The organism is Streptomyces sp. NPDC030991 (assembly GCF_055571235.1).
Map to the genome: position 1 here is coordinate 535,060 of NZ_JBVIFR010000001.1, position 57,028 is coordinate 592,087.

General features: G+C 71.8%; 48 protein-coding genes, 1 tRNA gene and 2 pseudogenes (2 of these 51 running past the window's edge). 27 read left to right on the forward strand and 24 right to left on the reverse strand.

Features of this window, described 5'->3' with window-relative positions:
* A protein-coding gene (locus ACZ45E_RS02565; RefSeq protein WP_468215520.1) for a PRC-barrel domain containing protein crosses the window boundary here: on the forward strand, positions 1-103 show its end. 254 nt of this gene lie to the left of the window's left edge; the window shows 103 of its 357 coding nt (coding positions 255-357); its start codon lies off the left edge, out of view; its stop codon occupies positions 101-103.
* Between the two features lie 228 nt (positions 104-331).
* Here ACZ45E_RS02565 and ACZ45E_RS02570 read toward each other — a convergent pair whose 3' ends face one another.
* Positions 332-3,085 (reverse strand): helix-turn-helix transcriptional regulator, encoded by a 2,754-nt coding sequence (locus ACZ45E_RS02570; protein ID WP_468215523.1) that lies wholly within the window; start codon positions 3,083-3,085, stop codon positions 332-334.
* 97 nt (positions 3,086-3,182) lie between these two features.
* A complete protein-coding gene (locus ACZ45E_RS02575; protein WP_468216031.1) occupies positions 3,183-5,075 on the reverse strand; it encodes an ABC transporter ATP-binding protein in 1,893 nt (630 codons plus the stop codon).
* Positions 5,076-5,231: 156 nt separating this feature from the next.
* Here ACZ45E_RS02575 and ACZ45E_RS02580 point away from each other — a divergent pair, with 156 nt between their 5' ends.
* The gene (locus tag ACZ45E_RS02580; RefSeq protein ID WP_468215525.1) at positions 5,232-5,987 is read left to right on the forward strand and encodes a crotonase/enoyl-CoA hydratase family protein; all 756 of its coding nucleotides are present in this window, start codon (positions 5,232-5,234) and stop codon (positions 5,985-5,987) included.
* A 12-nt stretch (positions 5,988-5,999) separates the two neighbouring features.
* On the opposite strand, the gene ACZ45E_RS02585 is transcribed toward ACZ45E_RS02580, so the two are convergent.
* A complete protein-coding gene (locus ACZ45E_RS02585; protein WP_468215527.1) occupies positions 6,000-7,016 on the reverse strand; it encodes a GNAT family N-acetyltransferase in 1,017 nt (338 codons plus the stop codon).
* A 153-nt stretch (positions 7,017-7,169) separates the two neighbouring features.
* Between ACZ45E_RS02585 and ACZ45E_RS02590 the strand changes: the two genes are divergently transcribed.
* Both ACZ45E_RS02590 and ACZ45E_RS02595 read left to right on the forward strand, forming a co-directional pair.
* The gene (locus tag ACZ45E_RS02590) at positions 7,170-7,979 is read left to right on the forward strand and encodes an SAM-dependent methyltransferase (RefSeq protein ID WP_468215528.1); all 810 of its coding nucleotides are present in this window, start codon (positions 7,170-7,172) and stop codon (positions 7,977-7,979) included.
* A gap of 91 nt (positions 7,980-8,070) precedes the next feature.
* Entirely contained in the window at positions 8,071-8,247 is a 177-nt protein-coding gene (locus tag ACZ45E_RS02595) for a hypothetical protein (RefSeq protein WP_468215531.1), read from the forward strand.
* A gap of 5 nt (positions 8,248-8,252) precedes the next feature.
* On the opposite strand, the gene ACZ45E_RS02600 is transcribed toward ACZ45E_RS02595, so the two are convergent.
* Positions 8,253-8,348 (reverse strand): hypothetical protein, encoded by a 96-nt coding sequence (locus tag ACZ45E_RS02600; RefSeq protein WP_468215532.1) that lies wholly within the window; start codon positions 8,346-8,348, stop codon positions 8,253-8,255.
* A gap of 334 nt (positions 8,349-8,682) precedes the next feature.
* Between ACZ45E_RS02600 and ACZ45E_RS02605 the strand changes: the two genes are divergently transcribed.
* From ACZ45E_RS02605 to ACZ45E_RS02620, 4 genes are all read left to right on the forward strand, one after another.
* Complete coding sequence (locus ACZ45E_RS02605; RefSeq protein WP_468215534.1) at positions 8,683-9,342, forward strand: hypothetical protein; 660 nt, start codon at positions 8,683-8,685, stop codon at positions 9,340-9,342.
* A gap of 248 nt (positions 9,343-9,590) precedes the next feature.
* Positions 9,591-10,790, forward strand: coding sequence for a L,D-transpeptidase (locus tag ACZ45E_RS02610; protein ID WP_468215536.1), 1,200 nt, complete (start codon positions 9,591-9,593; stop codon positions 10,788-10,790).
* A 158-nt stretch (positions 10,791-10,948) separates the two neighbouring features.
* The gene (locus ACZ45E_RS02615) at positions 10,949-12,235 is read left to right on the forward strand and encodes a hypothetical protein (RefSeq protein ID WP_468215539.1); all 1,287 of its coding nucleotides are present in this window, start codon (positions 10,949-10,951) and stop codon (positions 12,233-12,235) included.
* Positions 12,232-13,380, forward strand: a complete 1,149-nt coding sequence (locus tag ACZ45E_RS02620) for a hypothetical protein (RefSeq protein ID WP_468215541.1) — start codon at positions 12,232-12,234, stop codon at positions 13,378-13,380. Before ACZ45E_RS02615 ends, ACZ45E_RS02620 begins: the two co-directional genes overlap by 4 nt.
* A 113-nt stretch (positions 13,381-13,493) precedes the next feature.
* On the opposite strand, the gene ACZ45E_RS02625 is transcribed toward ACZ45E_RS02620, so the two are convergent.
* Positions 13,494-14,957 (reverse strand): NAD-dependent succinate-semialdehyde dehydrogenase, encoded by a 1,464-nt coding sequence (locus ACZ45E_RS02625; RefSeq protein ID WP_468215543.1) that lies wholly within the window; start codon positions 14,955-14,957, stop codon positions 13,494-13,496.
* Between the two features lie 384 nt (positions 14,958-15,341).
* On the reverse strand, positions 15,342-16,586 hold the full coding sequence (locus ACZ45E_RS02630; RefSeq protein ID WP_468215546.1) for an aspartate aminotransferase family protein: 1,245 nt from the start codon (positions 16,584-16,586) through the stop codon (positions 15,342-15,344).
* Between the two features lie 198 nt (positions 16,587-16,784).
* Between ACZ45E_RS02630 and ACZ45E_RS02635 the strand changes: the two genes are divergently transcribed.
* The 7 genes from ACZ45E_RS02635 to ACZ45E_RS02665 all read left to right on the forward strand — a co-directional run bounded on the left by ACZ45E_RS02635 (position 16,785) and on the right by ACZ45E_RS02665 (position 24,464).
* The gene (locus ACZ45E_RS02635) at positions 16,785-17,945 is read left to right on the forward strand and encodes an ROK family transcriptional regulator (protein ID WP_468215548.1); all 1,161 of its coding nucleotides are present in this window, start codon (positions 16,785-16,787) and stop codon (positions 17,943-17,945) included.
* Positions 17,946-17,982: 37 nt separating this feature from the next.
* Positions 17,983-19,242: an ABC transporter substrate-binding protein gene (locus tag ACZ45E_RS02640; RefSeq protein ID WP_468215550.1), complete on the forward strand. Its 1,260-nt coding sequence runs from the start codon at positions 17,983-17,985 to the stop codon at positions 19,240-19,242.
* The gene (locus ACZ45E_RS02645; protein ID WP_468215551.1) at positions 19,242-20,213 is read left to right on the forward strand and encodes a carbohydrate ABC transporter permease; all 972 of its coding nucleotides are present in this window, start codon (positions 19,242-19,244) and stop codon (positions 20,211-20,213) included. The genes ACZ45E_RS02640 and ACZ45E_RS02645 overlap by 1 nt, the downstream gene beginning before the upstream one ends.
* Positions 20,206-21,042, forward strand: a complete 837-nt coding sequence (locus ACZ45E_RS02650) for a carbohydrate ABC transporter permease (protein ID WP_468215553.1) — start codon at positions 20,206-20,208, stop codon at positions 21,040-21,042. Before ACZ45E_RS02645 ends, ACZ45E_RS02650 begins: the two co-directional genes overlap by 8 nt.
* 90 nt (positions 21,043-21,132) lie before the next feature.
* Positions 21,133-22,158: a Gfo/Idh/MocA family protein gene (locus ACZ45E_RS02655; protein ID WP_468215555.1), complete on the forward strand. Its 1,026-nt coding sequence runs from the start codon at positions 21,133-21,135 to the stop codon at positions 22,156-22,158.
* Positions 22,155-23,168 carry a Gfo/Idh/MocA family protein gene (locus ACZ45E_RS02660; RefSeq protein ID WP_468216034.1) on the forward strand — a complete coding sequence of 338 codons (1,014 nt, stop codon included), beginning with the start codon at positions 22,155-22,157 and terminating at the stop codon, positions 23,166-23,168. Before ACZ45E_RS02655 ends, ACZ45E_RS02660 begins: the two co-directional genes overlap by 4 nt.
* A 195-nt stretch (positions 23,169-23,363) precedes the next feature.
* Positions 23,364-24,464 carry a mechanosensitive ion channel family protein gene (locus ACZ45E_RS02665; protein WP_468215556.1) on the forward strand — a complete coding sequence of 367 codons (1,101 nt, stop codon included), beginning with the start codon at positions 23,364-23,366 and terminating at the stop codon, positions 24,462-24,464.
* Positions 24,465-24,675: 211 nt separating this feature from the next.
* Here ACZ45E_RS02665 and ACZ45E_RS02670 read toward each other — a convergent pair.
* Positions 24,676-24,749: transfer RNA gene (locus tag ACZ45E_RS02670), tRNA-Pro, on the reverse strand.
* A gap of 118 nt (positions 24,750-24,867) precedes the next feature.
* Between ACZ45E_RS02670 and ACZ45E_RS02675 the strand changes: the two genes are divergently transcribed.
* Both ACZ45E_RS02675 and ACZ45E_RS02680 read left to right on the forward strand, forming a co-directional pair.
* Entirely contained in the window at positions 24,868-25,365 is a 498-nt protein-coding gene (locus ACZ45E_RS02675; protein ID WP_468215559.1) for a DUF309 domain-containing protein, read from the forward strand.
* A gap of 137 nt (positions 25,366-25,502) precedes the next feature.
* Positions 25,503-27,590, forward strand: a complete 2,088-nt coding sequence (locus ACZ45E_RS02680) for an MDR family MFS transporter (protein WP_468215561.1) — start codon at positions 25,503-25,505, stop codon at positions 27,588-27,590.
* Between the two features lies 1 nt (position 27,591).
* On the opposite strand, the gene ACZ45E_RS02685 is transcribed toward ACZ45E_RS02680, so the two are convergent.
* The 6 genes from ACZ45E_RS02685 to ACZ45E_RS02710 all read right to left on the reverse strand — a co-directional run bounded on the left by ACZ45E_RS02685 (position 27,592) and on the right by ACZ45E_RS02710 (position 34,779).
* Positions 27,592-28,353 (reverse strand): sulfite exporter TauE/SafE family protein, encoded by a 762-nt coding sequence (locus tag ACZ45E_RS02685; protein WP_468215563.1) that lies wholly within the window; start codon positions 28,351-28,353, stop codon positions 27,592-27,594.
* A gap of 142 nt (positions 28,354-28,495) precedes the next feature.
* On the reverse strand, positions 28,496-30,013 hold the full coding sequence (locus tag ACZ45E_RS02690) for a long-chain-fatty-acid--CoA ligase (RefSeq protein WP_468215564.1): 1,518 nt from the start codon (positions 30,011-30,013) through the stop codon (positions 28,496-28,498).
* 69 nt (positions 30,014-30,082) lie between these two features.
* Positions 30,083-30,841, reverse strand: a complete 759-nt coding sequence (gene fabG, locus ACZ45E_RS02695) for a 3-oxoacyl-ACP reductase FabG (protein WP_468215566.1) — start codon at positions 30,839-30,841, stop codon at positions 30,083-30,085.
* Between the two features lie 53 nt (positions 30,842-30,894).
* Entirely contained in the window at positions 30,895-32,082 is a 1,188-nt protein-coding gene (locus ACZ45E_RS02700) for a thiolase family protein (RefSeq protein WP_468216036.1), read from the reverse strand.
* A 307-nt stretch (positions 32,083-32,389) separates the two neighbouring features.
* Positions 32,390-33,034, reverse strand: a complete 645-nt coding sequence (locus ACZ45E_RS02705) for a response regulator transcription factor (RefSeq protein ID WP_468215568.1) — start codon at positions 33,032-33,034, stop codon at positions 32,390-32,392.
* Positions 33,025-34,779: a sensor histidine kinase gene (locus tag ACZ45E_RS02710; protein WP_468215570.1), complete on the reverse strand. Its 1,755-nt coding sequence runs from the start codon at positions 34,777-34,779 to the stop codon at positions 33,025-33,027. Before ACZ45E_RS02710 ends, ACZ45E_RS02705 begins: the two co-directional genes overlap by 10 nt.
* Before the next feature lie 130 nt (positions 34,780-34,909).
* Between ACZ45E_RS02710 and ACZ45E_RS02715 the strand changes: the two genes are divergently transcribed.
* Positions 34,910-37,975: an NACHT domain-containing protein gene (locus ACZ45E_RS02715; protein WP_468215573.1), complete on the forward strand. Its 3,066-nt coding sequence runs from the start codon at positions 34,910-34,912 to the stop codon at positions 37,973-37,975.
* Here ACZ45E_RS02715 and ACZ45E_RS02720 read toward each other — a convergent pair.
* The 6 genes and pseudogenes from ACZ45E_RS02720 to ACZ45E_RS02745 form a co-directional block, all read right to left on the reverse strand.
* Positions 37,951-38,748 carry an ABC transporter ATP-binding protein gene (locus ACZ45E_RS02720; RefSeq protein WP_468215575.1) on the reverse strand — a complete coding sequence of 266 codons (798 nt, stop codon included), beginning with the start codon at positions 38,746-38,748 and terminating at the stop codon, positions 37,951-37,953. The genes ACZ45E_RS02715 and ACZ45E_RS02720 overlap by 25 nt on opposite strands.
* Positions 38,741-39,532 carry an ABC transporter permease gene (locus ACZ45E_RS02725; RefSeq protein ID WP_468215577.1) on the reverse strand — a complete coding sequence of 264 codons (792 nt, stop codon included), beginning with the start codon at positions 39,530-39,532 and terminating at the stop codon, positions 38,741-38,743. The genes ACZ45E_RS02720 and ACZ45E_RS02725 overlap by 8 nt, the downstream gene beginning before the upstream one ends.
* Complete coding sequence (locus ACZ45E_RS02730; RefSeq protein ID WP_468216039.1) at positions 39,529-40,284, reverse strand: ABC transporter permease; 756 nt, start codon at positions 40,282-40,284, stop codon at positions 39,529-39,531. Before ACZ45E_RS02730 ends, ACZ45E_RS02725 begins: the two co-directional genes overlap by 4 nt.
* The gene (locus ACZ45E_RS02735; protein WP_468215580.1) at positions 40,284-41,270 is read right to left on the reverse strand and encodes an ABC transporter substrate-binding protein; all 987 of its coding nucleotides are present in this window, start codon (positions 41,268-41,270) and stop codon (positions 40,284-40,286) included. The genes ACZ45E_RS02730 and ACZ45E_RS02735 overlap by 1 nt, the downstream gene beginning before the upstream one ends.
* A gap of 119 nt (positions 41,271-41,389) precedes the next feature.
* Positions 41,390-42,808 carry a protein O-GlcNAcase gene (locus ACZ45E_RS02740; RefSeq protein ID WP_468216041.1) on the reverse strand — a complete coding sequence of 473 codons (1,419 nt, stop codon included), beginning with the start codon at positions 42,806-42,808 and terminating at the stop codon, positions 41,390-41,392.
* Between the two features lie 69 nt (positions 42,809-42,877).
* Positions 42,878-43,378: pseudogene (locus tag ACZ45E_RS02745) on the reverse strand (hypothetical protein); the annotation flags it as partial.
* Positions 43,379-43,542: 164 nt separating this feature from the next.
* On the opposite strand from ACZ45E_RS02745, the gene ACZ45E_RS02750 reads away from it, so the two are divergent.
* From ACZ45E_RS02750 to ACZ45E_RS02765, 4 genes are all read left to right on the forward strand, one after another.
* Positions 43,543-44,394, forward strand: coding sequence for a TetR/AcrR family transcriptional regulator (locus ACZ45E_RS02750; RefSeq protein ID WP_468215582.1), 852 nt, complete (start codon positions 43,543-43,545; stop codon positions 44,392-44,394).
* 198 nt (positions 44,395-44,592) lie between these two features.
* A complete protein-coding gene (locus tag ACZ45E_RS02755) occupies positions 44,593-45,489 on the forward strand; it encodes a beta-keto acid cleavage family enzyme (RefSeq protein WP_468215584.1) in 897 nt (298 codons plus the stop codon).
* Positions 45,489-46,487, forward strand: coding sequence for a 3-hydroxyacyl-CoA dehydrogenase NAD-binding domain-containing protein (locus tag ACZ45E_RS02760; RefSeq protein WP_468215586.1), 999 nt, complete (start codon positions 45,489-45,491; stop codon positions 46,485-46,487). The genes ACZ45E_RS02755 and ACZ45E_RS02760 overlap by 1 nt, the downstream gene beginning before the upstream one ends.
* The gene (locus ACZ45E_RS02765) at positions 46,484-46,972 is read left to right on the forward strand and encodes a thioesterase family protein (protein ID WP_468215588.1); all 489 of its coding nucleotides are present in this window, start codon (positions 46,484-46,486) and stop codon (positions 46,970-46,972) included. Before ACZ45E_RS02760 ends, ACZ45E_RS02765 begins: the two co-directional genes overlap by 4 nt.
* 60 nt (positions 46,973-47,032) lie before the next feature.
* Here the strand turns inward: ACZ45E_RS02765 and ACZ45E_RS02770 are convergent, their stop codons facing one another.
* From ACZ45E_RS02770 to ACZ45E_RS02785, 4 genes are all read right to left on the reverse strand, one after another.
* Complete coding sequence (locus ACZ45E_RS02770) at positions 47,033-47,977, reverse strand: TauD/TfdA dioxygenase family protein (protein ID WP_468215590.1); 945 nt, start codon at positions 47,975-47,977, stop codon at positions 47,033-47,035.
* 346 nt (positions 47,978-48,323) lie between these two features.
* On the reverse strand, positions 48,324-49,775 hold the full coding sequence (locus tag ACZ45E_RS02775) for a glyceraldehyde-3-phosphate dehydrogenase (protein WP_468215592.1): 1,452 nt from the start codon (positions 49,773-49,775) through the stop codon (positions 48,324-48,326).
* A gap of 72 nt (positions 49,776-49,847) precedes the next feature.
* Entirely contained in the window at positions 49,848-51,026 is a 1,179-nt protein-coding gene (locus ACZ45E_RS02780) for an SGNH/GDSL hydrolase family protein (protein WP_468215595.1), read from the reverse strand.
* Positions 51,027-51,110: 84 nt separating this feature from the next.
* Positions 51,111-51,686: a TetR/AcrR family transcriptional regulator gene (locus ACZ45E_RS02785; RefSeq protein WP_468215598.1), complete on the reverse strand. Its 576-nt coding sequence runs from the start codon at positions 51,684-51,686 to the stop codon at positions 51,111-51,113.
* A gap of 76 nt (positions 51,687-51,762) precedes the next feature.
* On the opposite strand from ACZ45E_RS02785, the gene ACZ45E_RS02790 reads away from it, so the two are divergent.
* Positions 51,763-52,254 (forward strand): FBP domain-containing protein, encoded by a 492-nt coding sequence (locus ACZ45E_RS02790; RefSeq protein WP_468215600.1) that lies wholly within the window; start codon positions 51,763-51,765, stop codon positions 52,252-52,254.
* A gap of 101 nt (positions 52,255-52,355) precedes the next feature.
* Positions 52,356-53,456, forward strand: a pseudogene (locus tag ACZ45E_RS02795) (pectate lyase family protein); the annotation flags it as partial.
* A 16-nt stretch (positions 53,457-53,472) separates the two neighbouring features.
* Here ACZ45E_RS02795 and ACZ45E_RS02800 read toward each other — a convergent pair.
* On the reverse strand, positions 53,473-53,634 hold the full coding sequence (locus ACZ45E_RS02800) for a hypothetical protein (protein WP_468215602.1): 162 nt from the start codon (positions 53,632-53,634) through the stop codon (positions 53,473-53,475).
* Between the two features lie 142 nt (positions 53,635-53,776).
* Here ACZ45E_RS02800 and ACZ45E_RS02805 point away from each other — a divergent pair, with 142 nt between their 5' ends.
* The 3 genes from ACZ45E_RS02805 to ACZ45E_RS02815 form a co-directional block, all read left to right on the forward strand.
* Positions 53,777-55,369 (forward strand): WXG100-like domain-containing protein, encoded by a 1,593-nt coding sequence (locus ACZ45E_RS02805; protein WP_468215604.1) that lies wholly within the window; start codon positions 53,777-53,779, stop codon positions 55,367-55,369.
* Between the two features lie 20 nt (positions 55,370-55,389).
* Entirely contained in the window at positions 55,390-55,947 is a 558-nt protein-coding gene (locus ACZ45E_RS02810; protein ID WP_468215607.1) for an SUKH-4 family immunity protein, read from the forward strand.
* A gap of 186 nt (positions 55,948-56,133) precedes the next feature.
* Positions 56,134-57,028: the beginning of a discoidin domain-containing protein gene (locus tag ACZ45E_RS02815; protein WP_468215609.1), read on the forward strand. Its footprint extends 1,649 nt past the window's final position; only the first 895 of its 2,544 coding nucleotides appear in the window; it begins with the start codon at positions 56,134-56,136; the stop codon falls past the right edge of the window.

The window sequence follows — 57,028 nt, forward strand, 5'->3', positions numbered from 1 at the left end:
CGACGGTGAGCTCGCCGCCGACCAGGAGTGGGCCGTCTTCGACCACTACAAGCTGCCCTTCGAACCCGGGGCGCGAGGGGAGCGCAGACTCGCGCGCCGCTGACGGCCCGGCCGCGCCGTCCGCCACGGCTACGTCGACCGGCGTAGGCCCCTGGTCCCCGATACCAGGGTTTTCACCGTGGCCCCGACAACGCCGCGGGTCCATTGTGGAGACACGGAAGCGCACGGGGGCTTTCGACCACGGGGGAACCAACGGGGGGTCTCACGGGGGACACGGGGGACGGGGGTGCCCGAGCCGGGCACCCCCGCTGTTCTGTGTCGGGGGCGGGGCTCAGGAGCCGCCGGACTGGCTGAGCAGGCGCACGAGTTGGGCCCTGCGGTGCACGCCGTCGAGTTTGCGGTAGATGTTGCCGAGGTGGAACTCGACCGTCTTGACGCTGAGGAAGAGCTGCTCGGCCGCTTCCTGGTTGGTGACGCCGCGGCCGACGGCGAGCGCCACGCGCAACTCCTGCGGGGTGAGCCCGGCGAGCGGGGTGGGGCCTGTCCGCACCCGGTCGCCGCCTGCCGCGTGCAGTTCGGCCGCGGCCCGGGCGGCCCAGCCGGCGGCGCCGAGCCGTTCGAAGGTCGCGAGGCCACGCTGGAGCCAGCGCCGCGCCTCGCCGCGCCGGCCCTGGCGGCGCAGGATCTCGCCCCGCGTGAACTCGGTCCGGCCGCGCTCGAACGGGGCGCCGGCGGTGGCGAGATGACGCAGCGCGCGGTCCAAATGGCGTTCCGCTGCCGCCGGTTCCAGCATGCCGCGGCAGCGGGCGGCGGCGGCCGCGGCGATCGGGCGGTGGCCGCGGCCCGCCTCGCGCTCCAGGACGCGCAGTACCTCGTAGGCCTCCTCGGTGCGGTGGAGGTGGGCGTAGGCGTCGGCGAGGTCGGCGGCCCAGGACAGGTAGAGGCCGTCGCCGCGGCCGTTGGCGACGGAGAACTCCCGGACTTTCTCCAGGTGTTGGGCGGCCTCCTCGAACCGTCCGAGTCCGAGTTCGAGCAGGCCGAGGGCGCCGTGGGCGCGGGCGGCGTCCATGGGCAGGTCGGCGCTGGCGGCGAGCGCGGCGGCCTGGGCGCCGTGGCGGCGGCAGTCCGTCTCGCGGTTGAGCGCGGCCTCGACCTTGGCCTGGGCGGCGAGGGCGCGGCACACCTCGATGACGCGCCCGGTGTCCTCGCCGAGGCGCGCGGACTCGTCGGCGTGGGCGAGCGCGGAGGTCCACCGGCCGCGCCAGAACTCGACGACCGACAGGGTGCCGAGGAGGTGCGCGAGCAGGCCCACGGTGCTGGCGGCGCGCGCGGCGTGCACGGCGCGGTCGAGCAGGGCGTGCCCTTCGTCGAGCTCCTCGGCGGCGAGGTAGCACAGGCCGCCGACGCCGGAGACGGGGTAGGGGAACGTCACGTCCGGTACGGCGAGCGGCTTCTCCAGCTCGCGCAGGAGGGCGCGTCCGTCGTCCGCGTCGCCGCCGAGGAGTTCGACGAGGGCGTGCAGGAGGCGTACGGGCAGGGCCGCGGAGGGGTCGCCGGAGGCGTCGGCGATCTGCATGGACTCGGCGGAGGTGGCGCGGGCGGCGGTGAGGTCGCCGATGGCGAGTTCGGTGAGGGTGATGCCGCCGAGCATGACGGCGGCGAGGCCCGGGTCGACGCGGCGGGCCTCGTCGACGGCGGCGCGCAGTTGTTCACGCGCGCGGGCCGGGCGGCCCCGCTGGATGTCGATGTAGCACCGGAGTTGGCGCACGTCGAGGCGGGTGCGCGGGTGGGCGGCGTGGCCGAGGGCGCGGTCGAGGAGCTCGGCGGCCTCGTCGAGCGAGCCGGCGGCCTGTGCGGCGCGGGCGGCGGACAGGAGGCGGCCGGCCTTGTGCTCGCCCTCCGGGGTGAACCGCGCGGCGTGCGCGTACAGGCGGGAGGCGATCGGGAAGGTGAGGCTGCCGGGGCCGCCGGACGCGGCGCGTTCGAGGGCGGCGGCGACCTCTTCGTCCGGGTCGGCGCCGGACTCGGCGAGGTGCCAGGCGTAGCGCTCCAGGGTGACGGGGGCCGTGGCGTCCTGGAGCGCGTGGGCGACGGTGCGGTGGGCGCGCCAGCGGTGGACGGCGGACGCCCCGTGGTAGACGCCGGAGCGGACGAGGGGGTGGCGGAAGACGTACGCGCCCTCTTCCACGGTCATCAGACCTGCGCGCTCGGCCGGTTCGAGGGAGGCGTAGGTCAGCCCGTGGGCGCGCAGGACGCGCTCGGTACCGGCGAGGGGGCGCGGCCCGAGGACGGCGAGCAGCAGCATGGCGTCCTGCGCCTGCGCGGGCAACCGGGCGATGGCGCTGTGGAAGGTGCGGGCCAGGATCTCCCCGATGGGCAGCGGGGCGCCGGTGTCGGGCCGGTGGCCGCCGCGGGCGAGCAGCGCGGGCAGTTCGACGAGGGCGAGGGGGTTGCCGCGGGCTTCCGAGAGGAGCCAGGTGATGTCGTGCGGGGAGAGTGGTTCGTCGGCGATCAGCAGGCGCGCGGCGTCGGTGTCGAGGCCGCGCAGGGTGAGGGTCTCGACGGGGGCGAGCCGGGAGGAGGCCTCGCCGGTGTCGCGGGTGGCGAACAGGGCGACGACGCCTTCGCGGCCCAGGCGGCGGGTGGCGAAGGCCAGGGAGTCCAGGGAGTACGGGTCGAGCCACTGCGCGTCGTCGACGATGACCAGCACCGGCCCGGATTCGCTGACCGCGCCGAGGAGGCTGAGGGTGCCGGCGGCGACGGCGAACCGGTCCTGGGCGACGGCCGGGCCGAGCGCCAGGGCGCCGGTGAGGGCCGCCGCCTGCCGGCCCGGGATGCGGTCCAGGTGGTCGGTGACCGGGCGGAACAGGTCGGCGAGGCCCACGTACGGCAGTCTGGACTCGGTCTCGATGCCGTGGGTGCGGAGCTGGGTGAGGTCCCCGGCGATCGACTCCGCGTGGTGGAGCAGGCTGCTCTTGCCGATGCCTGCCTCGCCGCGGATGACCAGGGCAGTGCTCTGTCCGGTGCGTGCGTCGTCGATGAGGGCGGCTATCCGTGCGCATTCCGCTGTACGACCCAGCAGCATGCACCCAGGGTAACCGGCGGCGGGGGCTCGCCGCAGGGGCCGATCGGGCCTTCGTCACCGGGAGTTGGCCTCGCCCGGTGACGGGCCGGCGGGATGTTCACGCGACGTTCCGGGCGCCGTCCGGCTCGTCCGCCGCGAACTGGGTGCGGTAGAGCTCCGCGTAGCGGCCGGGTGTGGCCAACAGGTCGGCGTGGGTGCCGCGTTCGACGATGCGTCCGTCCTCCACGACGAGGATCTGATCGGCGGAGCGGATCGTGGAGAGGCGGTGGGCGATGACGATGGCGGTGCGGTCGGTGAGGGCCTCGGCCAGCGCTTCCTGGACGGCCGCCTCCGAGGTGTTGTCGAGGTGGGCGGTGGCCTCGTCGAGGATGACCACGCGTTGGCGCGCCAGCAGGAGCCGGGCGATGGTCATGCGCTGGCGTTCGCCCCCGGAGAGGCGGTAGCCGCGCTCCCCGACGACCGTGTCCAGGCCGTCCGGCAGTTCGCGGACGAGGGCGTCGAGGCGGGCCCGGCGCAGGACGTCCCACAGCTCCTCCTCGCTCGCCCCCGGCCTGGCCAGCAGCAGGTTGGCGCGGACCGATTCGTGGAAGAGGTGGCCGTCCTGGGTGACCATGCCGAGGGTGGCCCGCATCGCCGGAGCGCTCAGGTCGCGTACGTCGATGCCGCCGATCCGGACGGTGCCGGCGTCGGTGTCGTAGAGGCGGGGCAGCAGTTGCGCGATCGTCGACTTGCCCGCTCCGGAGGAGCCGACCAGGGCGATCGTCTGGCCCGGTTCGGCGCGGAAGCTCACGCCGTGCAGGACTTCCGCGCCGCCCCGGGTGTCGAGCGAGGCGACCTCTTCGAGGGAGGCGAGGGAGACCTTGTCGGCGGACGGGTAGCCGAAGCGGACGTCGTCGAACTCCACCGCGACCGGCCCGTCCGGGACCTCGCGCGCGTCCGGCTTCTCCTCGATCAGCGGTTTGAGGTCCAAAACCTCGAAGACGCGCTCGAAACTGACGAGGGCGCTCATGACCTCGACGCGGGCCCCGGCCAGGGAGGTGAGCGGCGCGTACAGGCGGGTGAGGAGCAGGGCCAGCGAGACGACGGCGCCCGCCTCCAGGGTGCCGTCCAGCGCGTAGTAGCCGCCGAGGCCGTAGACGAGCGCCAGGGCGAGGGCCGAGACGAGGGTCAGCGCCGTGATGAACGCCGACTGGGCCATGGCCGTGCGGACGCCGATGTCGCGGACCCGGCGCGCCCTGGCGGCGAACTCGGCCGATTCCTCCTCGGGCCGGCCGAACAGTTTCACGAGCGTGGCGCCCGGCGCGGAGAACCGTTCGGTCATCCGGGTCCCCATGGCCGCGTTGTGGGCGGCGGCCTCGCGCTGGAGCCGGGCCATCCGGGTTCCCATGCGGCGGGCAGGCAGCACGAAGATGGGGAGCAGGACGAGGGAGAGGAGGGTGATCTGCCAGGACAGCGTGAGCATGACAGCCAGGGTCAGCAGCAGCGTGACCACATTGCCGACGACCCCGGACAGGGTGTTGCTGAAGGCGCGCTGGGCGCCGATGACGTCGTTGTTGAGGCGGCTGACCAGCGCGCCGGTGCGGGTGCGCGTGAAGAACGCGACGGGCATCCGCTGGACGTGGTCGAAGACCGCGGTGCGCAGGTCGAGGATGAGGCCCTCGCCGAGGTTGGCGGAGAGCCAGCGGGCCAGCAGCCCGATCCCCGCCTCGGCCAGGGCGATGACCGCGATGAGCACGGCGAGGCGGATCACCACGTCCTGCCCGTCACCGCCCACGATGGCGTCGACGACATGCCCGGCGAGGAGGGGTGTCGCCACGGCGAGTAGCGCGCCGAGGATGCTGAGGATCACGAACTGGGTGATGCGGCGCCGGTGGGGACGGGCGAAGGCGGCGATGCGGCGCAGCGTCTCGCGGGCGAAGGGACGGTTGTGCGGAGCGCCGTTCTGGGCGTTCATGACGCTGTGCAGCTGCGTCCAGGCTGTCGTTTCCATGCTCATGGGGACGACCCTAGGACCTCAACCAATCTTGAGGTCAACGATTCGAGGGGTGGACCCCGGAACGAGACCCCGGAACGAGACCGCGGAAGGGGACGGAGGGACGGGACGGGACGGTGGGGCGGGACGGCCGGCCCGTGGGAGGATCCCCGCATGCCGTCCGTCCGTGTCGAACGCGAAGGTCCTGTCACCACGATCGTCCTGGCCCGCCCCGGGGCACGCAATGCCGTCGACGGCCCGACGGCCGCGCAACTCGCCGCCGCCTTCCGGGCGTTCGAGGCGGACGAGTCGGCGAGGGCGGCGGTCCTGTGGGGCGAGGGCGGCACGTTCTGCGCGGGCGCCGACCTCAAGGCCGTCGGCACCGAGCGCGGCAACCGCGTGGCGCCGGACGGCGAGGGACCGATGGGCCCGACGCGGCTGCGCCTGACGAAGCCGGTGATCGCGGCGGTCAGCGGCCACGCGGTGGCGGGCGGCCTCGAACTCGCCCTCTGGTGCGATCTGCGCGTCGCCGAGGAGGACGCGGTGTTCGGCGTGTTCTGCCGCCGCTGGGGCGTCCCGCTGATCGACGGCGGCACGGTGCGGCTGCCGCGCCTCATCGGCGAGAGCCGCGCCATGGACCTGATCCTGACCGGCCGCCCCGTCCCGGCTCGTGAGGCGTACGAGATCGGTTTGGCCAACCGCCTGGTTCCGCCGGGCCGGGCCCGCGCCGCCGCCGAGGCGCTGGCCGCGCGGCTCGCGGCGTTCCCGCAGGCGTGCCTGCGCAGCGATCTCGCCTCGGTGCGTGAGCAGGGCGGCTCGGACGAGGTCACGGCCATGCGCAACGAACTGCGCCACGGGGCGGGCGTGCTGACGGAGGGGCTGAAGGGCGCGGAGCGGTTCGCGGCCGGGGAAGGACGGCACGGGGCGTAACGCCCGCCGCCCTCAGCCAAGTTCGAGTGTGGTCACCCCGAAGACGCGGTGCTGTGCGAAGGGCCGGACGGGGCCGGTGTACATGCGGGCCGTCTCGAACCCGGCCGTCAGGCCGCGAGCCGTGACGAGCGCGATGGCCTCGGCGTTCGTCTCCGGTACGTCGATGCCGACCGGCCCGGCTCCGGGCGCGAGGGCGTCGAACAGGGCCCGCGCGTCGTCGGCGGTGTCCGCGAAGAGCGGCCCGATCCGCCGGTTGTCGCGGGCCGGGCGCACCACTCCGTACCCGGTGACACGGCCGTCGACGACGCGGGCGAGCGCCGTGTGCCCGTCCGTGGTGAGCCAGGAGCGCAGGAAGCGGGGCCGGTCGGCGGGGTAGCAGGCGCTGTCGTACGCGAGGAGAGCGCCGAGGTCGTCGCCGGCCGGCACGATCCCGTCCGGGCGCGCGGCACGGTTCGCGGCGGGGGTGCCGGGGGCGTCGGGGGCGGGGATGCCGGGGGCAAGGGTGCCGGGGAGAGGTGTACCGGGGGCGGGGATGCCGGGGGCGTCGGGGGCGGGGATGCCGGGGGCAAGGGTGCCGGGGAGAGGTGTACCGGGGGCAGGGATGCCGGGGTCCGGAGCGCCGGGGAGGGGGGTCCCGGTGAACCGGATCGTGCGGTGGGCCGGTGCGAACCCGGACCTGCGGTAGTTGTCCTGCTGGGCGACGACGCCGTCGAGCCCGACGGTGCGGCCGCCCGCGTGGGCGAGCCCGGCCCGCCAGGTGGCGAGTCCGTGGCCGCGGCCGCGCAGGTCGGGCCGGACGAGGTAGCAGCCCAGGAAGGCGTACTCGGCGCCGTAATTGACGACGGAGACCGCCGACACGGGCTCTCCGTCGATCCGGCCGAGGAAGAAGCCGTCGGGGTCCTGCGCGAAGAAGGCGGCTTCGTCGTGGCGGCCGGGGTTCCAGCCCTCCGCGGCGGCCCAGCCGTGGATCACCGGCCAGTCGGCGAGGCCGGCCCTGGAGATGTCGAGCCGCCGGGGGACACCATTCATGCGCACTGCTCCTGTTCGCGTACGGCTCCGCTGTCCGCCCGCCGTGGTCCGGGCGGCGGCCATCCTCCCCGATTGCGCCCCGCGCGTCACACACGTACGGCAGGATGATCGGACGCACGCTCGAACAGACCGCCCCGACCAGGGAGTTGACCCATGACGGACCCGTCCCCCGCCACCCCCACCATCGACACCAGCAAGCCGCATCCGGCCCGGGTGTACGACTGGTTCCTCGGCGGCAAGGACAACTATCCGGTCGACGAGGAGCTCGGGCGGCAGATCACGGCGATGGAGCCGACGGCCAAGTACGGGGCGCGGCACAACCGTTGGTTCATGCAGCGCGCGACGCGGATGCTGGCGGCGCGGCTCGGGGTGCGTCAGTTCCTCGACATCGGCACGGGCATTCCGACGGAACCGAACCTGCACCGCATCGCGCAGACCGCGGCGCCCGAGACGAGCGTCGTCTACGTGGACAACGACCCGATCGTGCTGGCGCACGCGGCGGCCCTGTTGCGCGGCACCCCGGAGGGGGTGACCCGCTATGTGCAGGCGGACGCCCGTGAACCGCGGAAGATCCTCGATCTCGCCGGGGAGATCCTGGACTTCGACCGCCCCGTGGCCGTCTCGCTCATCGCGCTCCTGCACTTCATCCCCGACGAGCAGGGCGCGTACGACATCGTCCGCACACTGGTGGACGCGCTCCCCTCGGGCAGCCACCTGGTGCTGTCCCAACTCGCCTCCGACCACGACCCGGAGCGCACCCGGCGGGCCGTCGACATGTACGCGGCGAGCGGGGTCACGCTGGTGCCGCGCACCCGCGAGGAGATGGCGAAGTTCTTCGAGGGGCTGGAGTTGCTGGACCCGGGCGTGGTCTGGTTGCCGGAGTGGCATCCGGAGCTGGCCGTCGACGAGGAGCGGGACGGGACCGCCGTGCCGCTGTACGCGGGGGTCGCGCGCAAACCGTGAGGGGTTGCGCACCATGGCGAACATCACACATGGCGATGACCACGTGACAGTGAGGAGCACATAGGCGCACCGATCCCCTACCCTCGTTCACATGTCCTCCATTCCCACTCCGCGCTCCGACCGTTCCCCCGATGTGGTCAACCAGCAGATTCGCGACCTGTGGGCGCGCACCGGCGGTCAGTTGACCTCCGAGGACCGGGCGGAGTACGAGGCCTTGGTCACGGAGTGGGCGACGGTGGCCGGTGAAGGACTCGTGCATAGGGCGTGACGCGGTCAGGACTGCGGCCTGCTGCCGTGGTTCGCGGCGTGCTTGCGGCGGGCCTTCTTCTTGCGGCGGCGCTTCGAGGACATGACGCCTCCCAGGGGCATGGACGGACGGACAACCGTCCCGTAAGACCCTGATAAAGACCTACGGGACATTTCTCCTGCCACCTTTCCACAGGCCAGGAGCCCTCGCGATTCCGGCGCCGGACGGGTCCTGTGCGGAGCAAAACTCCTCCGGGGCGAACACTCGTTCGAGTGCGATGGATCACCGGCCTCGCGTCCGAGTGCGGCAGACCGCCGACCCCATGCGGCATCGGTGCCGGCCAGTCACCACGCGCGATCCACCCCCACCAGGTCACGGTTGTGTGACGCACCGTCATATCTCCCTCACCACGGGCCTATCGTGTGCCGCCTGTACCGGCACCATCTGGGGGAATCCGTGCGTACCCGCATCATCGTCGCCACGCTGTCCTGTTCCGCCGCGGTCCTCGCGCTGACCGCCTGCGGTGCAGCCGATACGGTCAGCTCCAAGCCGTCCACCGCCCCTACGACCGCGCCCAGCGCCAGCACCGGCACGCCGTCGACGCCGGCGACGAGCGCCGCCCCGAGCGCCGGGAAGAAGAAGGCGGTGCCGAAGTTCGTCGGCATGGGCCTCCAGTCCGCGCAGGACAAGGCGCAGGCGGAGGGCTTCTCCATCCTCACGTCGCACGACTCGGCGGGCCGGGACCGCAGGCAAGTCCTCGACCGGGACTGGAAGGTGTGCTTCCAGAGCGTGGACGCGGGGACGAACGTGCCGACAACGACCATGCTCGGCTTCGGCGCGGTGAAGACCGACGAGTCCTGCCCGGCCAAGGACGACCAGGCGCCCGCGAAGGCCGGCGGCACGATGCCCTCGTTCACGGGCAAGTCGGTGAAGGCGGCCCGCGGCGCCCTCGATTCCGGCACATCGATCGACGTGAAGGACGCGAGCGCGGACGACCGCATCGTGTTCATGGAGTCGAACTGGCAGGTGTGCAGCCAGACCCCGGCCGCGGGCGCGGCGCTTTCGGGGCAGCCGGTCGAGTTCAAGGCCGTCAAGTTCGGCGAGTCCTGCCCGTAGGTACGCCATCGGCGCGGGCGCGGGATTCGACACCCCAGGTTCACGCGCTGCGTTTTTCAGCCCAGGCGTCGCCGAAGCGCCGTACATGCGTCGGGCGCCGACGCCCCGGCGCCGTACACGCCCCACACGCCCCACACGCTCAAAGGAAGATCTAAGACAAGCGCGCCATTCTTCAAGGATTCCCCCAGGTCGCCCGGGCACCATTCGTCGTCCCAGGAGGCCACGGGCATGGATCAGGAAGGCGCGGTGTGGGTGACTCTCGAATGCGGACAGCGGGTGGAACGGGTCGCTGGTCGCGGCGTGGCGTGCTCGGCGCGCTGGGCGCTGCCTCGGCGGCGACGGTCGCGGGCTGTGCGGGCGCGAAGAGCGGCGGGGCCGCCGAGGCGCGGCTCAGCGTCGTCCCCGCGGCCGGCGCGCGGAACGCCGACTTCACCAGCCCGGTCAGGGTCGCGGTGAGTGGCGGGGCCCTGAGCGCCGTCGAGGTCACCGCGGCCGACGGAACGCGCCTGAAGGGGACGTACGACGACGGGCGGACCACGTGGACCTCCTCCGCCCGCCCCGCCTCAGGGACGCAGTACACCGTGAGCGCCGAGGTCGAGGGCGGCAGCGCCGTGCACACGACCCGCTTCACCACCCGGAAGCCGGGCACCACCTTCGTCGCCCACTACACCCCCTCCGGCGTCGGCATGCCCGTCTCGCTCACCTTCACGAAAGCCGTGACGGACCGGGCCGCGGTGCAGAAGGCGATCACCGTGACCGCGGACCCGGACGTGGAGATCGCCGGGCACTGGTTCAGCGACACCCGGCTCGACTTCCGCCCCGAGACGTACTGGGCGGTGGGTACGCGGATCACGCTGAGCCTGCGGCTGAAGGACGTCGAGGGCGCCGACGGGGTCTTCGGCACGCAGCACAAGGACGTCACCTTCCACATAGGGCGCGAGCAGATCAGCGTCGTGGACCTGCGCGCCAGATCGATGACCGTGCGGCGCGACGGCAAGGAGATCGCCACGTACGACGTCAGCGGCGGCGACGCCGAACACCCCACCTGGGCCGGGAAGATGGTTATATCCGAGCGGTTCGAGGAGACCCGGATGGACTCGACGACCGTGGGGCTCGGCGACGAGTACGACATCGACGACGTGCCGCACGCCCAGCGCCTCACCACGTCCGGCACCTTCATCCACGGCAACTACTGGGGGGCCGCCTCCACGTTCGGCACGAGCAACACCAGCCACGGCTGCGTCGGCCTGCGGGACACCCAGGGCGCGGACGATCCGTCGACGCCGGGCGCCAGGTTCTACGACAGCTCGATCCTCGGCGACGTCGTGGAGGTGCGCCGCTCGGGCGAGGAGACGGTCAATCCGGCGAACGGGCTCAACGGCTGGAACATGTCATGGGCCGACTGGCAGGCGGGCAGCGCGGTCCGGACGGTCCAGGGGCAGCGGTGAAGCCGGGTGACGCGGTGCCGTACGGGAGCAGACGCGCGTTCGCGCCAGATGTTCACCGCTTCTCCGTAAGTCGTTGACGGCGCCGGAACGCCTCTGACAGGGTCACCAGGCCTGTCACGCCGCCCCCGGACGAGGGACCGAGGAGAATCCCAGGCCCGATGAACCACAACCGCGAGCCCACCCGTGCGCCCGTGCCGCCCGCCGACGCATGGCGGCATTTCGCGGAGAAGCACTGGGCGAAGGAGCCGGTCGTCGTCACCGGCGCCCCTCGGCCCGGCCTGGACGCGGCGGCGGCACACCGCCTCCTGACAGCCGCGGCCGGCGCCCCGCGGCCGACACGGGTCCGGCTGGCCGTCGCGGACGGCGTGCTCCGCGATCCCGGGCCGCTGCTGCCCTCGCCCGCGGACGGGACCGCCGCCGGATACGCCGACCGCCTGACCGGTTCCGGCCAACTGGGCAGCGAAGGATGGCTGTTGACCGCCGAGCACGCGCTCGCCCTCGACTTCACGCTCTGGTCCCGGGTCCGGGATACCGTGGCGGGCCTGTGGCGGCACGTCGGCCACCCCCCGCTGCCCGTCGCCGCGGAGTTGGCCGTCGGCGCCCGGCACCAGGCCACCGAGGAGATCGGGGCGCGCCCCGACGCGGCAGCGCTCACCTGGGTCCTCGACGGCTCCCTGACGGTGCGGGTACGGCCCGAGCACACCGGCACCGAGTTCGAACTGCGCGCCGGCGCAGGTGACTTGGTGCACTGGCCCGCGGGCAGCACCCACCTCGACGACCGTACGCGACCGTGCACCACCCTGCGGCTGACCGTGCCCGTCCGCACCGCCTCGGCCCTCCCGTACGTCGGCGCGGTCGTCGGGGAGGTGCTGCGCCGCCGCCCGCTGCCCGGCGACGAGCAACCCACGCTCCCGCACCCGGCACCCGCCGCCCCCGACGGACGGCTCCATCCCCCGCTCCGGTTCACCGAGCCCGCCCGGCGCTACGCGGCCGCCCTCACCGGCGGCGAACCCGAACGCGCGCTGCTGCTGCGCTGGGCAGGTCTGCGCTCCGCCGCCGGGCTCGCCCCGGCCCCACCGCCCCGACCCGGCGTCACGCTCACCGCCCGGCACCGCTTGCGCCGCACCACCGAGATCCTGCGCGTACGTGCCGGCGCGGATCCGCTGATCTGGGCCGCGCACGGGCACGCGCGGCACGGCACCGGCCCGGCGGCCTCCCGCGTCCTCGCCCACCTCGACGCGGCCCCGCGAACCACCGTCGCGGCGCTCGCCGAATCCTGCGACCTGCATGCGGGGAGCACCGAACTCCTGGCAATGCTCGGCGAGTTGTACCAGGTGCGCGCCCTGGAACTGGAACCCGAGCCGGAGCCAGGACCAGAGCCCGGGCCCATACCGGAGCCGGATTCGGGGCCGGGGCCAGGTCCGGATTCGGAGCCGGGATCGTGAGTCCTCTCCCGATACTTCGCGTCGCCGTCCTGGAGTCGTTCGAGTGGGACACGTTCCTCGACGCGTACTGGGACCGGCGGCCTGTGCTGATCAAGGGCGCGGCGCTGCGGACCGCCCCGTTCGACGCGCACGAGGTCTTCGAGAGTTCGGTCACCGCGGCGCGGCGGCCCTCGGCCGGGCAGGTGAGCTTCGCCCTCGGGCCGCGGCGCCTGACCGACCCCGGGGATCTGCTGCCGCAGCCGGAGGACGGCTCCTTCGACCGGTACGACCGGCGGCTCCTCGGGCAGTCGGCCCGCGAACCGTTCACCCTCCTCGTACGCGGACTGCACGCCTGTCACCACCCCGTGTGGCTCAGGGCGCGGAACTTCCTCGCCGGGCTGTGGGACCGCACGGGCCAGCCGATGCTCGGGGCCAGTACCACCCTGTTCCACGGGATGCCCGGCCCTGACCGGACGACGTCCACCACGAGCGCGACGTTCCTCTACACCCTGCTCGGGCGGCCCCGGCTGCGCCTGGCCCAGGACGGGCGGTGGTCGCTCGCCCGGCCCGCTCCGGGAGACCTGCTGTACTGGCCCGCCGGTCAGCGGTACGTCGCCGAGCCCAGCCGGTCACCGGCCGCCGTCGTGCACCTGGGCGTCCCGCGGGCCGCGCCCGAGCCGGGACACGGACTGCGCTCGCTGCTCGCGCCCGGCCCCGACCCGGCCTCCCCGCAGACGCGGTGGGGCGGCGACGACATCCTCGTACGGGACGACGTGGACGGGCTGCCCCCGGTGCTCGCCGAGGCGCTCGCCCACTATCGCGAGGCGGCGCGTCCGGCGGCGCTGCGGCGGCGGTTGGTACGGGAGGCGCTGCTCCACGCGACGGACGGCGGGCTGCGGCCGGTCCCGCCGCCCACCCGGCCGGGACACTTCACCGACGACGACACCGTGCGGGCCGTCGAGCGGGTGGTGTGGGCCGAGACGACGGGGCGGCGGCTCGTGGCCGCGTGCGGGCACGTCCTGGAGACCGACCTGACCGCGCCCGAACTCTCCGCCGTCGTCGGCCTGTTGAACGCGGGCGAGGAGATGTCCGTGGCCGAACTCGCGCCTCCCGCCCGCTCGTTGCTCTCCCGGCTCGCCGGGTTCCGGGCGGTGGAGCGGATGTGACTGCCGCGGTGGTCAGGAGTGGTGCAGCGGTCGGGAGTGGTGCAGCGGTCGGGAGTGGTGCGGTGGTCGGGAGTGGCGCGGCCGTTCTGGTGGAGGCCGTGAGCCGTGGGCGGTCAGGAGCCGGTGGGGATGGCCAGGTACTTGTACTCCAGGAACTCCTCGATGCCCACCCGGCCGCCCTCCCGGCCCAGACCCGACTGCTTGACGCCGCCGAAGGGGGCCGCGGGGTTCGACACGAGACCGGTGTTGAGGCCGACCATGCCCGTCTCCAGGCGTTCACCGACCCGCAGTGCGCGGTCCAGGTCACGGGTGAAGACATAGCTGACGAGGCCCCACTCCGTGTCGTTCGCGGCCTGAACCACGTCGTCCTCGTCGTCGAACGTGAACAGCGCGGCGACGGGCCCGAAGATCTCCGTGCCGGTCAGTTCGGCGTCGCGCGGGACCTGGGCGAGGACGGTGGGCGGGTAGAAGTTGCCCTCGCCCGGGGGGAGTTCGCCGCCGGTCAGGACCTTCGCCCCGCGGTCCACGGCGTCGCGTACCAGGGCCTCGACCTTGGCCCGGCCGGCCGCGTCGATGAGCGGCCCGACGTCGGTGCCGGGCGCGGCGCCGTCCCCGACGGTCAGGGCGGACATCCTCGCGGTCAGCCGGGTCGCGAACTCCTCGGCGACGGAGCTGTGCACGTAGATCCGGTTGGCGGCGGTGCAAGCCTCCCCCATGTTGCGCATCTTGGCGACCATCGCGCCGTCCACGGCCGCGTCGAGGTCGGCGTCGTCGAAGACGATGAACGGGGCGTTGCCGCCGAGTTCGAGCGAGGTCCGTACGACCGTGTCGGCGCACTGGGCGAGCAGGGCCCGGCCCACCTGCGTGGAGCCGGTGAAGGACAGTTTGCGGATGCCGCCGCCGCGCAGCAAGGGCTCGACGAGTGCGCCGGCGTCGCTTGTCGTGACCGTGTTGAGGACGCCGGGCGGCAGGCCCGCCTCGGTGAGGATCCCGGTCAGGGCGAGGGTGGAGAGCGGGGTCTGCGGAGCCGGCTTGAGGATCATGGTGCAGCCCGCGGCGACGGCGGGGCCGATCTTGCGGGTGCCCATGGCGAGCGGGAAGTTCCAGGGCGTGATGAGCAGACACGGGCCGACGGGCTGACGCAGGACCAGGTGGCGGTTGCGGCCGTCGGGGCTGAGGGCATAGCCGCCGTCGATCCGGACCGCCTCCTCGGCGAACCAGCGGAAGAACTCCGCGGCGTACGCGACCTCGCCGCGGGCCTCCGCGAGGGGCTTGCCCATCTCCAGGGTCATGAGGAGAGCGAGGTCCTCGGTGCGGTCGAGGATGATCTCGTGGGCCCGGCGCAGGATCTCCGAGCGGGTCCGGGGAGGGGTGGCGGCCCAGTCCCGCTGGGCGGCCACCGCCGCGTCCAGGGCGGCCCGGCCGTCCTCCGGGCTCGCGTCGGCGACGGCGCACAGGGTGGTGCCGGTGGCCGGGTTGTCGACGGGCATCGTGCGGGTTGCTGCCGCGGGGTGCCAGGTGCCTGCGATGTGGAGTTGCTTCGGTACGGCTTCGATGACGCGGGGGGCGGTCGTCATGGGGTGACTCCATCAGGGGGTGGGGGCTCGGTCTTGGTGGGGGTGCGCCGGGCCGGTGCGGGTGAGCGCCGGTGGGGTGTGGGTTTGCGTGCCGGGTGCGCGTTGTCGTGGGTTGCGCGCGCAGTTCCCCGCGCCCCTGGCGGGGCTGGACATGCCGGGGCTCCATGGGCCTTGGAGCGGTGCGCGCCGGTGAGGTGTGCGTTTCGTGCCGGGTGCGGCTTGTCGTGGGTTGCGCGCGCAGTTCCCCGCGCCCCGGCGGGGCTGGATACGTCGGGGCTCCATGGGCCTCGGGGCGGTGCGCGTTGTCGTGGGTTGCGCGCGCCGTTCCCCGCGCCCCTGGCGGGGCTGGGCGTGGTTCGAGCCCGGGTTCGGCCCGGCCCGGAGTTACGCCGCCAGCGCCGACGACCATGCCCGGAGGGCCTCGTCCACCTGGGGTTCCGTCACCACCAGGGCCGGGATCATGCGGACCACGTTGCCCCACGGGCCGCAGGTCAGGAGGAGCAGGCCCTCCTCCGCCGCCGCCTGTTGGGCCCGCAGGGCGGTCGCCGGGTCGGGTTCGCCCTCCGGGGTCGTGAACTCGCTCGCCAGCATCAGGCCGAGGCCGCGTACGTCGCCGATGGCCGGGGTCTTCGCCGCGATGTCCTCCAGGCCGGTGCGCAGCCGTGCGCCCATCGCCGCGGCGTTGGCCACCAGGCCCTCCTCCGCGATGACGTCGAGCGTGGCGCAGGCCGCCGCGCAGGCGACCGCGTTGCCGCCGTACGTGCCGCCCTGGGAGCCGGGCCTGGCCTTGTGCATCAGTTCGGCGGACGCCGCGATGCCCGACAGGGGGAAGCCGCTGGCCAGGCCCTTCGCCGTGATCAGCACGTCGGGCCTGACGTCGAAGTGGTCGTGGCCCCAGAACCGGCCGGTGCGGCCGACGCCGGTCTGGATCTCGTCGAGGATCAGCAGGATGCCGTGCCGGTCGGCGCGTTCGCGCAACCCTTGCAGGTAGGCCGTGTTGGCGGGGACGTAGCCGCCTTCGCCGAGGACCGGTTCGACGAGGATCGCCGCCGTGTCGTCGGGGTCGGTGACCGTCTGCAGGAGGTGGTCGAACTCGCGCAGCGCGAACCGCGTGGCCGTCTCCTCGTCCCAGCCGTAGTGGTAGGCGTTGGGGAAGGGGGTGATGGCGACGCCCGCCATCAGCGGCCCGAACCCGGTCCGGATCTTCGTGCCGGACGTGGTCAGTGACGCGGCGGCCACGGTGCGGCCGTGGAAACCGCCGTGCGCCACCACGATGTTGGGGCGCCCCGTGGCCTGCCGGGCCAGCCGCATCGCCGCTTCGACGGCCTCGCTCCCCGAGTTCGCGAAGAACAGGCTGTCGAGGCCGGCCGGGAGCACGTCGCCGAGCTTCTCGACGAGCCGTTGCAACGGCTCGTGCAGGACGGTCGTGTACTGGCCGTGGATGAGGGTGGCGACCTGTTCCTGCGCTGCGGCGACGACACGTGGATGACAGTGGCCGGTACTGGTGACCCCGATCCCGGCGGTGAAGTCCAGATAGCGGCGGCCGTCGATGTCGTAGAGGTGGACGCCTTCCCCGCGCTGCGCGACGACGGGGGTGGCCTGGCGCAGATGCTCGGACAGTTGGGTCATACCCTCCACCCTCGGCGCCGGGCCGAACAGGCGTCAATGGGGCATGTGTGACGATCTCCGGCCACCGCTGTCGCGCTCCGGGTCGTTCAATTCGCAGGAGTTCTGCGTAATTTCGGTACGGGTGGGCTTCCCAAGCCATTGGAGTTATGCAACAGTCCTGCGCAACCCGACCGACCGGCGTGCGGAGGACATCAGGCCATGGCGGTGCACGGCAGGGCGCGCGGGCACGATCTCACGGCACTACGCGGGCTCAACACCGCTGTGGTGCTGCGGGCGTTGCGGCAGGAGAGCCCCAGGACGGTGAGCGGGCTCGCCACCTCGACGGGGCTGTCCAGACCGACGGTCGAGGCCCTCGTGGAGGAGCTGACCGCACAGGGCTGGATCGCCGAGACGGACGCCCCGGCGGCCGGGCGGGCCCCGGGGCGGCCCGCGCGCCGGTTCCGGTTCCGCGCCGAGGCCGGGCACGTGGTCGGGGTCGACATCGGCCTCCGGAAACTCGTACTGCTGCTCGCGCGGCTCGACGGTGAGATCGTCGCCCGTCACCGCGAGGACTTTCCGCCGGAGTCGACGGGCGCCGAGCGCATCGGGCTGTTGCGTGGCCGGCTGCGCCGCTTCCTCACGGAGCAGGGCCTCGGCCCCGCCGACGTGTGGTCGATGGGTGTCGGCGTGCCGGGCATGGTCGACGACACCGGGCGGATCGTCTCGGTGATCGTGCCGGACTGGACCGACCTGGACCTGGCGCGTCGCCTCTCGGACGACGTGCCGTGCCGCGTCCTCGTGGAGAACGACGTGAACCTCGCCGTGCTGGCCGAGCACTGGCGGGGCGCGGCGGTGCTGGCGGACGACGTGGCGTGTGTGCTCGTGGGTCGGCGCATCTCGTGCGGCCTGATGATCGACGGGCGGCTCCACCGCGGGCGCCGCGGCGGCGCGGGCGAGCTGGGCATCCTGCCCCAACTCGGCCTGGAGGAAGCCGGGAAGAACCTCGTGTGGGACGGGGAGCGACGCCCCGGGGAGTCCGGGACGGAGGCGCTCGCGCGAGCCGTGCGCGCCGGTGACTGCGGGGCTCTCGCCATGCTCGACCGGTACCTGTCCGGGGCCGCCCCCGGCATCGCGGCGCTCGTCCTTGCCCTCGATCCCGAACTCCTCGTGCTCTCCGGCGCGTTGGCCCCCGTCGGCGAACCACTGGTCCCGCTGCTTACCAAGCATCTGCGGCCGCTGACCCTGCACGTGCCGCGCATCGCGGTCAGCACGCTCGGCCGCGAGGGCGTGGCCCTCGGTGCGGTGCGCCGCGCCCTGGACGCCGTGGAGGCCGAACTCCCCCGCACCGACCACCCGTTACGGCCTCCCGTACCGCACTGACCTCTGCCTTCCTTCCTCCTATCGACCGGAGACGCGTATGCGCAGGAGAACGCTGATCGCCGGCGCGCTCGCGGCGGCACCGCTCGCCGCCGGGTGCGGCGGTGGCGCTTCGGACACCGCCTCGTCGCGGGGCCGCACCACCCTCTCGTACGGCATCTGGGATCCCGCCCAGGCGCCGGGGATGCGGCAGATCATCGCGGCGTTCGAGCGCGAGAACCCCGGGCTGTCCGTGGAGATCCAGCTCACCCCCTGGACCTCGTACTGGACGACCCTGCGTACGGCGATGCGCGGCGGCACGGCCCCCGACGTGTTCTGGATGAACGCGGTGAACATCCAGCTGTACGCGGCGAACGGCGTCCTTGAGCCGCTGAACGGACACATCGCCCGGGACCGCACCCCCGTCGGCAAACACCCCGGGGCACTCGTCGACATCTACGCGTACAAGGGCGAGCAGTACGGGATTCCGAAGGACTTCGACACCATCGGACTCTGGTACAACAAGGCGCTCTTCGACCGAGCGGGCATCACGTACCCGGACGACAGTTGGACGTGGGACGACCTGCGCGACGCCGCGCGCGAACTGACGAATCCGGGGAAGCGGGTCTACGGGATCGCCGCCGAGATGGACCGTCAGGTGAAGTTCTACCCGACGATCTTCGGCGCGGGCGGATACGTCCTGCGCGACGGGCGCTCCGGGTTCGCCGAGCCGCGGTCCGTCGAGGGGCTGCGGCTCTGGACGGATCTGGTGGACCGCGGGTGGTCGCCGCCGCAGAGCGCCATGTCGGAGGTGCGGGCCCGCAATCTGTTCCTGTCGGAGCAGGTGGCGATGAACTACGACCTCTCCGCGATGGCGTCGTTCATGTACGGCACGCCCGCCATCAAGGACCACGGCGGCGTCGCCGTGCTGCCGAAGGGCCGCGAGCGGGCCACCGTCATTCACGGCCTCGCCAACGTCGTGAGCGCCAAGTCCCGCAAGAAGCAAGCCGCCTGGAAGTTCGTGGACTTCATGGCGCGGCGCGAGGCGGCGGAGATCCAGTCCAAGGGCGGCATCACCATCTCCTCGTACGAGGGAACGCAAGGAGCCTGGCTGAAGTCGATGCCCGAGTTCGACCTGCGGTGCTTCGTCGACATGCTCGACTACGCGGTCCCGTACCCGAGTTCACGCAACACGGCCGTCTGGGAGGACCAGGAGTATCTGCTGCTCGGCGCTCCGTTCAGCGGCAAGGGCGGCATCGAGGCGGCGGCACGGACGCTGGCGAAGCAGATGGACCGGGCGCTCGACGAGGAGGGCAAGTGATGGCCGTGTTCCCGTCGACGGCCGCCGCGGAGGCGGACGGCCGGATCAGGAAACCGCGCTCGAAAGCCGGACCCGGCGGTGCCGCCGCCCGCGGGCCCAACTCCCGGACGCAGAAAGCCGCGTACCTCTTCATCGCGCCCCTCGGCATCGGCTTCCTGGTCTTCTACATCTGGCCGATGATCCAGACGTTCGGCTTCAGCTTCACCCACTTCGGCCCCTTCGGCGGCAACACCTGGACGGGCGGTGACAACTACGCCCGGGTCGTCAAGGACGTCACGGTGTGGCGCGCGGTCGGCAACACGCTGCTGTACGGGGTGATCGGCCTGGTCACGCTGCCGCTGTCGATCGCGGTCGCGGCGCTCCTGAACCGGCGCGGGCTGCGCGGCGTCGGCGTCTACCGCGCACTGTACTTCATCCCGTTCGTCACGCTGCCGGTCGCGGTGGGGCTCGTCTGGAACTGGCTCTACAACGGCAACTTCGGCCTCCTGAACGAGGTGTTGTCGTGGTTCGGCGTCTCCCGGCACTTCTGGGCCTCCGACCCGTCGTCCGCGCTGTGGGCGATCGGCGTCGTCTCCGTGTGGCAGAGCGTCGGCTACTACCTGATCATCTTCATCGCGGGGATCAAGGGCATCCCGCAGGACTACTACGAGGCGGCCGAGCTGGACGGCGCGGGCGCGGTGCGCCGTTTCTTCACGATCACGCTGCCGCTGCTGAGCCCGAGCATCTTCTTCGCGGCCGTCATCTGCGTGATCAACTCACTCCAGATGTTCGACCTCATCTACGTCATGATGAGCCCGACCAATCCGGCGCTCGGCTCCACGCAGTCCGTGGTGAGCCTCTTCTACCAGTGGGCGTTCCAGCAGAACAACCAGGGCGCGGCGGCCGCGCTCGCCTTCCTGCTGATGCTGCTCACCGCGGCCCTGACCTCCCTCCAGTTCCGGCTCCAGAAGAAGTGGGTGCACTATGCGTGACCGCCTGCGCCGCGTCGACGGCGGTTCCGTCGCCACGCACCTGCTGCTGTCGCTCGGCGCGCTCGTGATGGTCTTCCCGTTCCTCTGGCAGCTCCTCACCGCGCTGAAGACACTGCCGGAAGCCGTGCACGTACCGACGACCTTCCTGCCCGAGCGGTGGAACTGGGCCGCCTTCCACGACGTGTTCACCGCGTTGCCCTACGGCGAGATGCTCGGCAACAGCGTCATCAACACGGCGGGGCGTACGGCGGGCCAGCTGGTGTTCTGCTCGCTCGCCGCGTACGCCTTCGCCCGGATGCGGTTCCGCGGCCGCGACGTGCTGTTCGCCCTGTTCCTGTCCGTGCTGCTCGTGCCGTCGTCGCTGCTGATCCTGCCGCAGTACGACATCATCCAGCGCCTTGGACTGCTGAACTCACCGCCCGCCCTGTTCCTGCCGGGCATGTTCAGCGCGTTCGGCACGTTCATGCTGCGCCAGTTCTTCCTCTCCCTGCCACGGGAGTTGGAGGAGGCCGCGCGGATCGACGGGGCGGGCCCGTTCCGGATCTTCTGGTCGATCATGCTGCCGCTGATCCGGCCCGCGCTCGCCGCGCTCGCGGTGATCACGGCGATGTGGTCGTGGAACGATCTGCTGTGGCCGCTGGTGGTGAACACCGACCCGGCGAAAATGCCGATCAGCGCCGGACTGACCTCGCTGGAGGGACAGTTCGAGACCAACTACCCAGTGATGATGGCCGGTTCACTGATCGCGAGCCTGCCGATGATCCTCCTCTACCTCTTCCTCCAGCGGCACTTCGTGCAGGGCATCGCCCAGAGCGGCACGAAGGGCTGAACCCCGCACGCACCCCTCGTAAGGACACGCACCCCTCGTAGGGAAACGCACCCCTCGTATGGACACGCACCCCGCAAGGAAGGGACCTTCATGGCACGCCTCGACGTGGGCCTGATCGGCGCCGGCGGTATCGCCCGCGCGCATCTGCCCGCCTGGACGGAGCTGGGCGCAGGCGTCACGATCCTGTCCACCGACGGCCACGCTGAACAACTGGCCGCGCGATACGCCGCGTTCGGCGTGACGGCGGTGCACAGCCTCGCCGAGCTGCTCGACCGCAGCACCGTCGTGGACGTGTGCACCCCGACCTTCACCCACCGGCACCTCGCGCTCGACGCGATCGCCGCGGGCAAGCACGTGGTGTGCGAGAAGCCGCTCGCGCTGACCGTCGACGAGGCGCGGGAGATGCGGGAGGCGGCCGAGGCGGCGGGCGTCCTGCTGTTCCCGGCGCACGTCGTGCGCTACTTCCCCGCCTACGCCGCGCTCGCGCGAGCGGTGGCCGCGGGCCGTATCGGCACCCCCGCCGTCCTGCGGTTCACCCGCTCGGGCCGCTACCCGGTCTGGGCGCCCTGGTTCTCCGACCCTGCCCTGTCCGGCGGGATCCTGGTGGACCAGATGATCCACGACCTCGACTTCGCACGCCTCGTCGCCGGTGAGGTGGTCCGCGTCCACGCGCAGGTCCGCGGCCGTCAGGAGGCGGGCGCGAGCGACGGGGACGTGGCGACGGGCACGGCCGTGCTGACGCACGCGTCCGGCGCGGTCAGCCACGTCCTCGGGGTGTGGGGCCAGCCGGACCTCCCGTTCCGCACGACGTTCCGCGTGGCAGGGCCCGGCGGCATCCTGGAGCACGACTCGACCGCCCACACCGGCTTCCGGGTACTCGCCCAGGGCACACGGGAGCTCGGCGAGGGCATCCCCGGCAGTCCGATGACGGAGAGCCCCTACCTGACGGAGCTGCGGGAGTTCGCGGCAGCCGTCGCGGGCGGGCCCCTGCCGCGGGTCTCGGCGCGGGACGGCGTCGAGGCGGTCCGCGTGGCGACCGCCGCGGCCGAGTCCGCGCGCACCGGGGAACCCGTCGAAGTGAAGCCGAGCGAGGAGGCCGGACTGTGCAGGGCATGAAGGTCGGGGTGTTGTCGTTCGCGCATGTCCACGCGGGCGGGTTCGCGCGGTTGCTCGCCGCCATGGACGGGGTGCGGGTCCTCACGGCCGACCCGGAGACGGACCTGGCGGCGCCGGGCGAGGTCCGCGGCAAGGACTTCGCGACGCGGCTGGGCGTGGACTACGTCGACACGTACGAGGAGTTGTTCGCGTGGGGGCCCGACAAGGTGGTGGTCTGCTCCGAGAACGTCCGGCACCGCCCCCTGGTCGAACTCGCCGCCGCGCACGGCGTGGACGTGCTGTGCGAGAAGCCCCTGGCCACCACGGTCGAGGACGGCGCGGCCATGGTCGAGGCGTGCCGGGCGGCCGGGGTGCGGCTGGCGGTGGCGCACCCGGTGCGGTTCAGCCCGGCCTATCTCGCGGTGCGCGACGCCGTACGGTCGGGTACGGCGGGCGAGGTGCTGGCGGTCTCCGGCGCGAACAACGGCTACATGCCGGGCGGGCGGCGCCGATGGTTCGTCGACCCCGAACTCGCGGGCGGCGGCGCCCTGATGGACCACACGGTGCACATCGCGGACCTCCTCGACGACCTGTTCGGCGGCGCGGCCGTGGAGACCGTGTACGCGCAGACCAACAACGTCCTGTACGAGGGCGAGGTCCCGGTCGAGACAGCGGGCCTGCTCACCCTCACGTACGCCAACGGGGCCGTGGCCACGATCGACTGCAGCTGGAGCCAGCCGCCGCACCATCCGGCGTGGGGCGGCCTCGCGATGCAGGTGATCGGCGACCGGGCCGTCCTGGAGATGGACGCCTTCGACCAGAAGGTGCACGGCTTCAGCGAGACGTCACGCGCCGGGGTCGAACTCCCCTACGGGGCCGACCTGGACGCGCTGATGCTGCGCGCCTTCCTCTTCGGGGACGACACGGGCCCGATCGGGGTGACGGACGGCGAGTCCGGGCTGCGGGCGCTGCGGGTCGTCGCGGCCGCGTACGAGTCGGCGCGGGTGGGGCGCACGGTGGCCGTGGGGTAGGCGAGGCGCGTCGAGTGGGTCCACGGGGGCGGTGGGGCGCCCTCGTGGCGGCGGACCGGTCGGGCGTGCGGCAGGATGGGCCGGCGTGCGGCGCTTCGACGGCCGCACGCCGGCCCCATTCCCTACCGAGCAGGTGCACGTGACGAAACATCACATATACGGCCCCGTCGCAGCGTTGTGTCCGGGAGGCGTCCGATGACCCGCGGACTCGACCTCCATGACCTGATCATCGCGGGCGTCGCTCTCGTCGCGGGGCTCCTGGCCGGCCTGCTCCTGCGGATCCTGCTGCGCTGGCTCGGCGAGCGGGCCAGCCGGACGCGCTGGGGCGGGGACGACGTGCTCGTCGACGCGGTGCGCACGCTCGTACCGTGGGCCGCTGTCGCCGCGGGCGCGGCGGTGGCGGCCGAGGCGCTGCCGCTGACCGCCCGCACCGGGCGCAACGTGAACATGACGCTGACGGCGTTCGTCATCGTCGCGGCGACGCTGACCGCCGCCCGCGTCGTCACCGGACTCGTCCGGGCGGTGGCGCAGTCCCGCGCGGCCGTGGCCGGGTCGGCGACGATCTTCGTGAACATCACCCGCGTCGTGGTCCTCGCGATGGGCTTCCTGGTCGTCCTCCAGACGCTCGGCATCTCCATCGCCCCGCTGCTCACCGCGCTCGGCGTGGGCGGCCTCGCGGTGGCCCTCGCCCTTCAGGACACCCTCGCCAACCTCTTCGCGGGCGTGCACATCCTGGCCTCGAAGACGGTGCAGCCGGGCGACTACATCCGGCTCAGCAGCGGCGAGGAGGGCTACGTCGTCGACATCAACTGGCGCAACACCGTGGTGCGGCAGCTCTCCAACAACCTCGTCATCATCCCGAACACGCAGCTCTCGGGCACGAACATGACCAACTTCAGCCGCCCCCAGCAGGACATGACCCTGCTCGTGCAGGCGGGCGTCGGCTACGACAGCGACCTGGAGCACGTCGAGCGCGTGACCATCGAGATCGTCGCGGAGGTCATGAAGGACGTCGAGGGCGCGCTGCCGGAGCACGAACCGGCCGTCCGCTTCCACACGTTCGGCGACTCACGGATCAGCTTCACCGTCATCCTCGGGGTCGGCGAGTTCAGCGACCAGTACCGGATCAAGCACGAGTTCATCAAGCGGCTGCACCGGCGCTTCCGCGAGGAGGGCATCCGCATCCCGGCGCCGACGCGGACGGTGGCCCTGTCCCAGGGCAGCGCACCGGTCGTCATCCCGCACCAGCGGGACGGCTCGGTGCCGCTGGGGCCGTCGGTGACCCCGATGGCTTAGGACGTACGCGCCCGGGCCGCGGCGCGCCCCGGCGCCCAGGACGTACCAGGTGGCGTCCGGGACGCCGGGCCGCCCGGGCGCTGTGCCCGTACGCGGTCCGAGCACGGCCGGCAGTGCCATGGCGAGTACGCGACGAGGAGGAACCCCGGGAACGACTGCGGGGCCGCTTCAGATCTCTCTGAAACGGCCCCACAACCTGCGACTTCTTAAGTCGGGACGACAGGATTTGAACCTGCGACCCCTTGACCCCCAGTCAAGTGCGCTACCAAGCTGCGCCACGTCCCGATGTCGGCTGCCTTCCGAAACCCCGTCCGGCGGCGACAGACAGAACAATACCCCAAGCTCACGGGTGGTTTGTCACCGATTCCGGGGCGCTCGCACGACGTACGCGAGAATCGGACGCATGAGCACTTCGCACAGCGGCGGCCGGGACCGTGACGAGGCGGGGCGGGCGCGCAACGCCCGCCCCCGGGACGGTCTCGGCCGCCCCCTCCCCTACGGCGCCCCCGGCGTGGACCGTCAGCCCGAGGGCGTCGTGCGCACCCCGGTGGAGACCGTCGCCGAGGCGCAGGGCCTGCTCGACGCGGGGCGCCCGTTCCACGCGCACGAGGTCTTCGAGGACGCCTGGAAGTCCGGGCCCGCGTCCGAGCGCGCCCTGTGGCGGGCGCTGGCCCAGACGGCGGTGGGCCTCACCCACGCGGCCCGCGGCAACGCGACGGGCGGCGCCCGCCTGCTCCGGCGCGGCGCGGACGGCCTCACGGCCTGGACCGGTGAGGCTCCGGGCGGCCTGGACCCGCGGGCGGTGGCGGCCTGGGCCCGGTCGCTGGCCGGGCAGGTGGACAGCGACCCCGCGCCCGTGGACGCGGCCGCCTGCGCGCCCCGGCTCGGACGGACTCCCTAAGGGGCGCGGGGAAGTGCGCGACCAAGCCCCGCACGACCCGCACCCGCCACTGGCGAGGCACCCGCACGGCCCGGCGGCGTCACCGATCCGGCCCCCACCCGAATGCGCCGCCCGCCGCCAAGGGCGAGTCTGCAGACGTGACCGCCACCACCGATACCTCACAGCCCACCGCCGAGACCCCGGGCCCGCCGGTGCTGGACAAGCGCCGCCGCAACGTCGTCTTCATCACGATCGTGCTCGGCATGCTGCTGGCCGCCCTGGACCAGACGATCGTCGGCACCGCCCTGCCGACGATCGTCTCGGACCTGGGCGGCGCGGCGCACATGTCGTGGGTGGTGACGTCGTACCTGCTGGCGGAGACGGTCGCCACGGTGCTCGTCGGCAAGTTCGGTGACCTGTTCGGACGCAAGGTGGTCTTCCAGGTCTCGGCGATCGTCTTCATCACCGGTTCGTTCCTGTGCGGCCTCGCCGGGAACATGACGCTGCTCATCGCCTGGCGCGCCATGCAGGGCATCGGCGCGGGCGGTCTGATGGTGACGGCGATGGCGCTGATCGCGGACGTCATCCCGCTGCGCGAACGCGGCAAGTACCAGGGTGCGATCGGTGCCGTGTTCGGCGTGGCCACGGTCATCGGGCCGCTCCTGGGCGGCCTCTTCACCGACCACCTCACCTGGCGCTGGGCGTTCTACGTCAACGTACCGATCGCGATCATCGTGGTGATCGCCGCGGCCCGCACGATCCCGGTGGTGAAGTCGGCGACGCGGCCGGTCATCGACTACCTGGGCATCGCGCTGGTCGCGATCGGCGCCAGCGCCCTGATCCTGGCGACGAGCTGGGGCGGCAACCAGTACGCGTGGGGCTCCGCCACCATCATCGGCCTGTTCGCGGGCGGCATCGTCGCGCTCGGGCTGTTCTGCTGGGTGGAGGGGCGCGCGGCCGAACCGATGCTGCCGATGCGGCTCTTCGCCAACCCCGTCTTCACGGTGTGTTCGATCCTCAGCTTCATCGTGGGCTTCGCGATGCTCGGCGCGATGACGTTCCTGCCGACATACCTCCAGTACGTCGACGGGGACTCGGCCACGATCTCCGGGGTCCGGACGCTGCCCATGGTGATCGGCCTGCTGATCGCGTCGATCTTCTCCGGCAACGTGGTCAGCAAGACGGGCACGTACCGGATCTTCCCGATCGTCGGCTCCCTCGTCATGGCGCTCGGCCTGTACCTCCTCTCCCTGATGGGCAGCGATTCGGGCGTCTGGCTGGAATCGCTGTACATGTTCGTGCTCGGCGTCGGCATCGGCCTGTGCATGCAGGTGCTGACGATCGCTGTGCAGAACACCGTGGACTACGCGGACCTGGGCACGGCGACCTCGGGCGTCACGTTCTTCCGTACGCTCGGCAGCTCCTTCGGGACGGCCGTCTTCGGCACGATCTACGCCAACACGCTGAAGCCGAACCTGGCGGACGGGGTGGCGGAGGCGGCCCGGGCCGGCACGGGCGTCGATCCGGGGGCGCTGGCGAAGGCCGCGCAGAACCCGGAGGGCCTGCACGCGCTGCCCGCCGCCGCGCGGGCCCCGATCGTCGAGTCGTACGCGGACTCGCTGCACACGGTGTTCCTGTGGACGGTGCCGGTGGCCGTGATCGGGTTCCTGGTGGCGCTCTTCCTCAAGCAGGTGCAGCTGCGGGACAGCGCGCGGATGGGCTCGTCGGACATGGGTGAGGGGTTCGCGCAGCCCACGACCGGGGACCGGGCGCATCTGCTGGAGCGCACCGTCGGCTCCATCGTGCAGACGACGGACACCGAGACCGCCCGGCAGGTCCTCACGACCTCCGACACCCGGCTCGACATCGCGGGCGCCTGGGCGGTGATGCAGGTGGAGTTCTTCACGCGCATGGTCGGGCACGCGAGCCTCGGCATGATCGCGGCGCGGCGCAGCCTGCCGCCGGAGGTCCTGGTGCCAGTGTTCCAGCGCATGGTCGACGAGGGCTATCTGTCCCGTACGGGGACGTACTTCTCGCACACGGAGGCGGGGCGCAGGGAGGCCGACGTCATCGGCCACGCGTGGGGCGAGTGGCTGACCGGCCAGGTCGAGAAGGATCTGGGCCGGCCGCCGGGCGCGGATCTGCGGGCGGCGGTCGACACGATCGCGAAGCGGCTCCTCGCGGAGGACCTGGAGTCGGGGCTGCCGCGCAGGCCCGGATCCGACCGCACACTCAGCCGGGCGTAGGTCAGCGCAGGAGCAGTTGCAGGCCGCCGAGGATCGTGGCCGCGATGACCAGCCGCTCGAACAGGACCTGGTTGATGCGGTTCACGGCCCATTTGCCGAGCAGTGCGCCGGGCACGACGAAGACGACGAGGGCCGCGTCGAGCAGGAGCGAGCGCCCGTCGATGAGGCCGAGGCCCACGCTGAAGGGCACCTTCGCGGAGTTCACGATGAGGAAGAACCAGGCGGAGGTGCCGAGGAAGCCGAGCTTGCGGAAGCCCGCGGAGAGCAGATACATCGACATCACGGGTCCGCCCGCGTTGGCGACCATGGTGGTGAAGCCGCCGAGCACCCCGTACGAGCCCGCTCTGACGCGGGCCGCGCGGGTCGCCGTCTCCTCGGGCTCGGCATCGGCCCTGCGTCGCCGCCAGAGGGTGACGGCGGTCATCAGCAGCAGGATCGCGCCGATGGAGGTGCGCACGGCCCCGTCGCCCGCGAAGGCGAGGAAGACCGTGCCGAGCACCACTCCCCCGGCGACGGCCGGGAACAGCCGCCACAGCGTGGGCCAGTGGGCGTGGCGCCGGTAGGTGAGGACGGCGAGGATGTCGCCGACGATCAGGATGGGCAGCAGGACGCCGGTGGACGCGCGGGCGGGCAGGATCGCGGCGAAGACGGCGAGACTGACCGTGTTGGCGCCGCTGACGGCGGTCTTGGAGAATCCCACCAGCAGCGCCGCGGCGGCCAGCGCGGTGAATCCCCACGGGGTGACCCCGAATATCTCGTGCATGGCGGGCCGATGGTAGACCCACCTATTCACCGCTCGTCAGGGGCGCCACATGGTGATACGCGCCCGCCCGCCGGCTAGCGGGCCGTGTACCTGGCGCCCGCCTCCCGGTTACCTGGCCGTGTACGTGGCGCCCGCCCGCCGGCTAGCGGGCCGTGTACGTGGACCGCAGCTCGCGCTTGAGGATCTTCATGCTGGGGCCGAGCGGCAGCTGGTCCGTGAACTCGATGCGGCGCGGGTACTTGTGCTTGCCGAGGTGCTCCTTGGACCAGGCGGTGAGCGCGGCGGCGTCCAGCTCCGTGCCGGGTTTGGGGACGATCACCGCGCACACCTCCTCGCCGTGGATCTCGTCGGGCAGGCCGATGACCGCGGCGTTGCCGATGCCGGGGTGGCGCATCAGGACCTCCTCGACCTCCCGCGGGTACACGTTGTAGCCGCCGCGGATGATGATGTCCTTCTTGCGGTCGACGATGCGCAGGTAGCCGTCCTCGTCCTTGGTGCCGAGGTCACCCGTCCGGAACCAGCCGTCGACCAGGGCCTCCGCGGTCGCCTCGGGGCGGCCCAGGTAGCCGGTGAAGACGCAGTGGCCGCGGACGACGACCTCGCCGAGTTCACCTGCCGGCAGCAGGTCCACACGGTCCTCGGCCTCGGCGCGCGCGATCTCCACGTCGACGCCCCACAGGGGTTGCCCGATGGTGCCGGGGCGGGCTCCGAACACGGGCTGGTTGGCGGCGGCGGCCGGGGAGGTCTCCGAGAGGCCGTACCCCTCGTAGACGGTGGCGCCGAAGGCCCGCTCGAACCCTTCCAGGACCGCGACGGGGAGCGAGGCGCCACCGGAGATGCAGATGCTGAGGCGCGGCAGCTTCTCCGCCTCCGGGGCCGCCGCCAGCAGGTTCACGTACATCGTGGGGACGCCGTGGAACGTGTTGACGTTCTCGGCGACCATGAGGTCGATCGCGCGCGCCGCGTGGAAGCGGGGCAGCAGGACGAGCGTCGCGCCCGCCCGCCAGGTCGCGTTCATGGAGACGGTCTGGCCGAAGGCGTGGAAGAGCGGCAGCGCGCCGAGCGCGACGTCGTCGGCGTGCACGTCGTTGGCGTCGAAGGCGCTGACCGTCGCGTTCATCACGAGGTTGAAGTGGCTGAGTTCGGCGCCCTTGGGGACGCCGGTGGTGCCGCTGGTGTAGAAGATGACGGCCGGGTCGTCGGCCTCGCGGGTGACGTAGGACGTCAACGGCTCGGCCGCCGCGCCGAGTTGCTCCAGCTCGCCGTCGGCCCCGAGCGTCACCGTGCGTACGCCGGTGGCCTCCGCGGCGGCGGTGCCGACCGCGGCCTGCGCCGGGTGGCACAGGAGCAGGGTCGCGCCGCTGTCCTTCAGCACGTGCTGCACCTCCTCCGCCGCCAGCAGCAGGTGTACGGGCACGACCACGCCGCCCGCCGCGAGGATCGCGTAGTAGGCGCGCGGGAACTCGGCCGTGTTGGGTGCCATCAGGGCGACCCGGTCCCCCGGGCGGACGCCGAGTCCGGCCAGGGCCGCGGCCTGCCTGCGGGCCTGGAGCCACAACTCCGCGAAGGTGAAGCGCCGTTCGCCCTCCACGAGCCCGATCTTGTCGGGGCGGCGACGGGCGGACTCGGCGAGGATCGCGGCGAGGGAGAGGGTTGCCATGCGGGTGGTGCTCCGTTCGGTGCTGACTGCTGGTGCGGCTCTGGACCAGGGTCGCGGGGCTGAACTCTTCTAGCGGGCGCCGCCGTTGACGTACAGGGTCTGACCGCTGACGTAGGAGGCGTCGTCGCTGACGAGGAACGCCACGACGGCGGCGACGTCCTCGGGCTGTCCGACGCGGCCCAGCGGGGTGCGCTCGGCCGCGAGCTGCTGGTGCTCGTCGGCGGTGGAGCCGACGCGCTCGGCGGTGGCGGCGGTCATGGCGGTGGCGATGTAGCCGGGGGCCACGGCGTTGACGTTGATGCCGAAGCGGCCCAGCTCGATGGCGAGGGTCGCGGTGAAGCCCTGGATGCCGGCCTTGGCGGCGGCGTAGTTGGCCTGGCCGCGGTTGCCGAGGGCGGACCGTGAGGAGAGCGAGACGATCTTGCCGTACTTCTGCTTCGACATGTACTTCTGGGCGGCCTGCGAGCAATTGTAGACGCTGTTGAGGTTGACGTTGATGACCGCGTCCCAGTCGGTCTTCGGCATCTTGAAGAACATGCCGTCGCGGGTGATGCCCGCGTTGTTGACGAGGATGTGCAGGGCGCCGAGGTCTTCGTGCAGCTGCGCGAAGGTGGCCTCGACGGCGTCCTGGTCGGTGACGTCGCAGCCGTAGGCGCGGGCCGTGCCGCCCTTCGCCCCGATCGCGTCGACGGTGGCCTGCGCGCGTTCGGCGGTGAGGTCGACGACGGCGACGGTCGCGCCCTCCTCGGCGAGCCGCTGGGCGGTGGCGGCGCCGATGCCCTGGGCGGCGCCGGTGACGACGGCGACGCGGCCGGTGAACCTGCTCATGAGTGCTCTGCTTCCTTCTCTGCTGTGCCTCTGGGGGCTTCTGACGGGCGGGTTCAGCCGCGCTCGACGAGGACGGCGCTGCCCTGGCCGACACCGACGCACATGGTGGCGAGGCCCCGGGCGGCGCCGGTGCGGCGCAGCCGGTGGAGCAGGGTGGTGAGGATGCGGGCGCCGGAACAGCCGAGGGGGTGGCCGAGGGCGATGGCACCGCCGGTGGGGTTGACGAGGGCGGGGTCGATCCCGAGGCCGTCGACGCAGGCGAGCGCCTGTGCGGCGAACGCCTCGTTGAACTCGGCCTCCTCGATGTCGTCGACGGACCAGCCGACGCGGCCCAGCGCCTTCTGTGTGGCGGGCACCGGGCCGATACCCATGACGTCGGGGTGGACCCCGGCGGAGGCGCCGGCGACGTAGCGCCCGAGGGATTCCAGGCCCAGGTCGTTCAGGGCCTCCTCGCTGACGAGCAGCAGGCCCGCGGCGCCGTCGTTCATCGGTGAGGCGTTGCCCGCGGTGACCGTGCCGCCCTCGCGGAACACGGGCCGCAGGCCGCCGAGCTTCTCCAGGGAGGTGTCGGGGCGGATGCACTCGTCGGCGTCGACGACGACGCCGTCGGGCCGCGTGACGGGGAGGAGTTCGGCGTCGAAGAGGCCGTCCTTGCGGGCGGCGGCGGCCCGCTGGTGGCTGCGGAGCGCGAAGGCGTCCTGCCGCTCGCGCGAGACGCCGTACCGCTCTGCCACCTCCTCCGCGGTCTCCCCCATCGCGAGGACGCCGTGCAGTTCCCGCATCGCGGGGTTGACCAGGCGCCAGCCCAGGCGCGTGTCGTACGTCCGCATGGTGTGCGGCAGCGCTTCGTCGGGGCGGGGCAGCACGAAGGGGGCGCGGCTCATGGACTCGGAGCCGCCCGCGAGCACGATGTCGGCCTCGCCGGCGGCGATGGTGCGCGCGGCGGTGGTGACGGCCTCCAGGCCGGAGGCGCAGAGCCGGTTCACGGTCGCGCCCGGCACCGACTCCGGCAGGCCCGCGAGGAGTGCGGCCATCCGCGCGACGTTGCGGTTGTCCTCGCCGGCCTGGTTCGCGGCGCCCCAGTAGATGTCGTCGACCCGGGCCGGGTCGAGCGCGGGCGCGTCCGCCAGGAGGCCCCGCAGCACCGTCGCCGCGAGGTCGTCCGGGCGGATGGTGGACAGGGCCCCGCGCAGCTTTCCGATCGGGGTGCGGCGGGCGGCGGCGAAGTGGACGGGGCGCACGGTCAGCTCCAGGGGCCAGCGGTTAATTAGCACTGCTAGTTTTGGACTATAGACCCGGCCCGCGGCGGCTGTGAAGAGGCACCGGGGACAATCACCCGGTGATCAAAAGAGGACATGGCGTGATCAAAGAGGGACGCTCGATTCCACATCTCAGGGCTGGCCCTGATGTCCTGCCCTCCCGCCCCCCCTACATTGGAGATCCGGCACCGCTCCGCGGACGACGTACGGGGGACCACGGGGGAAAACGGGGGACGACGTCGTCTCCGGAGCGGAATGCCGGAACCTCTTGCACGTGTTTGCGGGCGCCTCAGCCGCGCAGATACGTGAGAACGGCCATGACCCGCCTGTGCTCCAGCAGGTCGGGCTCCAGGCGCAGCTTGCCGAAGATGTTGCGGACATGCGTCTCGACGGTCTTGCCGCCGATGACGAGCGCCTGCGCGATGGCCTCGTTCGAGCGGCCCTCGGCCATCAGCGTCAGGACGTCCCGCTCCCGCCCGGTCAGCTCGTCGAGAGGGCCCGCCGCACGCGGGGTGTCCATCAGCCGGGCCACGACCAGCGGATCGAGCACGGTCTCACCGGCGGCCACCCGCTTCAGCGCGCTGTGCAGCTCGTCGATGTCGGCGACGCGTTCCTTGAGCAGATAGCCGAAGCCTTCCGGCTGCTCGGCCAGTGCCTGCACCGTGGACGTCGTCTCCACGTACTGGGACAGCAGCAGGACGCCGATGCCCGGGTGGGCGGCGCGGATCGCGGCCGCCGCCACGAGCCCCTCGTCGGTGTGGGTGGGCGGCATCCGGATGTCGAGCAGCACCGCGTCCGGCAGGTGTCCGGCGACCAGCGCGAGCAGCGGGCCGGTGTCCGCGCACTCGGCGACCACCTCGATCCCCTCGTCGGTGAGGAGCCGCACGATCCCCTGTCGAAGGAGCGCCGAGTCCTCGGCCACGATCACCCGCACGGAAGCTCCGCTCTGATCCTGGTCCCGCCACCGGCGGGACTGTGTATGTGCAGTACGCCGTCGACGGCGGCGAGCCGGTCGGCGAGGCCGCGCAGCCCGGTGCCGCGCGCGGTGTCGGCGCCCCCGACACCGTCGTCGACGGTCTCGATGACCAGCCGGCCGTCCTGATGGCGGGCCGAGACGCTGACGGCGCGGGCCCGCGCGTGCTTGGCCGCGTTGGAGAGGGCCTCGCAGACGGTGAAGTAGGCGGTGGTCTCGACGAGGGTGTCGTAACGCCTGGCCTCCGCCGCGACGACGACCGGCATGGTCGCCTCCTTCGCGAGTGCGCTGAGCGCGGGCCCGAGCCCCTCGCGGGTGAGGACGGCCGGATGGATGCCCTGGGCGATGCCGCGCAGCTCCGCGATGGCCAGACGCAGGCTCGTCTCGGCCTCGTCGGCGGCGGCGCGCAGGCCCGCGTCGGCGTGCTCGGCGAGGCCGCGCTGCACGCGTCGCACGGCCATGAGCGCGAAGACGAGGCGGGCCTGCGCCCCGTCGTGCAGGTCTCGTTCGAGGCGGCCGCGCTCGGCGTCGGCGGCCTGCACGATGCGGGTGGCGACGTCCTTGGCGCGGGTGCGCAGCCAGACGTTCTCCAGCGCGAGACGCAGCGCGGCGGCGACGGACTCCAGCAGCTCGGGGTCCTCCTGGAGCGCCGGATCGTGGTGCAGCAGGGCCAGCGGGCGACCGTCGGCGGCGCCGACCGGTGTGCGGCCCTGGCCCTCGGGGCTCACCTCCCGGCCCGCGCTGTCGACGTAGGCGCCGCGCTCCTCGCGCCACAGGCCGAGCCGCAGCGTCGGGTCGCCGAGGACGCGCACGAGGGCGTCGCGGACCTTGGACGGATCGGGGTCGGTGCCGACGTCGATGACGAGCCCGCTGACCTCGGCCCGTTGCAGACGCATGCGCAGCAGACCGGCGAGGAAGGCGAAGGGGACGGCGACCTGGGCGAGGTCGGAGAGCAGGTACACGGCCTGTTCGGCGACGGAGCCGACCTCGCCGAACCAGGGGACGACGTAGAACAGCATGTCCACCATGAGGAACGCGACAGCGACGGCGATCCCGAACCAGGCGGGCAGCAGAGCGCGTCTGCGCGCGGCGGACGCGTGCCGCCAGCGCAGCACGACCGCGACGGCGGCGACCGCCGATATCGCCCAGCCCACCGCGTGGTACGCGGCGTCGAAGGTCGAGAACATGCCGTGCCAGGACGGTACGAAGAAGAGATTGGGGCCGCAGTCGCGGCAGTCCAGATAGGTCGCGCCGGTGTCCAGGACCGGGTCGAACATGAGCGTGCGCAGCAGACCGCCGACGGCGACGAGCCCGTACCCGAGCAGGACGAGCCGCCGGGTGAGCACCGTGGTGAGCCGGCCCTCGGGGAAGGAGAGGACGAGGTGCAGGAGCACGGCCATGTTCAGCGCCTCCCACCAGGCGCCGAACGTGAACAGGGCCGGAACGGCGGTGCCTTGGAGGTTGCCGAAGAACCAGGTGATGCCCTCGACCACCATGAGGCGGCCCGTGTTGTTCGCGGGTCTGCGCCGCCACGCCACCGCTCCGGCGACCACGAACGCCCAGCCGACCGCGAGATCGCGCACGAGCTCGGACGCGGACGCACCGGCGCGCGCGTACGCCCATGAGCCCGCCGCGCCCGATACGCCGGCGACGGCGGCGGCCCCGGTCAGGCGCAGCCGAACCGCCCGCTTCCCCTGACTGTCCACCCGCCACACGGTAGGCCATTCGGGGGATAGTGGAGTACGCCGGTCGCAGACGGGCGTAGTTCTGTACTGTCGGGGCCCGTATCCGCACGCCTGGGCCCGTCGTGCGGCCCTGCCGGTGATCGGGGGCGAGATGGCATCGCGGAGAGTGCTGTCGTTCGCGGACGCGTTGGAGTTGCTCGGGGTGGATCCGCCGCGGATCGCCGCTCTGGACCGGGCGCTCGGCGGGGCCCTGAATCTGGCCACGGGCGGGGTGAGCGGGACCGCGCTGGCGATGGTCTCGGGGCGTGGGCGGATCGTCGGGGCCGGGCGGGACGCGGTGCGGGCGGTCGGGGAGCGGCTGGAGCGGGCCGGGACCCGTGCCGAGCGCACGGAGGTGTTGCGGGCGGCGCACGCGGTCATCGTGATCGTGGCGTGGTTCCAGGCGGTGGAGGAGGCGGAGCTGCCGTTCACGCTGGACGACCTGGAGCTGACGCGCGCCGAGCAGACCGCGCTGGCCGGCGGCAGCGGCGGCGCGCTCGACACGCTGCTCACCACCGAGGCCCCCTGCCCCGCGCCGCACACCCCGCCGGAGAGCCTCTTCGGGACCCTTGTCGCGTGGTACGGCCGGTACTCGTACGCCTTCCTCGGCTTCCTGCGCGGCCTCGCCGTCTGGGAGCGGCTGGCGCCGGACCAGCGGCAGACGGCGACGGAAGTGCTGACCTCGGTGAACTTCGCCGCCGCCGAGAAGCACCGACACCTCTACACACAACTCGCCTTACAGGCACCGGAGTTCGCGCTCTGGGTGACGCAGATCGAGCATCAGGCGACCCGGACCGAGGTCCGCCGCGCCCTGGACGGCATCGACTCCCTCCTCGCCGCCACCACCCACGCGCTGGCCCCGCCCGTCGCCGCCGCGGCGGCGCTCGCCCGCTCCCACGAAGCGGGCCTGGCCCACCCGGTCCTCGACACCTCCACGGCTCCCGAGGGCATCCGGGTCCCGCTGCTCGAGGAGATGTATCTCGACCCCGACTTCCGCGTCGCCAGGCCCCGGGGGCAGTCGGGGCCCGCCGACGAGTTCTGGTGGGAGCAGCTCGACGTACGGCACGACCTGACGCGCTACCTGGCCGGCGCGCTCACCAACCCGGCCCTCGCCGAGGCCCCGCTCCTCGTCCTCGGCCAGCCCGGCGCGGGCAAGTCCGTGCTCACCCGGGTGCTGGCCGCGCGGCTGCCGGCCGCCGGGTTCCTGCCCGTCCGGGTCCCGCTGCGGGACGTACGCGCGGAGGACGAGCTCCAGGACCAGATCGAGCAGGCCGTCCGGACGGCGACCGGCGAGCGCACGACGTGGCCGGAGCTGGTGCGCGCGGCGGGCGGCTCCACTCCCGTGCTGCTGCTCGACGGATTCGACGAGCTGCTCCAGACCACCGGGGTCCATCACACCGACTTCCTGGAGCGCGTGGCCCGATTCCAGCGGCGCGAGGCCGAACAGGGCCGTCCCGTCATGGCGTTGGTGACGAGCCGCACCGCTGTCGCCGACCGCGCCCGCTACCCGGACGACATGATCGCCCTGCGCCTCGAACCCTTCCGGCCCGACCAGATCCAGCGGTGGCTCGACGTCTGGAACGACGCCAACACCCCCGAGCTGCGCCCGCTCACCTGGGAGACGATCTCCCGGCACGTCGAACTCGCCTCACAGCCACTCCTGTTGACGATGCTCGCCCTCTACGACGCCACGGAGGGCAGCCTCGACCGGCAGGGCGGCGAACCCCTCGCGGTCACCGAGCTGTACGAGGAGCTGCTGTCGTCGTTCGCCCGGCGCGAGGTCGCCAAGACGACCCGGGGCGGCATACCGGTCCAGGAGAGCGCCGAACGCGTCGAGCAGGAGCTGCAACGGCTGTCCCTCGTCGCGTTCGCCATGGCCAACCGACGGCGCCAGTGGGTGTCGGCGCGCGAGCTCACCGAGGACCTGACCGCGCTCCTGGGCAGGCACGCGGCCGCGGCCTCCGGCTTCCGCACCCCGATGGACCCGGGCGAGGTGGCGCTCGGCCGGTTCTTCTTCGTACAGCGGGCGCAGTCGATACGGGACGGGCAGACCCTGTCGACGTACGAGTTCCTGCACGCGACGTTCGGCGAGTACCTGGTGATCCGGCTCACGCTGCGTCTGCTCACCGATCTGCTCACGCCGCGCCCGTCCCTCTCCCTCGGGGAGAGCCGCATCGACGACGACCTGGCCTACGCCCTGCTGTCGTACGCGTCCCTGGCCTCCCGCCAGATGTTGCGCTTCGCGCGCGGACTCGTACGACCGATGGACGCCGCGGAGCGGGAGCGGCTCGCGGCCCGCCTCGTCCGCGTCCTGCACGAGCACGAGTCACGCACCGCGGACCAGCACCCGGCGTACCGCCCCAAAGAGATCCGGACATCGTCGCGGCACGGCATCTACGGATCGAACCTGGTCCTCATGGTCGTGGTGCTCGCGGGCAGGGCGACCGCGGCCGAACTGTTCCCGGAGCGGGCCGACCCCGTAGGTTCCTGGCACCGTCGCTGCATGCTGTGGCGTTCGTCCATGGACGAACAGCACTGGACCGACTTCGCCCTCGCCGTGAGCCCACGGCGACACTGGGACGCCGACGGCCAGCGGGCGCTGGAGATCTCACTGCGCGAAGGGGAGGTCCGGGCTCCCGACCCCGTCGACCTCAACTGGCTCTACCGCTACCCGGAGGGGCACGGCGGGAGCGGCTGGCAGCGCGCCTACTGGGACGAGGTGTGGCACAAGATCTCCCTCGCGGGGTCGACGAACGACTCGGTCGTACGGCACGCGCTCGATCCCGTGTTCCGCAACCTCGGTCCGGCCGTCACCACGTTCGTGGCCGAGGCCGGGGCGCCCGCCACGTCCCTCGCCCACGATCTGCTCCGGCTGCTGCTCGACGACACCCGCATGACACCCGGCGCCGAACTCGCCGACCTGTACGCTCGGGTGCTCCGCGGCGCCGCTCTGCTGCCGGCCCGGTTCACCGCGCTCGACCGCATCATGGACGTCCTGCTCACCGCGCACGACCGTGACCGGGGGCGGCTGCCCACGGCCCCCACGGACCCGGTCGACGACTTCGTCCGGAACGAGCTGCTCGCGCTCCTCGACGACAGCTCCCCCATGCACCAGCTGACCCGGCTGCGCCTGCGCCGCGTCGTCGAGCGCCACTACCCCGGACTCTTGTCCATCTGACCGTCGTCCCTCGCGCCGCCCCGGATCAGTTCGAGAACCCGGCTCCGCAGGCCGACGAACCGCTCGTCGGCCCGCGTCGTCAACTGATCCCGCTGTGCGGGCAGTTCGACCACCACCTCCGCCCGCACCACCGTCGGCGAAGGGCTGAGCACCAGGACCCGCTCCCCCAGGTACACCGCCTCGTCGATGTCATGGGTGACGAACAGCACCGTCATCCGGCGCTCCCGCCACAGCCCGCGCACCAGATCCTCCAGGTCCGCCCGGGTCTGCGCGTCCACCGCCGCGAACGGCTCGTCCATCAGCAGCACTTGGGGTTCGTACGCCAACGCTCGCGCGATGGCAACCCGTTGCTGCATGCCGCCGGACAGCTCCCAGGGGTAGGCGCGGCCGACGCCGTCGAGCCCGACCGCCGCCAGGGCGTCGGCCACCCTTTCCCTGCGTGCTGCGCGCGGGATCGACCTCCTTTGCCGCAGCGGGAGTTCGACGTTCTCCGCGACCCGCATCCAGGGGAACAGGCTCCTGCCGTACTCCTGGAGGACGACGGCGAGGCCGGGCCGCGGGCCGGTCACCGGTGAGCCGCCCAGCATCACCGTGCCGTCCGTGGGGCGCAGCAGCCCGGCCACGCACTTCAGCAGCGTCGTCTTGCCGCAGCCGGACGGCCCCACGACGCAGACGAGTTCGCCCTCCTCGGCCCGGAAGGTCAGGTCCCGCAGTGCCTCCGTCCGCCGGCCCGCGCTCTCGTACGCCTTGCGCAGCCCTTTGACCTCAAGCACCGCCGCCCCCCGTCTGTCGTCGTGCGCCCCGCGAGCCGTGGTACCAGGCGAGGGCCCGTCGCTCGACGAGGCCGAAGAGCAGCGCCAGGGCGGCGCCGAGCAGACCGAGGAGGAGGATGCCGGTCCACATCTCCGGTATGGCGAAGCCGCGTTGGAACTGGACGACGGCGTAGCCGAGGCCGTTGCTCGCGGCGAACATCTCGCTGATCACCATGAGGATGACGCCGATGGAGAGGGCCTGGCGCAGCCCGGCGAAGATCTGCGGGCTCGCCGACGGCAGCACCAGGTACCGGAAGCGGGCGGCGCCCGTGATCCCGTACGAGCGGGCCGTCTCCGTGGCGACGGCGTCGACCGCCCGCACCCCGGCCACCGTGTTGAGCAGGACCGGCCAGACGCAGCCGGAGGCGATCACGGCGATCTTCATCGTGTCGCCGATGCCCGCGAAGAGCATGATGACCGGGACCAGGACGGGCGGCGGGACGGCGCGCAGGAACTCCAGGGCCGGTTCGCACAGGGCGCGGGCCGTGCGGGAGGTGCCGATGCCGACGCCGAGGGCGATGCCCGCGACGGCCGCGGCCCCGTATCCGGCGGCGAGCCGCAGCAGGCTGGGCACCACGTCGGCGCGGATCCGGTCGGCCGTCCACACATCGTCGAAGCGGGCCAGGATGGTGCGCAGCGGCGGCGCGTAGACGCTGGTACTGGAGTCGGAGGCCAGCCACCAGACGCCGACGAGGAGGCAGGGCAGCGCGAGCGCGAACAGGGCGGCGCGCAGGGCGCGGCTCATACGGGCACCTCCCCGCGCACCGACTGGTGCCAGGCGAGGGCGCGGCGCTCCACGAGGCGGGCGCCGGTGTTGATGAGCACGCCGAGGCAGCCGGCGACGACGATCAGGGCGTACATCTCGGGGACCGCCTGGGAGGTCTGGGCGACGGCGATGCGTGCGCCAAGTCCCGGTGCGCCGATGACGAGTTCGGCGGTGATGGCGAGGATGAGGGCGACGGCGGCGGCGAGCCGTACGCCGGTCATGACGTAGGGCAGGGCGGTGGGCCACACCAGGTGCCGGACGCGGGCCCAGGGGCCGAGGCCGAAGGCGCGGGCCGTGTCGTCGGCGACCGGGTCGACGTCCCGCACGCCGTACAGGACCTGCACGAGGATCTGCCAGAACGAGGCGTAGACGACGAGGAGCAGGACCGAGCGCAGTTCCGTGCCGAACATCAGGACCGCCAGCGGGATGAGCGCGACCGACGGGATGGGGCGCAGGAACTCGATGGTGGAGGCCGTGATCTCGCGCAGGTAAGGGACCGTGGCGACGAGGACGCCGGTGAGGATCCCGGCGACGGTCGCGACGGCGAGGCCGAGGGCCCAGCCGGTGAGGGTGTCGCCGAGCGCCGACCAGAAGGCGGCGTCGGCGAGTTCGCCGGCCAGGGCCCGGAGTGTGGTGGTGAACGGCGGAAGGTAGGCGGCGTCGATGACACCGGTGCGTGCCACCGCCTCCCACAGCGCCGCGCACCCGAGCAGCCCCAGGGCTCCGAGGATCACGGAAGGAGCGCGTCGAGGTCGGGGGCTTTTCTGAACTGGCCGTCTTTCTGGCCCAGTTGGGCGAGTTTCTCGATCGACGGCCGGTCGGCCGCGGCGGGCCAGTGCGGCAGGATCAGTCCGTCGAGGGTCGCCGACGGGATCTTGGTGTAGGTGGTGAGGATCTGCCGGACCTCGTCGGGGTGCTTGTCCGCGTAGGCGAGGGACTCCTTCGTCGCCGCCGTGAACTTCTCGACGATGTCCGGGTGGTTCTTCACGTAGGTGGTCGAGGCGAAGTACATGGCGACGGTCAGGTTCGGCGCCGTGTCCGTGAAGTTGGAGGCGATGACCCGGCCGCCCTGGGCTTTCACGGTGGCGAGGGCGGGCTCGACGACCTGGGCGGCGTCGATCTGTCCGCCGGCGAGGGCGGCGGGCATCTGGTCGAAGGCCATCTCGACGAACTTCACCTCGGAGGGGTCGCCACCGGCCTTGCGCACCGATTCGCGGACCGTGGTGTCGTTGATGTTCTTGAGCGTGTTGACCGCGACCTTCCTGCCCTCCAGCTCCTTGGCGGTCTTGAGGGAGCTGCCCTTCTTGACGACGACGGCTCCGAAGTCGGCGCCCGGTTCACCGGTCGAGTTGACGCCGTTGACGACGCCCTGGACGGGGACGCCGTTGGACTGGGCGATCATCAGCGACATGACGTTCGAGAAGCCGAACTGGAACTGGCCGCTGACGACGGCGGGCACGATCGCGGCGCCGCCCTGTGCGGTGGTCAGGGCGAGCTTGAGCCCGTGCTTCTTGTAGAAGCCCTTCTTCTGGCCGAGGTAGATCGGTGCGACGTCGAGGATCGGGATGACGCCGAGCTTGACGGTGGTGGTCCCCGCGCTGTTCGTCGGGGACCGTGAACCGTCGGAGCCGGAGTCGGAGTCGGAACCGCAGGCCGCCGTGGCGGCGAGCAGGGCCACGGCGGTGAGCGCGGTGAAGGTGCGACGGGTGCAGGACATGGATCCCCCCTGGGGCTCAGCGGGACCCTAGAGCCCGCGCCCCGAGGGGTCAATGCCGTTGACAGGGGCGGTAGTTGCGGCTTCCTACAGCGCACTCACAGGGGGCGCGACGCGTCGGCTCAGGGCTCTTGCGTCGCGGCGTCGTGGAGTGCGTCGACCTTCGTGATGAACTCCTGGAGGTAGGGGTCTGCGATCTTCACGGGGCCGAGCTGGTGGTGTTCGGCCGGGTCGACGGTGATGTGCGCGGCGGTGTCGGCCGCGGCGTCCATGGCCTTGCGGGCGGTCGCCGCGCCGTTCGCGTCGTGGGCGTCGATCGCGCGCAGCGCCGCGAGTCCCTGGCGCAGCGCCTCACCCCAGTGCCCGGTGGCGGTGAGCCAGCGGTCGGCGTCGTGCAGGAACTGCCGGTCGGGGACGCCGGCGCGGAGTACGGCCGGGGTGCGGGCGATCGTGTCGGCCACCGGAGCGAAGGCGCGGATCGCGGCGCGCGGATCGGACTCGTACCTTGTCCAGAAGGCGGCCAACTGGGCGCTGAAAAGCGGTGATTGGGGCTGCCATGGGTGGGCGCCGAACGTGGGTGCCATGTGGTTCAGGTCGACGAAGACCTGCACGGCGTCCGCGACGCGTGCGTCGCCGCCCGCGAGGTGCAGGGCCGACCGACGGGCCGAGCGGGTGCGGTCGTAGCCGCGGTCGTTCCAGGAGAAGTCGGACATGGTGAAGACGGCGAGCTTGCTGGCCGCTTCCTGGTTCATCGGGTTGGAGACGAGCCCGCTGAGGTGGTCGGAGAGACCCGGCTCGCGTTTGTCGTACGGGGCGAGAAGGAGGCGTCCCGCGGTCTGCCCGAAGTCGTTGACCGGGTAGTTGTCCCAGACGAACACCTTCCGCCCGAACAGCTGGGAGGCTTGCCGCGCCTGCGAGTCGGTGATCTCGGGCGGTACGACGTCGGTGCCGGTCCACATCACCTCGACGGCCGGGTCGAGGTGTGCGCGGATCTCCTGCTTGTACGCGGTGTCGGTGAGGTCGCCGTACTCGGTGGGCACCATCTGGAGGGGGTTGGCGCCGTCGTGGGTGGCGATGAACTCCTGCTGGACGGCGTTGAGGAGGCCGACCTGGGCCTGAGCTGCGGGTCCGCGGCCCGGCTCGCCGAACTCCGTCCGGTCGGCGGCGCAGTTCCACTTCGTGTAGCTGATGTCGTCGAGCGGGACGGAGAAGGAGCGCACGCCCAGTTCGTACAGGGACTGGAGCTTGGCGGTGAGGGCCTGGACGTCGGCGGGGTCGGAATAGCAGACGGAGCCGCCGGGCGAGACGGCGAAGGTGAACCGGACGTGGTTGGCGGCGGCCCGGTCGACGAGCGCGCCGAGCTCCGTCAGTTTCTCGGCGGGGTAGGGGTCGCGCCACTTGTCGCGGTGGTATGGGTCGTCCTTGGGCGCGTACACGTACGTGTTGGACTTGACCTCGCCGAGGAAGTCCATCTGGTCGAGGCGCTCTTCGGTGGTCCACGGCGGGCCGTAGAACCCCTCGATGCTGCCGCGCAGCCCCATCGAGGGGAAGTCGCTGACCGAGGCGCCGGCGACGGAGTGCCGGCTGACGAGCTGCCGAAGGGTCTGCGCCGCGTAGAACTGGCCGGTGGCGTCGGTGCCGCCGAGCGCGACGGTGTGCCGGGCCGCGCGCAGGGCGTACCCTCGGCGTGGTCGGGGACGTCGGTGCCGCGCAGGGCGCGGGCGAGGTCGGGGCGGGTGGCGGGGCCGAGCAGGACGGTGAGTGGCGCGTGGCCGGAGGCCCTGGCCCGGACGTCGAGGCGGCGTACGCCGTGGTCCTTGAGGAGCTTGGTGACGAGGTTCCGGGCGGCGGAGTCGGTGGCGGCGTCGACGACGAGCTCGGCGCGGGTGGCCAGCGGCACGTCGGCGCCCGCGCGGGCGATGTGCTGCGGGGTCGGCGACACGGTGGGCAGCGGGCGGGCCGTGGCCGCCGGGGCCGCGGTGACGGCCGGGGCCGCCCCCAGGGACGCAGCGAGGAGCAGGACCGCGGCGGTACTGGCCTTCAGTGTTCTTCCGGCGGGCATACGGGAGGCCTCCAACAACTCGCGGAAAGCGCTTGTGTGGGCTGCACACTAAAGCGCCTCGGGTGACGCGACAAGAGGGCGTGGGTGGGGCTGGTGGGGTGAGCGTTGCGGGACTGACTGATGAGACAGTCAGACACGCAATGAGCAGCTCAACACGGCCTACCGCGAGACAAGTGTTGAGTTCTTCTCAATACGTGGTTAGGGTCGGGCCCCGTGGAAATCAACGACGCCCCCGGCGGTGCCCCGGGCACCGGCACCGCCGCCCGCGTCCGTGAGGTCATCGCGGCCGCGGGCGTCAGCCAGCGCGAGTTCGCGCGCCGTATCGTCATGGACCCGTCGAAGCTGTCGCGGTCGCTGAGCGGCACCCGCCGCTTCACCGCCGCCGAGCTGGCACGGATCGCCGACGAGGGACAGATCGACGCCGGCCTGCTGCTCGGGACACGGCCGCGGCAGCAGGCCCCGGCCGCCGTCGCGCCGGTGGAGGGTGGCCGTCCGCTGCAGATCGTCCGGGAGACGGTCCGGCTGATCGCCGAGCACGGATTCCACGCGGTGCGGGTCGCCGACATCGCCCGCGCCTGCGCCACCAGCACCGCCGCGATCCACTACCACTTCCCCGGCCGGGCCGACCTGTTGGAGGCGGCGGTGCGCTGGTGCATGGACGAGGACACCGCTCGCCGCGCCGTCCGCCTCGCCTCGGCGGACGACGCGGTGACGGAGCTGACCCAGCTCATCGCCCTGCAGACGCCGCGCACCGGACAGCAGCGCCGCCAGTGGGCGGTCTGGCTCGACCTGTGGGCCGAGGCCGCGCGCTCCACGACGGTGGGGCGGCTGCACGCCGAGTACTACCGGCAGTGGCGGGAGACCGTCGCCGATGTCCTGCGAAGAGGCGTCGACCAGGGCGTGTTCCGCCCGTCGGTCGACCCGGAGGCGGCGGCCCTGACCCTGACCGCGTTGATCGACGGCCTGGCCACGCACGTCCTGTCGGCCGGTGACTCCGGCGCCGGCGCGGACGCGATGCACGCGGCGCTGGAGGCCCACATCCGCGCCACCGTCCTGGCTCCCTAGGCGCCGGACTCCACACCCCAGATCAAACACAGCCCGTCACAGACCGGCCCAGCCCAGACCAACCCAGTCCAGCGCAGCCCAGCCCCCACGTCCGGAACGACCGAACTGGCTCCACCGCCGAACCCCGGGGCTCCGCCCCGGCCCCGCTCCTGCGACGCCGCGACGCCGCAGGAGCTCGAATCATGGGAGGCCCCCCACATGCCCATCACCGAGAACGTCATCATCACCTGCGCCCTCACCGGCGCCGGGGACACCGTCCGCAAGAGCCCGCACGTCCCCGTGACCCCCGAGCAGATAGCCCGGAGCGCGGTACAGGCCGCCGAGGCGGGCGCGGCCGTCGTCCACATCCACGTCCGCGACCCGGAGACCGGTGCGCCGTCCCGGGACCCGAAGCTGTACCGGGAGGTCGTCGAGCGCGTCAGGGCGACCGGCGTCGACGTCGTCATCAACCTCACCGCGGGCATGGGCGGTGACCTCGTCATCGACCCGGACGACCCGCTGACCCACCTGCCCGGTACCGACCTGGTCGGCGGTCTCGAACGGCTCCCGCATGTCGAGGAGTTGCTCCCCGACATCTGCACGCTCGACTGCGGCTCCCTCAACTTCGGCGACGGCTCGAACCTCTACGTCTCCACGCCCGACATGCTGCGCGCGGGCGCCCGGCGCATCCAGCAGCTGGGCGTGCGGCCCGAGTTGGAGATCTTCGACACGGGTCAGCTGTGGTTCGCCAAGCAGCTCCTCGCCGAGGGGCTGCTCGACGACCCGACCGTCTTCCAGCTGTGCATGGGCATTCCATGGGGCGCCCCGGCCGACCCCGGGGTTCTTCAGTCGATGGTCAACATGCTGCCCGACGGGGCTCGTTGGGCGAGTTTCTCGCTCGGCCGGATGCAGATGCCGTGGGTGGCGCAGTCCATCCTGCTGGGTGGTCACGTCCGCGTCGGCCTGGAGGACAACCTCTATCTCGGCAAGGGCAACAAGGTGACGAACGCCCAGCTCGTCGAGCGGGCCGTGACCATCACCGAGTCGATCGGCGCGCGCGTCGCGACCCCGGACGAGGCCCGCGAGCTGCTCGGCCTGAGGAAGGCGAACCACTGATGACACCGACACCGCGAACCTCTCCCAACTCCCCCGTCTCCCCCGCCCCCGTCGAGGACGTCCGGCGGGTCGCCTGTGTCGGTGCCGGGGTGATCGGCGGCGGCTGGGTCGCCCACTTCCTGGCCCGCGGATACGACGTGACGGCGTGGGACCCGGCGCCCGACGCCGAACCGAAACTGCGCCGGCTCGTCGACGCGGCGTGGCCCGCGCTGACCCGGCTTGGCCTCGCCGAGGGCGCGTCCCGCGACCGTCTCACGGTGACCCCGACGCTCGAACTCGCGGTAGCAGAGGCTCAATTCGTGCAGGAGAGCGCGCCGGAGAAGCTCGACCTCAAGCGCGATCTGCTGGCCCGCCTGGACGCGGCCACGCCGCCCGGTGTCGTCATCGCCTCGTCGACGTCCGGCTATCCGATGACCGACATGCAGACGACGGCCGCGGACCCGTCGCGGCTGGTCGTCGGGCACCCCTTCAACCCGCCGTACCTGATCCCGCTCGTCGAGGTCGTCGGGGGCGAGCACACCGACGCCGCGGCCGTCGCATGGGCCTCCCGTTTCTACGAGGCGGCGGGCAAGTCGGTCATCACCATGGACCGCGAGGTGCCCGGCTTCATCGCGAACCGCCTCCAGGAGGCGCTGTGGCGCGAGGCGTTGCACATGGTCGCCAACGGCGAGGCGACGGTCCGGGACATCGACGCCTCGATCACCGAGGGCCCCGGACTGCGGTGGGCGGTCATGGGACCGATGCTGACGTTCGCGCTGGCCGGTGGCGAGGGCGGCATGGCGCACATGCTGGACCACTTCGGCCCCTCCCTGAAATCGCCGTGGACCCGCCTCGAAGCGCCCGAGCTGGACCGGGCGTTGTACGACGCGGTGGTCGACGGCTGCGACGAGGCGGCGGACGGCCGCACCATCGCCGACCTGGTGGCCGAGCGCGACCGGGGCGTCATCGACGTCCTGCGCGCGACGGGGCGCCTCCACGGCGAGGCGGGCCCGCGATGAACCGGTCCACGCCGATCCCCCTGCTGCACCGCACGGTCCGCCCCGAGTGGATCGACTACAACGGCCATATGAGCGAGGCGTTCTACGTGCTGGCCTTCGGTCATGCCACGGACGCCCTGATGACCGAGACGGGTCTGCACCCGGGCTACCGGGAGTCGACCGGCTGCTCCCTCTACACGGTCGAGTCGCACATCCGCTATCTGCGCGACGTGCCCGAGGGCGCCCATCTGGCCATCCGGACGCGGGTGTTGGGCGCGGCCGCGAAGAAGGCCCGTTTCACGCACGAGATGTACGTGGTCCCGGACGCCTCCGCCGAGCCGGACCAGGACGCAGCGCCGGTGGCGACGACGGAGCTGCTGGCCGTGCACGTCGACCAACAGGCGGGCAGGGCAGCCGAGTTCCCGGACGCGGTCCGCGAGCGGTTCCGGGCACTCACGGAGCAACCGCCGACGTGGGCGGGACGGTCGATCGCCCCCGTGGCCTGAGGCGGGGTGCGAGGGCGCGTTCGGCGCCCTCGCAGAGCACCCGCAGGGCGGGCGGCGACGTCAGTAGGGCCGGTCCCCCGCGATGGCGACCCGCTCGGCGACCCGTCGGGCGTCGCCGTAGTCGGCCACGGCGTAGTGCTGCGTGGCCCGGTTGTCCCAGAACGCGATGTCGCCGGGCTGCCAGCGGAACCGCACCTGGAGCTCCGGCAGGTGCGCCTGCTGGAACAGCAGCCGCAGCAGCCGATCGCTCTCGGCCCGCTCCAGGCCGACGATCCGGGTGGTGAAGGAGGCGTTGACGAACAGCATCCGCCGCCCGGTCTCCGGGTGGCGGCGCACGACCGGGTGGGTGACGGGCGGGAACGCGTCCTGCCAGCGCGCGAGCCGCTCGGGCCCGTAGAACCGCCGGAAGCCGGGCAGGAAGTCGTGTTCGGCGACGGCGCCGTCGATCCGGGCCCGCACGTCGTCCGGCAGGTTGTCGTACGCGGCCGCCATGTCGGCCCACATGGTGTCGCCCCCGAACGGCGGGACGTCGCGCAGTTGCAGCACGGCGCCCATGGCGGGCCGCTCGCGGAAGGTGACGTCGGTGTGCCACACGTTCTCGAAGGTCGGCGTGGAGGAGGCGCTCTTGTCGAACCGCACGACCTCGTCGCTGTCACCGCGCTCCAGCAGCGGGTTGGTCTCCAACTCCCCCCAGTTGCGGGCGAACGCGCGCTGGTGCTCGCTGCTCAGGTGCTGCCCGCGGAAGAAGAGCACCTTCCACTCCAGCAGAGCCCGGTTCAACTCCTCGCGCAGCGCGTCGGAGAGCGGCCCGGCGAGGTCCACGCCGCGGATCTCGGCGCCGATCGTGGCCGCCTGCGGCACGATCTCGAACAGCTCGTGCGGGCGCTCACGCCATCCGTCGGGGGTGCGCCGCAGCAGTCGCCGCCCTTCGTAGAGGCCGTCGGCGGGGATGCGGGCGGGGCGCAGCAGAGGGGTGGTCGAGGGCGAGATTTCCGTCACGGACATGGGCACTCTCCGAAAAAGGCGCGCGGTGATCGCGGTCGTGGGGAACGCGAGGGTGAGCCGTACGGGCGCGGCCCACGACAGGGAGGGCCTACAGGGCGTACGGAGAAAAGCGACGAGGGACCGGGGGTCCGCTACAAGCCGCTGCGCGCGCAACCACATCGGTCCGGCGCGGTGGCCGTTCCGAAAGCGTGGGCGCGATACGTGAACATGCTCTCATCCTGCGCCGTCGGAGATCACCTGGTCAAGGTGGCCCTCGTCTCCTCCGACGCACGGGAACGGCGGAGGCCGCCCTCGCGCGCGGCGAGGACGGCCTCGAAGTGGACCGGGCCTGGCCGGTCGGGAGAGTTCAGGCCACCGGGACCGGCACCGGGAAGGTGGGGTACTCCACCCCGGAGACGTGCTGGACGACGCGGATCACCTGGCACGAGTAGCCGAACTCGTTGTCGTACCAGAGGTAGAGGATCGCGTTGTCGCCGTCGACCTTGGTGGCGCCGGCGTCGACGATCGAGGCGTGGCGCGAGCCGATGAAGTCGCTGGAGACGGCGTCGGGCGCGCTGATGAAGTCGATCTGCCGCTTGAGCGGCGAGGTCAGCGAGACCTGGCGGAGGTAGTCGAGGACCTCCTCGCGGGTGGTCTCGCGGCCGAGGCGCAGGCTGAGGATCGCGATGGAGACGTCCGGGACCGGCACGCGGATCGAGCTGCCGGTGATCGGTGCCTTCAGGTCGGGCAGCGCCTTGGCGACGGCCGAGGCGGCGCCGGTCTCGGTGATGACCATGTTGAGCGGCGCGGAGCGGCCGCGGCGGTCGGCCTTGTGGTAATTGTCCAGCAGGTTCTGGTCGTTGGTGAACGAGTGGACGGTCTCCACGTGCCCGCGGAGCACCCCGTACTCGTCGGCCATCGCCTTGAGCGGCGGCACGATCGCGTTGGTCGTGCAGGACGCGCAGGACAGGATCTGCTCGTCCGGCTTGATCGTGTCGTGGTTGACGCCGTGCACGATGTTCGGCACGTCGCCCTTGCCGGGGGCGGTCAGGACGACCTTGTCGATACCGGGGCGCAGGTGCCCGGTCAGGCCCTCCCGGTCGCGCCACTTGCCGGTGTTGTCGATGAGGATGGCGTCCTTGATCCCGTACGCGGTGTAGTCGATCTCGGACGGGTCGTTCGCGTAGATCACCTTGATGGCGTTGCCGTTGGCGACGATGGTGCTGTTCGCCTCGTCGACGGTGATCGTGCCCTGGAACGGGCCGTGGATGGAGTCGCGCCGCAGCAGCGAGGCGCGCTTGACGAGGTCGGCCTCGCCGCCGCCGCGGACGACGACGGCCCGCAGCCGCAGGCCGTTGCCGGAGCCGGCCTTCTCGATGAGCAGGCGGGCGACGAGGCGGCCGATCCGGCCGAAGCCGTAGAGGACGACGTCGCGTCCCGCGCCGCGCTCGACCTGGTCGGCGCCCATGGCGCCCGCGACGGCCTCGGCGGTGAACTCCTCGATGCCGAGGCCGCGTTCGTCACTGCGGTACGTCGTGGCGAGCATGCCGATGTCGATCTGGGAGGGGCCCAGGTCGAGCGCGCCGAGAGCGCGCAGGAACGGCATCGTCTCGGTGACCGAGAGCTCGGCGCCGGCTATCTGCCGGGCGAATCGGTGGGTCTTGAGAATGCTGACCACCGACTTGTTCACCAAGGAGCGGCTGTGCAGCAGGACGTTGACGTCCCGCTCCCGGTGCAGCTTCCCGATGATCGGGATCATCGACTCCGCGGTCTCCTCGCGGTGCTTCCAATTGGTGAACGAGTCGTCATTGACAGTCACGTGCGTCTCTTTCGAGCTAGGCGGCGCTCATATGCTAACCCGCCCGCTCAGCGCCGCTTCGGCGGCCCCGGATCAGCGCTTCGCGAAGGGTCCGTCCGCCCCGAAGGCGATGTCCGCGAAGCGTTCACCCATCCGGCGGTGGGCGGCCGCGTCGGGGTGAATGTCGTCGGGCAGCGGCAGCTCGTCGAAGTCGGCCTCGCCGTAGAGCTCACGGCCGTCGAGGTGGTACAGGTGCGGGTCGTCGGCCGCGCGCCGCGCCACGATCCGCTCCAGCTCCGCGCGGATCACCGTCAACGTGAGCTTGCCGTAGGCGCGTTCGGCCGGATCGCCCATCGCCCTGAACTTGAGCTGCCCGTCGGCGAGCGTGCCGAGGTCGGGGGCCGCGGGGCCCGGGGTGTCCTCGTGGATCGGGCACAGGATGGGCGAGACGACGAGGAGCGGCGCCGTCGGGTGCCCCTCGCGAATGGTGTCGAGGAAGCCGTGCACGGCCGGGCCGAAGGCGCGCAGCCGCATCGCGTCGTAGTTGACCAGGTTGATGCCGACCTTGACGCTGATCAGGTCGGCCGGGGTGTCCCGGATCGCCCGCGCGGTGAAGGGGTCCAGCATGGCGCTGCCACCGAACCCCATATTGATCAGCTCGGCACCGGCCAGCGACGCGGCGCGGGCGGGCCAGATGGTCGAGGGGCTCGCGGCGTCGGAGCCGTGGCTGATGGAGCTGCCGTGGTGCAGCCACACCGGGCGGCCGCGGTCCGCGGCGGGCTCGACGGGGGCGTCGGAGCGCAGGGCGAGGAGTTCGGTCGTCTCGTCGTGCGGCAGCCAGATCTCGACGTCCTTCATGGCGTCGGGGAGGTCGGCGAAGCGCACGGTGCCGGGCGCGCCGAGGGTCCGCTCGAAGGTACCGGTGGTCATGTCGATGGTCAGGGTGTGGCCGCCGGCCACGCTGCCCTGCCTGACGAGCGCGCCGTCGACCAGGAGGTCGTACGTCCCGTCGGGTCTGCCCGGCACGCCCACATAGGCGCGCTTGGTCGGCAGGGTGTCCAGTTCGACGACGGTCGCGCGGGTGCGGAACGCGAGGCGCACGCCGGAGGGCTGGGACTCGGCCATGGCCAGCTGCCCGTCGACGTTCTGGGCGCGCGCCCGGGCGGGCAACCGGTGCGGCAGCAGCCCGCGTTCGGTGCGCTCGACCTCGAGCGCGCCGCGCAGCAGCGCGATGGTCAGCGGGGTGGTGATCCAGGAGTGCTCGGCGTTCATGACCTCAACCTGTTGATCGAGTCGATCGGGCGCCCCGCGGTGCGGAGGCCGATCAAGGGGTGGATTACGCGTCTGCCGGGTCGGTCACGCGTCACGCCCGGGCCAGTTGCGCAACAAGGCGTCCAGCGCTTCGAGAGTGCGGACCCACGTCTCGTCCGAGTCGGGCGCGCTGTGGCTGAAGCCGCCGCCCATCTCCAGACTCACGTAGCCGTGGAAGACGCTGCCGAGGAGCCGGACGGCGTGCGTCTGGTCCGGCTCGGTCAGGTCGTAGCCGCGCAGCAGGGCGCGTGTCATCTGTGCGTGCCGGACGCCGGCGCTGGCGACGGCCGCTTCGGGGTCGAGGCGGAACTGGGCCGCGGCATAGCGGCCGGGGTGCTCGCGGGCGTAGTCCCGGTAGACGTTGCCCAGGGCGGTCAGGGCGTCCTTGCCCGCGCGCCCGGCGAGCGCGTCGGCGGCCCGGTCGGCGAGCTCCTCCAGGGCGATCAGGGCGATGCGGACCTTGAGGTCGTGCGAGTTCTTCACATGCGAGTACAGGCTCGCGACCTTGACGTCGAAGCGGCGGGCCAGCGCCGAGACGGTGACGTGCTCGAAGCCCACCTCGTCGGCCAGCTCCGCGCCCGCCCTCGCCAGGCGCTCCGCGTTCAGTCCCACACGCACCATGACCGTATGTCCTCCCTGTCGTCCCTTACGCATTATGCATTTGCCTAAAGCCTTTAGGCAAATTAGCCTCGCTGTTATGAAGCCACTGACCGAGCGGGAGATCCGCTCCGCTTTCGTGAACTGCACCAAGGGCGAGGCGACGCGGATGAACGTCCCGCACGATCTGGCCGACCGCCCCTGGGACGACCTGGACTTCTTCGGCTGGCGGGACCCGCAGGCCCCCGACCGCGCGTACCTCGTCGCCGAGGTCGACGGCCGCCTCCAGGGGATCGCGCTGCGCTCCTCGCACGCCGCGTCGTGGCAGACCCGGCGCAGCATGTGCTCGATGTGCGTGACCACGCACACCGGCGGTGTCTCCCTGCTGGTCGCGCCGAAGGCGGGCAAGGCCGGGAAGCAGGGCAACTCGGTGGGCGCGTACATGTGCAGCGACCTCGCCTGCTCGCTCTATGTGCGGGGCAAGAAGGACGCGGGTATCGGCGCGCGGCTGCACGAGACGCTCACGACCGAGGAGAAGATCGAGCGGACTCTGGCCAACGTCGCCACGTTCCTCGCGAAAGTCACCGCGTGAACCATTCGCCGCGCCGACCCGGCAACCCATCGTCTCGTCGCGACCACTAGGGGCTGGACCGGCGCCTGCCGGGACGCGACGAGACGATCCGGGAGACCAGGATGAGACGACCCATAGCGCTGCGACTCTCCGCGACGCTGACCGCGGCGGCCCTCGCCGGCGGGGCCGGTGTGGCGCTGTCGATGCCCGAGGCGTCCGCTGCGGCGGCCGGCGCCACCGGTTACGCCAGTCAGAACGGGGGGACGACGGGCGGCGCGGGCGGGCAGACCGTACGCGCCACCACCGGCACCCAGATCCACCAGGCCCTGTGCGGCCGGGCCGCCGACGACACCCCGATCACCATTCAGGTCGAGGGCACGATCAACCACGGCAACACCACGAAGGTCTCCGGCGACAGCTGTAACACCGCGGCCGGCGTGATCGAGCTGAAGCAGATCAGCAACGTCACCATCGTCGGCGTCGGCAGCGGTGCCGTCTTCGACCAACTCGGCATCCACATCCGCGAGTCGAGAAACATCATCATCCAGAACGTGACGGTCAAGAACGTCAAGAAGTCCGGCTCCCCCACGTCCAACGGCGGCGACGCCATCGGCATGGAGAAGGACGTCCGCAACGTCTGGGTGGACCACGTCTCCCTGGCGGCCTCCGGCGGCGAGTCGGAGGGCTTCGACGGGCTCTTCGACATGAAGAACAACACGCAGTACGTGACCCTCTCGTACAGCACGCTGCGCAACTCGGGCCGCGGCGGCCTGATCGGCTCCAGCGAGAGCGACCTGTCCAACGGCTTCGTCAGCTTCCACCACAACCTGTACGAGAACCTCGACTCGCGCGCGCCCCTGCTGCGCGGCGGCACGGCCCACATCTACAACAACTCGTACGTGAGCCTGAACGAGTCCGGCATCAACTCGCGGGCCGGTGCCAAGGCCAAGGTGGAGAACAACTACTTCAAGAACTCCAAGGACGTCCTCGGCACCTTCTACACCGACGAGGCCGGCTACTGGCAGACCAGCGGCAACGTCCTCGACAACGTGACCTGGTCCGCGCCCGGGGACGAGAACAACCCGGCGGGCGCCGCCATGAAGTCCACGACCACCGTCTCGGTCCCGTACTCCTACACGCTCGACAAGGCGAGCTGCGTGCCGTCCATCGTCAGCCGGACAGCGGGCGCGGGCAAGGGACTTCAGGTGTCCGACGGCACCTGCTGACACCGCGGGCCGATCACGGACGCGCCACGCACAGTTCGGCCCCGCCCGCCCGGGCCCCCTCCGCGGCGGCCTCGGTCAGGGACGCGTCCGTGATCACCGTCTGCCGGGGCGGCCCGGCCGGTTGATCCCGGCCGGGCGCGGCGTCGGAGCCGACGCGGCCTCGCACCACGCGCACCTCACGGACCTCGCCGGACCGCATGCCCTGCCGTCGTCACAGTCGTGCCATAGCCCCCGCTTTCCTCTTGCCCTGCCCGCGGTGCTGATCGTTAGAGTTGACCAGCGCATCGTGAGTTCGACGGGGAAGGGATGCACGGGGGATGGGTTACACAATTCCGGGCTGGCTGGACGATGTCCTGGACTTCATCGGGATCAACTTCCCGAACGTCGACGAGGACGACTACCGTGAAATGGCCACCGCCATGCGGGACTTCGCCGACAAGTTCGAGGGGCACGGCGGCGACGCACACAAGGCGTTCTCGCGGATCCTGTCGTCGTCCGAGGGCTGGGCCGTCGACTCGATGGAGAAGCACTGGAACCAGATCAAGGCGAGCCATCTGGAGAAACTCCCCGAGCTGGCGCGGCTGTTCGCCGACGCGTGTGACGTGCTCGCGGACATCATCTTCGGGATGAAGACCAAGGCCGAGATCGAACTCGGCGTCATGGCGGCCTCGGTGGGGATCTCGGCCGGGCTCGCGGTCGTCACCGGCGGGCTCTCCGCGCTGATCGGCGCGGCCGAGGTCACGGCGATGCGGCAGGTGGTCAAGCGGATCATCGACGAGGCCGTGGACCGGATCGTCGACGAGGTTCTCGCCAAGATCACCGAGCCGATCAACGCCAAGCTGGAGACGATGGTCGAGGACATGGTCCTCGACCTCGCCGAGGGCGCGTTCACCACGCAGACCGGCGGAGGAGACGGCAAGGGCGGTCACGGCGGCCTGCACCTCGCCTCGGCCAGCGGCGTCAGCGGGTCGGGGGCCAAGGTCACGCATATCGACCACTTCGAATTCGAGGACGGCGCGGGGAAGGTCACCACGCACGGCAAGGAACTGCACCTCAATGCCACCACGCATCTGACGAAGGCGAAGGCCGCCTTCGGCCGGAGCAAGGGCAAGGACCCGTTCACCCAGGCCTTCGACAGTGTGCTGCACGGTGCCCTCAATGGCTCGGAAAAGGCGCTCTCCAAGATTTCGAAACATGTTGCCGAGACCGTCCCCGACCGGGTCAAGGCCGCATCCAAGCTGCACAAGAACAAAGACCACGATGTCCGCGACAAGGTCAACCACATCGAAACCAAAAAAGGCGCCGATGCGGAACAGCGGACTTATCTGCTGCACGCCGACGGAACGATACAGCGCATTCATCCGGACGGCAGTACGGGAAAACTGGACGATCACGACCGGCTACGGCTCGATGGGATCGCGAGGCCGGACGGTTCCTTCTACATCCCGAAGACGGACAAGGAGAAGGCCGACTTTCACGCCGACAGCGAGCACAAAAAGCGTGTCGTGTCGAAGAAGGTCTCCCCCTATGGCTACGACCTCGCGGAGGCCACCCATGCGGCCCGCAAATCCCGCGGCGACACCAAGGGAACCAACTACGCCGCCGGCCGGTACTTCGACAGGGAGGGCCGTGAATCCGTCCTCGTCGGCTACAGCAACAAACTCGGCCACTCCGAGCGGATGATCGGCCGTCCACTGATCCATGCCGGACTCCAGGACGGCCTGACGGAAGTCTTCAGCTCACGTGAGCCCTGCCAGAAGAACCCGGTCTGCGCGCGATGGCTCAGCTACCACTTCAGCGACAACCTACAGGTCACCCATGCGGCAGACTATTACGACGCGAATGGAAAGACGACGAACAAAGAACACGCCGCCTATGTAAAGAATTTGAAGTCGATTCTCAGTCTCTGAGCCTGTTGTAGGATGTGCCCGTGAACTTCTCTGTGACGCCGACAGGAATGATTGAAGCCTACGGTCTGGAAGACGTGGTCTTCTTTCCGCAGTACGCGACTGCGAATGTCGAACCGAACGCAGGCAGCCTGCTCGCTCTGGTGGGCCTGCCGCACTCCGATGTCTTCTCCTCGCGCATCGACCCGGAGGACCCTTACGCCCCGGGGTTCGATCCCGTGGCGCTGGGGAGCCGCTTCGACCATTATGGCTTTCCCTGCCCCCAGGAGAGTCGATCGTGGTGGATGCTGGGCAATCTTTTCACGTCGCTCATCGCATTCGACCCGCAGTCCGGGAAGGTGTACGCGTTCCCGGAGGGGGAAGAGGGATACATTCTGCTGCACCGGGATGTCGAATCCTTCCTTTTCGCGCTGATCGAGTTCCGCAAGCTCGAGGTCGACCACGAGAACGAGGCGTTCGAGCCCGAGGAGCTGGCCGAGCGGTTCAGGCGGGTGGTCGGAGAGTTCGACCCCACGCCTTTCGCCGACGAGGACTCCCAGTGGAACCTGTCGCTCCAGGAGCTGGAGGACGAGATGTGGTGACCGGCGCTCCTCGCGCACGGACCGGGCGGCTCCGAACACGGCGCCGCCGCGGACCCCGGCAACGCCGTGGTCCCGCACCACCCGACGCGGCCGATTGTCGTGCGAACGCCCTTTACACTGCATCGCCCCATTGGCATGGTCATGCCCTCATCTGCGCGCCTGTCGCGCACCTCTGGGGGGACCATCATGCTGACCCGTCTGCTCAAGCACGTCCCGCACGGCAGACTCAGATCCACCGGCCTCATAGCCCTCGCGCTCGCCGCCGTCATCGCCGCGCTGCTTCCGCTGACCGGCGGCGGCCTGGCCACCGCGAGCATCGGCTCCGGGCTCGCCGGGGCTCCCGACCCCCGGCACCCGATGGCAGCGCCGCACGAGACGGTGGTGCCGGCCGACGCCATGGAGCCGTCCGCTCCCGTACTCCCGCGGGACGGCTGGACCGTGTCCGCGAGCGACGCGGAGACGGCGTCCGAGGACGGGCGCGCCGTGAACGTGCTCGACGGCAACGCCGCCACCATCTGGCACAGCAAGTGGAGCGGCACCGCCACGCCACTCCCGCACACCCTCACCGTCGACATGCACCGTACCGCTGTCGTATCCGCACTCGTCTACCAGCCGCGCACCAACAGCGCCAACGGCAGGGTCGGTTCCTACGTCATCCAGCTGAGCGCCAACGGTACGAGTTGGGGTGCGGCCGTCGCCTCCGGCACCCTCGGCGACGACGCGACCGCCAAGACCCTAAGCTTCGCCGCGCAGGGCGCCCGCTATGTGCGGCTCACCGCCACCAGCGAGGCGGGCAACCGCGGCCCCTGGTCGTCGGCGGCCGAGATCAACCTCCTCGGTGATCCCGGATCGCCCGCCTCCGTGGTCGACCTGGAGCGGACGGGGTGGACCGCGACGGCGAGCGACGAGGAGGCGGGCGGCTCGGCGGGCGTCGCCGCCAACGTCCTCGACGGCGATCCGGACACCATCTGGCACAGCCGTTACTCCGGCACCGCGCTGCCCCTGCCGCACAGCATCACCCTCGACCTGAAGAGCGCCCGCGACGTCTCGGCCCTCACCTACCAGCCACGCAGGTCGGGCA

Excerpts from the sequence above, each read along its gene's own strand:
- ACZ45E_RS02570 (WP_468215523.1), bottom strand. The coding sequence starts at position 3,085 with ATGCTGCTGGGTCGTACAGCGGAATGCGCACGGATAGCCGCCCTCATC.
- ACZ45E_RS02575 (WP_468216031.1), bottom strand. The coding sequence starts at position 5,075 with ATGGAAACGACAGCCTGGACGCAGCTGCACAGCGTCATGAACGCCCAG.
- ACZ45E_RS02580 (WP_468215525.1), top strand. The coding sequence starts at position 5,232 with ATGCCGTCCGTCCGTGTCGAACGCGAAGGTCCTGTCACCACGATCGTC.
- ACZ45E_RS02585 (WP_468215527.1), bottom strand. The coding sequence starts at position 7,016 with ATGAATGGTGTCCCCCGGCGGCTCGACATCTCCAGGGCCGGCCTCGCC.
- ACZ45E_RS02590 (WP_468215528.1), top strand. The coding sequence starts at position 7,170 with ATGACGGACCCGTCCCCCGCCACCCCCACCATCGACACCAGCAAGCCG.
- ACZ45E_RS02595 (WP_468215531.1), top strand. The coding sequence starts at position 8,071 with ATGTCCTCCATTCCCACTCCGCGCTCCGACCGTTCCCCCGATGTGGTC.
- ACZ45E_RS02600 (WP_468215532.1), bottom strand. The coding sequence starts at position 8,348 with ATGCCCCTGGGAGGCGTCATGTCCTCGAAGCGCCGCCGCAAGAAGAAG.
- ACZ45E_RS02615 (WP_468215539.1), top strand. The coding sequence starts at position 10,949 with ATGAACCACAACCGCGAGCCCACCCGTGCGCCCGTGCCGCCCGCCGAC.
- ACZ45E_RS02625 (WP_468215543.1), bottom strand. The coding sequence starts at position 14,957 with ATGACGACCGCCCCCCGCGTCATCGAAGCCGTACCGAAGCAACTCCAC.
- ACZ45E_RS02630 (WP_468215546.1), bottom strand. The coding sequence starts at position 16,586 with ATGACCCAACTGTCCGAGCATCTGCGCCAGGCCACCCCCGTCGTCGCG.
- ACZ45E_RS02635 (WP_468215548.1), top strand. The coding sequence starts at position 16,785 with ATGGCGGTGCACGGCAGGGCGCGCGGGCACGATCTCACGGCACTACGC.
- ACZ45E_RS02640 (WP_468215550.1), top strand. The coding sequence starts at position 17,983 with ATGCGCAGGAGAACGCTGATCGCCGGCGCGCTCGCGGCGGCACCGCTC.
- ACZ45E_RS02645 (WP_468215551.1), top strand. The coding sequence starts at position 19,242 with ATGGCCGTGTTCCCGTCGACGGCCGCCGCGGAGGCGGACGGCCGGATC.
- ACZ45E_RS02650 (WP_468215553.1), top strand. The coding sequence starts at position 20,206 with ATGCGTGACCGCCTGCGCCGCGTCGACGGCGGTTCCGTCGCCACGCAC.
- ACZ45E_RS02655 (WP_468215555.1), top strand. The coding sequence starts at position 21,133 with ATGGCACGCCTCGACGTGGGCCTGATCGGCGCCGGCGGTATCGCCCGC.
- ACZ45E_RS02660 (WP_468216034.1), top strand. The coding sequence starts at position 22,155 with ATGAAGGTCGGGGTGTTGTCGTTCGCGCATGTCCACGCGGGCGGGTTC.
- ACZ45E_RS02665 (WP_468215556.1), top strand. The coding sequence starts at position 23,364 with ATGACCCGCGGACTCGACCTCCATGACCTGATCATCGCGGGCGTCGCT.
- ACZ45E_RS02675 (WP_468215559.1), top strand. The coding sequence starts at position 24,868 with ATGAGCACTTCGCACAGCGGCGGCCGGGACCGTGACGAGGCGGGGCGG.
- ACZ45E_RS02685 (WP_468215563.1), bottom strand. The coding sequence starts at position 28,353 with ATGCACGAGATATTCGGGGTCACCCCGTGGGGATTCACCGCGCTGGCC.
- ACZ45E_RS02690 (WP_468215564.1), bottom strand. The coding sequence starts at position 30,013 with ATGGCAACCCTCTCCCTCGCCGCGATCCTCGCCGAGTCCGCCCGTCGC.
- fabG (WP_468215566.1), bottom strand. The coding sequence starts at position 30,841 with ATGAGCAGGTTCACCGGCCGCGTCGCCGTCGTCACCGGCGCCGCCCAG.
- ACZ45E_RS02715 (WP_468215573.1), top strand. The coding sequence starts at position 34,910 with ATGGCATCGCGGAGAGTGCTGTCGTTCGCGGACGCGTTGGAGTTGCTC.
- ACZ45E_RS02725 (WP_468215577.1), bottom strand. The coding sequence starts at position 39,532 with ATGAGCCGCGCCCTGCGCGCCGCCCTGTTCGCGCTCGCGCTGCCCTGC.
- ACZ45E_RS02735 (WP_468215580.1), bottom strand. The coding sequence starts at position 41,270 with ATGTCCTGCACCCGTCGCACCTTCACCGCGCTCACCGCCGTGGCCCTG.
- ACZ45E_RS02740 (WP_468216041.1), bottom strand. The coding sequence starts at position 42,808 with ATGGGGCTGCGCGGCAGCATCGAGGGGTTCTACGGCCCGCCGTGGACC.
- ACZ45E_RS02755 (WP_468215584.1), top strand. The coding sequence starts at position 44,593 with ATGCCCATCACCGAGAACGTCATCATCACCTGCGCCCTCACCGGCGCC.
- ACZ45E_RS02760 (WP_468215586.1), top strand. The coding sequence starts at position 45,489 with ATGACACCGACACCGCGAACCTCTCCCAACTCCCCCGTCTCCCCCGCC.
- ACZ45E_RS02765 (WP_468215588.1), top strand. The coding sequence starts at position 46,484 with ATGAACCGGTCCACGCCGATCCCCCTGCTGCACCGCACGGTCCGCCCC.
- ACZ45E_RS02770 (WP_468215590.1), bottom strand. The coding sequence starts at position 47,977 with ATGTCCGTGACGGAAATCTCGCCCTCGACCACCCCTCTGCTGCGCCCC.
- ACZ45E_RS02780 (WP_468215595.1), bottom strand. The coding sequence starts at position 51,026 with ATGAACGCCGAGCACTCCTGGATCACCACCCCGCTGACCATCGCGCTG.
- ACZ45E_RS02785 (WP_468215598.1), bottom strand. The coding sequence starts at position 51,686 with ATGGTGCGTGTGGGACTGAACGCGGAGCGCCTGGCGAGGGCGGGCGCG.
- ACZ45E_RS02790 (WP_468215600.1), top strand. The coding sequence starts at position 51,763 with ATGAAGCCACTGACCGAGCGGGAGATCCGCTCCGCTTTCGTGAACTGC.
- ACZ45E_RS02805 (WP_468215604.1), top strand. The coding sequence starts at position 53,777 with ATGGGTTACACAATTCCGGGCTGGCTGGACGATGTCCTGGACTTCATC.